Origin of the sequence: Nitrospirillum bahiense, from assembly GCF_007828025.1 — a bacterium.
GTDB lineage: Bacteria > Pseudomonadota > Alphaproteobacteria > Azospirillales > Azospirillaceae > Nitrospirillum > Nitrospirillum amazonense.
Map to the genome: position 1 here is coordinate 53,167 of NZ_VITO01000004.1, position 57,671 is coordinate 110,837.

Genomic DNA, 57,671 nt, shown 5'->3' on the forward strand with positions numbered 1-57,671 from the left:
GGCCTCTTCCGGGTGCTTCTCGACGATCTCGCCCACCTTGCGCAGCGAGGACGCGCGCACGCGGCCGTCGACGCGGTTGATGTCGATCATCTGTTCCAGTTCCTCGTTGGCCTGGGCGGCCTCCAGCGCCAGCTCGCGGGCCAGGGCGCCGCCGCCGGGACCGGCCAGCTGCGGCACGCCGCTCTGGTCGGACAGCAGGTCGGGCTCCTCGTCCAGCTGCGGGGTGCGGTCCAAGGCGCGGGCCACCAGCGGCCGGATGACCAGCAGGATGACCAGGATGGCGACGATGGCCAGCACGATGGTCTCCGCGATGCGGAACACATCCCCCTTGGGCAGGCCGAACAGCGTCTCTTCCTTGGCCTCCAGCTCGCCCTCGGGGGTGGCGAACTTCATGCTGACCACATCCACCGTGTCGCCGCGCGAACCGTCGAAGCCGATGGATGACTTGACCAGGGACCCCAGCTTCTGCAGCTCGTCATCCGAGCGCGGCTGGTACTGGGCCACACCCTTGTCGTCGGGCACGTAATTGCCGTCGACCAGCACGGCGACCGACAGGCGGCGCACCTGGCCGGCCTCGCGCTCGTGGACCTTCACGGTCTTGCTGATCTCGTAATTGATGCGTTCGTTGGTCTTGGTGGTCTTGGAGCTGGAGGAGCCGTTGGTGGTGTTCTCGGCGTTGGCGGAGGGCAGATTGTTCGCCACCGTCACCGGGTCCTGGCCTTCCTTGTTGATGTCTTCCGAGTTCTCGTTGTTGGTCTCGGTGGAGCGCACGACCTGGCTGTCGGGGTCGAAGATCTCGCTGTTCGTCGTGATATGGTCGAAATCCATGTCGACCGTCACCTCCGCCCGCACCTTGCCCATGCCCACGGTGCGGCCCACGATCTCCTCGACCTTGTCGGTCAGGCGCTGCTGATAGGCGAGGCGCTTCTCCTCCGCCGTCGCCATCATGGCTTCCTTGCTGTCGGAGCCCATGCCCCGGGCCAGCAGGTTGCCCTTGTCGTCCACCACCGACACCATGTCGGGCTGCAGTCCCGGGACCGACGCGGCGATCAGGTGCTGAACGCTGGCCACCTGTTCCTTCTTCAGCTGCTGGCCGGGCCGCAGGCGCAGGACGACGCTGGCCGTGGCCTTCTGCGTCTCACGGCTGAACAGCTCGCGCTTGGGCAGCACCAGGTGGATGCGGGACTGCTGCACCGGGGCCAGGGTGTTCACCGTGCGCGACAGCTCGCCCTCCAGCGCGCGCAGCTGCTGGACGGATTGCATGAAGCTGGTGGTACCCAGGCTTTCCGCCTGGTTGAAGATCTCGTAACCCACGTTGCCGCCGGTGGGCAGGCCCTGCTGGGCCATCAGCATGCGGATGCGGCCCACCTGGTCGGCCGGCACCTCGATGCGCGTGCTGTCCGGGCTGACCTGGTAGGGCACCTTGGGCTGCATCTGGTCCAGCTGCTGCACGATGGCGCCGCCGTCGCTGGGCGACAGGTCGCTGTACAGCAGGGCCATGTTGGGCGAGGAGCCGTTGAACAGCAGGAAGCCGAACAGGGCCAGGATCAGCAGCGCGACGCCACCGATGGCGCCCAGCCGCACCGGCCCCAGATTACGCAGGGTCTGCAACAGGTTTTCCAAGGTCCGCTCCCGGGCCGGCGGTCACCGAAAAATCACAGCGGAGTCTATAGTGTCGATTCCGCGTTTGCCAGGATTCTGGGAACGTTCAGGGAATGAAATAGGGGGTGCTGGGCAAAAATTTCCTACACACCGGAAAGTGTGTCATTTGCGTCACGCATTTTGCCAGTTGATGGAGTGTTGCATTCAACAAGAGCTACCTCGGCGGTAAAAATTGCAAAATGCAACGGTCGCGAAGGATGGCATCGAGGCGGCTTGACTATATTTTGGTAATTAGCTAAATACCGCCATCATGAATCGCGTCTTCAAAGCCCTGGCCGATCCCAGCCGCCGCCGCATCCTTCAGCTGCTGCGTGAGGGGCCCTTGTCGGCCGGCGACATCGCCCGCCACTTCGACCTGGCCAAGCCCACCCTGTCCGGCCATTTTGCCGTGCTGCGCGAGGCCGACCTGGTGGACCAGGAGCGTCAGGGCACCACCATCTACTACCGCCTGAACCTGTCGGTGCTGGAAGAGGCGCTGTCGGGCCTCATGGACAGCATGGGGATAGGCCAGGGGGAGCGGGTGGCCCATAGCCCCGGTCTGGTCAAGCCGGGGAAATAGCGGTCCCGCGAGGAGCAAGCATATGTCCGCTCGGTTCTATTGGCTGATGACGGCCCAGATCCTGGCCGTCATGGCGCTGGTCAGCATCTATACGCTGACGCAGGTCGGGATGGAGGCGACCCTGCCCATCCATTGGGGCGCCAACGGTCAGGTCAATGGGTTCGCCCCGGCACCTTGGGCGCTGGCGATCCTGCCTCTGACCGTCGTGGGATGGGTGGCGCTCATGACCCTGTTGGCCCGGTTTACGCCCAGCGCGGCGGCCCTGGCACGGTCAGGGACCGCCTGGCGTACGGCCTGCCTGTCGCTGACCGGCATGCTGGCGCTGACCCACTTCGCCCTGGTGGGTGGCGCCTTGGGCCACCCGGTGGACATGGGCCGCACCCACGCGCTGATCATGGGCGTGTTCCTGGTCCTGATGGGCAATGTGATGGGCAAGGTGCGGCAGAACGGTCTGCTGGGCATCCGCACGCCGTGGACGCGCAACGACGAATGGGTGTGGGACCAGACGCACCGCTTCGGTGGACGACTGTTTGTGGCCGGCGGCTTCCTGCTGCTGGCGCTGACCTTGTGGCTGCCGCCGGCCCTGATCCGGGGGGCCCGCCTGACGATAGCGGTGCTGCTGCCCTTGGCGTTGATTTCGGTCCTCCGCTCCTACCTCTACTGGCGCGTCCGGCCCAACCGCTAGGCGTCAGGCGGGAAAGGTCAGCAGCGTCAGGCCCAGCCGCACCCACATCGCCGCCAGCACGGCCATGGATATGATGAACACGGCCGCCCGGTGCAGGACGTTGTTGTAGGTCAGGTGGATGGCGCTCTGGATGACGCGCAGCGCCACGAAAACCCAGGCCAGCGCCTCATAGAGATGGTCGCCCTGGCGCAGCACCATCAGCACCACGCAGATGACGTAGAACAGCGGCGGCACCTCCAGCAGGTTGTTGAAGGCGCGCTGGGCGGTGGCGCAACCGTCCGTCTGGGTGCCCGCCGTGAAGTTGCGGAAATAGGACAACCGGACATTCCCCCGCCTCACCGCCCGCACCCGCATGATGAACAGCCGCAGGCCCACCAGCAGGGTGAACAGGAACAGGACCAGCATGGGGAAGTACAGGGCGATGCTGCTTGTCATGGCCATCCGTCGCGTCAGGAAGCGTCATGAAACAACTTAAGATTTTTTACGCCGGAGAGAAGGGCGGCATGGTGATGCCTGGATTTTCCTGCGCTGGGGGCTTATCCTTTCCCCCATGAACACCTCCACCCGCCAGCACCCCGAAGAATGGGAGCGTGAGCTCGCCATTAGCGAGGAAGAGATCGCGCGCGGTGAAGGTGTGGCGCTTTCGGATGTCTTGCGGGATTTGCGCGAGAGTGCTGCCCGGATCCGCGCGAAGCGAGAACACTCCAGTCTTCGCCCGGCCGCGCGGCGCTTGTGATCCGGTTATCGCCGCGCGCGTTGCGGCATATCACCAATCTTCGTGATCATTACGAGGTTTTGGGCCGTGATGCGGCGATTTTAAACTTGGCGAACGTGTTGGAGGAAGCGGCCGCGCGCATCCAGGCGAATCCCGGTGATGACTTGCCGGCTCCGCGACCATATCCGCTACTGGCGAAACCTGGCCGATTGTGGCTGCACGTCAAGGATTATTGGATCGTCTACACGACGGCCGCGCCTCGCTCCATCGTGGGCGTATTTTATGAGACGGCCAACATTCCGCGGCATCTCTGAACGCCATAAGAAAAGGGCCACCCGGTTTCCCGGATGACCCCCTTTCACATAAGAACATAAGGCTGCCTAGAACCGCACCTTGACCGTGCCCAGGACCTGGCGCGGAGGCTGGGGGAAGGCGCCCAGCGGGCCGTTGTCGTCGGCCTCGATCAGGTTCACCTTGCGGTCGAACAGGTTGCGCACCGTCAGGCTCAAATCCACTGTGTCCTGATGGGGCGGCGTCCACGTCCAGGTGGTGTTCCACAGGGCGTAGCCACCGCTGACGCGGCTGTTCTGGCTGTCGTAGGCATAGTCGCCGAACATCTCCACCCACAGCTTGCCCGACAGGCCCAATGCTGGGATACCCTGGTTCAGGGCCACGCTGCCCGTGTGCCGGGGCACGCCCTGCACCCGCTTGCCGGTGAAGTCGCGCTGGATCAGCGTGTCGCTTTCCACGAAGCGGTCGTTCAGCCAGTAGGCTTCGGTATAGCCATAGGTGACGTCGGCCGACAGGTGGGGTACCAGGGCGTCCAACTTGGCGCTGCCCGCCAGTTCCACACCCTGTGACAGCTGCTCACCCGTGTTGAAGGTCTGCGGCACCCCATTGACCTCCACCACCTGCAGCAGGTCGTGGCGCTGCAGGCGATAGACGGTGACGCTGCCCGACAGCAGGCCGCCGAAGGCGTCGCCCTTCACGCCGGCCTCCACATTGTCCGCCAGTTCCGGGTTCAGGCCGGTCTGACGGGTGCGGAAGGACCACAGCGGCCCGAAGGCGGCGGAGAAGCCCTGGCCATAGGCGACATAGGCGCTGACCTCGGGCGTCACCTTCCAGGTGACCGAGGCCTTGGGGCTGAAGTGGGCGTTGTCGTCATAGGCGGTGCCGCCCGGCGTGATGGTGCCGTTGGGCCCGCCGCTGGTGGTGTCGCCATAGACGACATGCCGCTCGAAGTAGTCATAGCGCCCGCCCAGGTCCAGGGTGACGGGCCCGAAGGTCCGGTCCACCTGCAGATAGGCGGCGTAGGCGCGCTCGCGGCCATAGGCGTTCAGCTGGGTGTCCGTCACCCACTCATCCGTATCGATGTTTTGGCCGGTCAGGATGCTGCGCTGTTCACCGTAGTAGTAGGTGTCGTCCAACTGGCCGGTCCAATGCTCGGTATGATGGGCGCGCACCTGCTCCGCGCTGACACCGCCCAGCACCTGCCAGGGCCCGTGGGTCCAGGACAGCTGCTGTTCGCCGTAGCCGGTGATGGTGTTGCCGTCCACGCGGAAGCCGGTGAAGGTGACCGAGCCGGCGCTGGGATCGTACTCGTTGGCGAAGCCCTGCAGGGCGGAGGTCAAGGCCTGGCGGACGTGCAGCTTGGTGGTGGCCACCAGGCCCTCGGCCAAGTCACGCTCGTACGTCGCCGTGGCCGTGGCCATGCGCTTGTAGAAACCGGCGTTGTCCTCGTTCCAGTTCGCCTCGCGGCCGCCCGGCAGGTTGACCAGCTCACCCCGGCTGTCCACCGGCAGTTCGCCGGCCAGCTGTTGGCGGGTGTCCACCCAGGTGGCGGTGACGGTCAGGCGGCCGGCATCGCCCATGTCCAGCTGGTGCTTCAGGAACAGGTTGGTCTCGTTGCGGCCGGTGCGGTCGCGCCAGCCGTCGCCCCGCTCATGCCCCACGTTCAGCAGCAGGGCGCCGCCCTTCACGGTGGGCGTCTGCAGCAGGGCGTCGCCGTGCAGCCAGCCGTCGCTGCCGGCCTGCAGGGTGACCTCGCCCTTGGTCTCGTCGGTGACCTCGCGGGTCAGGTAGTTGATGGTGCCGCTGATGGCGCCCCGGCCGTATAGCGCCGACATGGGGCCGCGCACCACGTCCACCCGGCCCACCGCGCTGTAGGGCAGCTGTTCCAGGTCAACCTCGTCATCCCCGGTGACGTAGGGGATGCCGTCCATCATCACCACCAGCGTGTCGTTGTGCACCTTGCTGGGCACGCCGCGCAGGGTGATCGAGGTGTAGGTGCCCATGTCGTTCTTGGACACCAGCACGCCCGGCAGGTCCGTCAGTTCGTCGCCGATGAACAGCACACCCTTTTGCTCGAACTCGTCGCGCGACACGGTGGACACGCTGGCGGGCGCGTCGCGCAGGGCCTCGGCCCGGCGGGTGGCGGTGACGATGATCTGGTCCAGCGGAGAGTCGCTGTCGGCGGCGGGACCCACGGAGGCGGGTGTCTGCCCGCCGGTGGTATGGGGGTCGTCGGTATGTCGGCCGGTGGTATGGTCGGCGGTATAGGAGGACGAAACGTCTGCGGCCAGGGCGGCCGAAGCCGAGAGGATGGGCGAACCCGCCAGGATGGTGGACAGCAGCAGCAGACGGCGCATCGTTTCAGAAGCCTCCTCAGGTCTTTGAATGCGGAAATGTGGGAAAACGGCGCCGGTGTACCCTATCCGCCGCAGGCTGCGAAGGCATGAACGCGCCGCGGCCGGAGATGGGCGGTATGTCCCGCCAAAGGGGGCCGGCGCCGGGCTCCCGGTCCCGCCGGCCGTGCAGGCCATTACGCCCTGGGGACGGGCCTCAGACTTTAAGGATAATGCCTGGGGCTGCTGTATATCTTATAAGACTGCAAAACCGGGATCCGCGACGTTTTGCCTGCTTGGGTGTGGGGGCGGCGGTCGTGCGGACAAGGCGTGGGGTTGGGTCGCAGATGCCGGCGCGTGGGCTGACAGGGCTGGGCGTGATGCCCGCCGTCCGACGGGCGGCGGCTGGCGTCGTTTTCAACCGCGTTAAGGCAACTGTCACCGTTTTGCCCCATGATGCCACCGGTCCCGATGTCGCCCGTACCCGTTCGTTCCCGGAGAAGTCCCGATGAATCGTCGCACGGCCGCCGCCGCGCTGGCCCTGATCCTGGTCGCCGCCTACGGCGGTTACCGCGTGTGGGACGCCAAGTCCGGGGCGGGGACATCCGGGATTGGGGCGGAGGCCTCGGCCACGCCGGGCAAGCGTGGTCCTGGCAATAACAACAGTGACCCGGTGCCGGTGGTGACGGCGCGCGTGCGGCGCGGCGCCATGCCCATCGATGTGGCCGCCGTGGGCACGGTGCAGCCCATCTCCACCGTGCAGGTGCGCGCCCGCATCGACAGCCAGCTGATGGCAGCGAAGGTGGAGGAGGGGCAGGAGGTCAAATCCGGCGACCTGCTGTTCCTGCTGGACCAGCGCCCGGCCAAGGCCGCCCTGATGCAGGCGGAGGCCAACCTGGCCCGTGACCAAGCCAACCTGGGCCAGGCTCGGTCCGATGCCAAGCGCAACGCCGACCTGTTCGCGCGGGGTGCCGTCTCCATGCAGCAGAACGAGCAGGCGTCGGCCACCGCCAAGGCGCAGGAGGCCACGGTGCTGGCCGATCAGGCGGCGGTGGATCAGGCGCGCCTGACCGTGGCCTTCACCGAAATCCGCTCCCCCATCGACGGGGTGGTGGGCAGCATCCAGCTGCGCCCCGGCAACCTGGTGAAGGGCAGCGACAGCGGCTCCACCCTCACCACCCTGGTGCAGGTGGCGCCCATCAACGTCGCCTTTACCGTGCCGGAGAAGCATGTGACGGCGGTGCGTCAGGCCCTGCGATCCGGCCGGCCGCCCCTGATCTCGGCCAAGACCGCCGACGGCTTGGTCGCCGCCACCGGCCGCCTGGTCTTCATCGACAACAGCGTGGACGCGCAGTCCGGCACCATTCAGCTGAAGGGCCTGTACGACAACAAGGACCGTGCCCTGTGGCCGGGCCAGTTCGTGGACGTCACCTTGCACCTGGGCATGGAGCCCGACGTGCTATCCGTGCCGGCGGTGGCGGTGCAGCGCGGCCAGGCCGGCCCTTACGTTTTCGTGGTCAAGGCCGACGACACGGTGGACATGCGCCCGGTGACGGTGGGGCGCTTTGCCGAGCAAGGCGCCGTCATCGCCAGCGGCGTCGAGGCGGGTGAGCGGGTGGTGGTCGAAGGCCAGCTGCGCCTGGTGCCCGGTGCCAAGATCGTGGAACGCCCGGCCACGCAAGGGGGCGGGCAAGGGGGCGGGGTCGAGGCCGACAGCGCCAATCCCAGCGCAGGCGCCGTGCAGGCCAGCGGAAAGGCGCGCACGTGAACATTTCCGAGCTTTGCATCCGCCGGCCGGTGATGACCGTCCTGCTGACCGCGGCCCTGATCCTCAGCGGTGTGCTGGCCTACAAATACCTGCCCGTTGCGGCCCTGCCGCGCGTGGACTTCCCCGTCATCAGCGTGTCGGCCAGCCTGCCGGGCGCCAGCCCGGACACCATGGCGTCCTCCGTCGCCATCCAGCTGGAGCGTGAGTTCTCCACCATCGCCGGTATCGAGAGCATCACCTCCAGCAGCGTGCAGGGCAGCACCAACGTCAACATCCAGTTCAATCTGGACCGCGACATCGACAGTGCCGCCTTGGACGTGCAGGCGGCATTGTCGCGGGTACAGCGGCGCCTGCCCATCGAGATGACGACCCCGCCCAGCTACCGCAAGGTGAACCCGGCCGACCAGCCGGTGCTGCTGCTGGCCCTCAGCAGCGCCACCCTGCCGCTGAGCCAGGTGGACGAATACGCCGAAACCCTGCTGAGCCCCGCCCTGTCCACCCTCAGCGGCGTGGCGCAGGTGCAGGTTTGGGGGGCGCAGAAGTTCGCGGTGCGCATCCGCCTGAACCCAGAGGCGCTGACCGCCCGCGGCATCGGCGTGGATGAGGTGCAGAACGCCATCGTCGCCGCCAATTCCAGCTCTCCCGTCGGTGTCGTCTCCGGCTCGGCCCAGCAGCTGATCCTGGAGACCAACACCCAGCTGTTCGACGCGCAGAGCTTCGCCCACCTGGTCATCGCCACCCGCAACGGCGCCCCGGTGCGCCTGGGGGACGTTGCCAGCGTCATCGACGGGGTGGAGAATGACCGGACCGCCAGCTGGTTCAACGGCACCCGCACCATCGTCCTGGCCATCCAGCGCCAGCCCGACGCCAACACGGTGGAGGTGGTGGACGCGGTGAAGCGGGTCATTCCCACCTTCAAGGCCAGCCTGCCGCCGTCCATCAACATCAGCGTGCTGATCGACCGGTCGCTGTCCATCCGGGCGGCGGTGGAGGACGTGCAGTTCACGCTGATCCTGACCATCGGCCTGGTGGTCATGGTCATCTTCCTGTTCCTGCGCAAGGTCAGCGCCACGCTGATCCCCGGCATCGCTGTGCCCATTTCCCTCATCGGCGCCGCCGGCGCCATGAAGGCCTTCGGCTTTTCCATCGACAACATCTCGCTCCTGGCGCTGACCCTGTCGGTGGGCCTTGTGGTGGACGACGCCATCGTCATGCTGGAGAACATCGTCCGCTACATCGAAGAGGGCATGAGCCCGTTCGAGGCGGCGGTGAAGGGCAGCCGGGAGATCGGCTTCACCATCGTGTCCATCACCCTGTCGCTGGTGGCGGTGTTCATCCCCATCTTTATGATGGGCGGCGTGGTGGGCCGGCTGTTCCATGAGTTCGCGGTGACGGTGACCCTGGCCATCGCCGCCTCGGCCATCACGTCGCTGACGCTGACGCCCATGCTGTGCAGCCGCTTCATCAACCATGACCACCATGCCAAGCCCAACCGGTTCGAGCGGGTGACGGAGGCGGGGTTCCAGGCCTGGCTCAGGGGGTACGACCGCACCCTGACCTGGTGCCTGGCCCACCGCCGCGTGGTGGTGGCTGTGTTCTTCGCCACCCTGGTCGGCACCGTGGTGCTGTTCCAGCAGGTGCAGAAGGGCTTCTTCCCCACCGAGGATAACGGCCAGATTTTCGCCCAGACCGAAGCTCGGCAGGACATCTCCTTCGACGCCATGATCGCCCTGCAGCAGCAGGTGGCGGCGGCGGTGGCCAAGAACCCCTATGTGGAGACCTTCATCTCCTCCGTCGGCGGTGGCGGCAACGTCACCAACGCCGGTCGTGTCTTCATGTCGCTGAAGGACCGCGCCCACCGCCCCAAGATGGAGGCGGTGCTGCAGAGTTTACGCCGGGACGTGGCCGACATCCCCGGCATCAACGTCTTCTTCCAGCCGGTGCAGAACCTGAACGTCTCCGGCCGCCAGTCCAAGAGCCTGTACCAGTATACGCTGCAGGGCCTGGACCAGCCGCAGCTGTACCAATGGTCGGACCGGCTGATGCAGAAGATGGCGCGGATGCCGCAGTTGCAGGACGTGACCAGCGACCTGCAACTGTCCGGCCAGAACGCCTCCATCCATATCGACCTGGACAAGGCCTACATGCTGGGCCTGACGGCGGAAAACCTGCGTTCCAGCCTCTACAGCGCCTTCGGCACGCGCCAGATCTCCACCATCTATACGCCGACCAACGATTACGAGGTGATCCTGGAACTGTCGCCGGAGGCGCAGAAATCGGCGGACGTGCTGAATCGCATCTACATCCGTTCCGACAGCGGCAAGCTGATCCCCCTAGGGGCCGTGGCCCGCATCGACCGCACCTCCGGCCCCATCAGCGTGAACCACCAGGGGCAGCTGCCGGCCGTCACCCTGTCGTTCAACCTGACGCCGGGCGTCTCCCTGGGGGCCGCCGTGACGGCCATCGAGGGCGTACAGCGCGACATCGGCATGCCGGACAGCATCACGGGCAGTTTCCAGGGCACGGCCCAGGTGTTCCAGCAGGCGCTGGCCAACCAGGGCCTGCTGCTGCTGACGGCGGTGCTGGTCATCTACGTCGTGCTGGGCGTGCTGTATGAAAGCTTCATCCATCCGTTGACCATCCTGTCCGGCCTGCCCTCGGCGGCCGTGGGGGCGGTGGGCTCGCTCATGCTGTTCGGCTTCGACCTCAGCGTCATCGCCATCATCGGCGTGCTGATGCTGATCGGCATCGTGAAGAAGAACGCGATCATGATGATCGACTTCGCGCTGGAGGCGCGGCGCGAGGGTGCTGCGCCGCAGGACGCCATCTATCGCGCCTGCCTGCTGCGCTTCCGCCCCATCATGATGACCACCATGGCCGCCCTCATGGGCACGCTGCCCATAGCGCTCGCCTCCGGCGCCAGCGCCGAGCTGCGCCAGCCCCTGGGTGTGGCCGTGGTCGGCGGCCTGGTGGTGTCGCAGATGCTGACGCTCTACATCACTCCGGTGCTGTACCTCTACATGGAGGATTTCAGCCGCTGGATCGACCGGCAGCTGCACCGCCAGAAGACCCGCCGCGCGGCCCGCCGCCTGGTCCCCGCCAACACCGACGGCCGCGCCAACGCGGCGGAGTAAGGGCCCCCGCCGCGTTGGCCCTCCGGCGCCTCAGGCGGCGCGGATGCCGCGCAGGAAATTGTCCACGTCGCCGCGCATGCGTTCGGCATTGCGGGCGAGGTCGCTGGAGGCGGACAGCAGTTTCTGCGCCACCGATCCTGTGGTCGCCGCCGCTTCGGTCAGGCCGCCGATGTTGGCGCTCATCTCCTGGGTTTCGCTGGCCGCTTCGGTGACGTTGCGGGCGATTTCCCGGGTGGCGGCGCCCTGTTCCTCGACCGCCGCCGCGATGCCGGACGAAATGGTGCGGATCTGGTCGATGACGCCGCTGACGGTGCGGATGGCGGCGACGGCCTGCGCCGTTTCCTGCTGGACATCGGCGACCTGGGCCGTGATCTCCTCCGTCGCCTTGGCCGTCTGGGTGGCGAGGGTCTTCACCTCGCTGGCGACCACAGCGAAGCCCTTGCCCGCCTCGCCGGCGCGCGCCGCCTCGATGGTAGCGTTCAGGGCCAGCAGGTTGGTCTGGCTGGCGATCCCGGCCACCAGTTGAACCACCTCGCCGATCCGGCCTGCCGATTGCGACAGGCTCAGCATCATGGTGTTGATCTTGCCTGTCTGGTCCGCCGCTTCGACCGCGATGCCGGCCGCGTCCGCCACCTGGCGGCTGATCTCGCTGATGGACGCGTACAGCTCCTCCGACGCGGCCGCTACCGTCTGCACATTGGTGCTGGCCTGTCCGGCGGCGGTGGCGGCGTCCCGGGCCTGGATGCTGGCCCGGTCGGCCACGTCGCTCATCGTCTCCGTGGTGTGGTGGATTTCGTTGGCCGCCTCCGCGCTGCGCTGGATCAGGCCCATGACGCTCTGCTGGAAGGTGTTGGCGATGGCCTCGCGCTCCGACTTCAGCGCCGCGGCGGCGCGGCCGGCCGCCTCCCGCCGTTCCTGCTCCTTCCGGTCGAGTTCCATCAGGCTGTCGCGGAACACGGTCAGAGCCCGCGCCAGTTTGCCGATCTCGTCCCCCCGCGCGGCGTGAGTGATGGCGATATTCCGGTCACCATCGGTCAGGCGCACCATGGCATCGGTAATCGCCTCCAGCGGGTGCGTGATGGTGCGCACCAGGTAGAGCGACAGCCCGAGGATGGCCAGGCTCACCATCGCCAGGGCGGTGCCGTAGGTCATTAGGCGCTTATGGAAAAGGGTGTCGATGTCATCGATGTAGACACCGGCGCCCACCAGCAGCTTCCACGGGGCGAAGGGGCGAATGGAGGCCAGCTTGGGCACGGGCGCATCGCCCTGCTTGCGGGGAAAGGCGTAGGCCACGTCCCCGCCGCCGGCCCGCGCCGCCTCGATGAACAGCCGGATGAACGGAACGCCGTTCGGATCCTTGAGGTCGATCAGGTCCTTGCCCTCCATCTGCGGCTGGGGACCGACGACCTGGGCGATCCCGGTATCGCTGTAGACGAAGATGTAATTGCCGTTGGCGAAGCGGATGGCGCGGATGTCCGTCTTCACGCGCTCCAACGCCTCCGCTTCGCTGAGTTTTCCGTTGCTCGACAGGTCGTGATAATAGGCCAGGAGGCTGGTTGCCGACTCGACCTGTCGCACCATCTGTTCCTTGCGGCCTTCCAGCATCAGGGTGCGCTCATGGAACGTGCTCAGAATGGCGATGATGATCATCGCGGCGACCGGCAAAAGGACGGCCGCCAGGATTTTAACCCTGACACTCACGGATCTTGGCATGCCGCTCTCCCTTATGGGTTGTTTTATAAGGGGAATTAGGGCGATTCAGATGCCTTGTTCAAGGTTGGCGGGTCGGTTTGTAAATAATAATTTAAATATACGGCATGCGAATTCCGTCGGAGCTTGTCTGATCCGGGCAGGGGGCACCTAGGGCTCAGATCACCTTGCCTTCGAACGGGTGGCTGCCGTCGCGGCTTTCCACCTCGATCACCCACAGGTCGGGATCGCGGCGGGTGGCCCGCTCGATGAAAGCGTCGGCTTCGGATTCCGGCACCTGGGCACCGTTCAGGCCGGGGAACCAGCCCAGCTTGCCATCCATGTCGCGGCTCTGGGTGTAGACCTTGGCGCCCTGGAAGGGGATGACGACCTTCAGCAGGATCAGCCCGCTCTCCGCCTCGCCCTTGCGCAGGACGTAGACGGGGATGCTGTCGGCGGCGCAGCGGCGCAGATGCAACTGGACCCAAAGGGAGGTGGACAGCCGGTCATCGGACATGGTCCCGGGGTTCCTGAAGGGTTGAACGAGAAAAGCGGTCAAAGCGGAGCGGGCGCGATATTGCGGCTTGCCATCCGCGCCGCCGCCCGGAAAGGTGCGCCCGTATCTATAGGGTTCCACCGCTCCCGAGGCCAGAGTCATGACGTCATCCGTCCCGCCCGCCCGCCGCCTGGGCCGCGTGCTGCTCACCAACGACGACGGCATCAACGCGCCTGGCCTGGCCCTGCTGGCCGACTTGGTGGCCGGGGTGGCGGAGGAGGTCTGGGTGGTGGCGCCGGAGAAGGACCAGAGCGGCATGTCGCGCGCCGTCACCCTGACCACGCCCCTGCGGGTGGAGGAACGGGGGGAACGCCGCTACGCCCTGACCGGCACGCCCAGCGACTGCGCCATCTTCGGCCTGCGCCACCTGCTGAAGGACAATCCGCCGGACATCGTGCTGTCCGGCATAAACCGGGGCGCCAATGTGGGCGACGAGGTGCCCTATTCGGGCACCGTGGCGGCGGCCCTGACCGCGCGCCTGTTGGGCGTTCCGGCCATCGCCTTCAGCCAATCCTTCGCCAAGGGCGGCCAGATGCGCTGGGACACGGCGCGGGCGGTCTTCGCCAGGTCGCTGGACTATGCGCTGGACCTGCGGGTTGCCACCAATGCCGTGTTGAACGTGAACTTTCCCGACGTGGACGCGGCGGACGTGGGCGACGTGGTGCTGACGCGGCAGAGCCGGGGCACCCTGGACCGCATCGACGTGGAACCGCGGGCCGACATGCGCGGCGGCACCTATTACTGGATGGCCCTCCGCCGCCACATGCCCATCTTGGGCCCGGACACCGACGCCGGCGCGCTCAAGCATGGCCTGGTGTCGGTGACGCCCCTGGGCTTCGACATGACCGCCCCGGAAGGCATAGCCTGACCAAACCGGCCCAGACGGCATAGCCTGACAGAGACCACCCTGGCCCGCCTTTTGCTTTCGTATAAAGGGAAAGGGGGCCGGCGGCCGGCCCCCAGGTTTCCCGGATCGGACGGGAAGCCAGGCCAGCCAAGGGGTTTCGCCATGTCGGGCGTGTCGTTGTTCCAGGGAAAGATTTACCGGGTGGGCAGAAGCGTGCTGGTGCTGGGCCTGGCGCTGGGTGCCCTCAGCGGCTGCGTCGTGGTGGATGCCGCCGGCACCGCCGTGGGCACGGCGGCCGACGTGGCCGGCACCGCGGTCAGCACCACGGCCAAGGTCGTCACCGCGCCTGTGAGATAAGTTTCCCACCAAATGCTGGGCGCGGTCGGAACCAGGCCATGAAACGGCGTCTCATGGCTCCGGCGTTCAGCCGAGTTCGATCCTGTTGCGGCCGGCGTTCTTCGCGCGATAGAGCGCGGCGTCGGCAGCCAGGTTCAGGGCCTTGGCGTCCAGCCCAGGTTTCAACCCTACCACGCCGCCGGAGAAGGTCACCTGGAACTGGGTGTCGCCGTGCACATAGGGGATTTCGCTGAACTGCTGGCGCAACAGGTTCAGCCGCTCCGCCGCGTCCTGGGCCTTGGTCTGAGGCATCAGCACGGCGAACTCCTCGCCACCATAGCGCCCGATCATGTCGCTGCGCCGCAGCCGCTGCTGCAACAGGCGTGACAGGCCCTTGATGACGCGGTCGCCGGCGCCATGGCCGTAGCGGTCGTTGACCTTCTTGAAATGGTCGATGTCCAGCATGGCGAAGGACAGGTCCGTTCCGTCACGCTGGGCGCGGGCCACCTCGGTCGCCAGCAAATCCTGGATCATGGGGTGGTTGTAGGCGCCGGTCAGGCCGTCGCGCACCATCAGCGCCTTCAACTGGCGGGCCCGCCGGGCGCGGGCGCGCACGGTCTCCGCCAGGTCGCCCAGATCGATGGGCTTGGTCAGATAGGCATCGACGCCCGTGCGCACGGCGGAGCGGTGCGTCTCCGCGTCCAGATCCGCCGTCAGGAAGACGATGGGCAGGGCCAGCAGGCCATCATACTGCCGCAGCACCGACGCCAGTTCGAAGCCCGTGCACTGGGGCATGATGAGGTCGGTGACCATCAGGTCGGCGTTGTGGTCGTACAGGGCTTCGACCGCCTGCAGCGGGTCGGTCACCAGCCGCGTCTGCATGCCGGCGGACTGCAGCGCCATCTCGTAATAGGCCCCCAGCGTGGCGTCATCGTCCACGATCAGGATGCGTAGCGGCTGGTCGGGGTCACGTTCCGTCAGGCGGTCCAGATGGTCGACCAGGGCGTTGGCGTCCGGCGGCTTCACCACATAGGCGTCGCAACCGGCCCGCGCAGCCGCCAGCCGCGCGGCGAAGCCGGTGGCGGACGACAGCGCGAGGGTCGGTATCTTGCGTCCCTTGGCGTCCGTCATCCGCGTGACGCTGGGGATCATGCCGCGCGGGTTGATGTCCAGGATGATCGCTTCCGGTGCCGCATCGGCCACGGCGGCGGTCAGGGCGTCGCCATCGGGGAAGGCGGTCAGCTCATAGCCGTAGGCGGCCAGGATGTCGGCCAGATCGTCCGCCCCCGCGCCGTCGGCCTGCATCAGGTAGACGGAACGGTAGGGCCCCTCGCTGGACAGGGTGGGGGCGGTGGGTAGGGCATCGGCGGCGGGGGCGGACGGGGCGGTGCCGGTGATGGCTCGCTCCAGCCCGTCGATGGCGGTACGAAGCACCGACGGGGAGATGGCCCCGGTCTGGTTGATCACCTCCTCCAGCGCGCGGGCGGCGACGCTCAGGTCCGGCAGGCCGAAGGTGGCGCCGGAGCCGGCCAGGGAATGGGCGTGGCGAGCCAGGTCGGCGCGGGTGGCGGTGGCGGCGTCGCCCTCCAGGCCTTCCAGCCCCTCGGCCGCGTGGCGGATTTGCGCCATGCGATCCGGCAGGCCGGCCATGAAGTCCTGGCGGATTTTCTGTAACCGCGCCAGCAGATCCGCTGGCAGGTTCGGCATGATGGGCGGGGTGTCCTGGATCATGTCGGGCCGGCACCACCCCACAGTTCACGCACGGTGTCTGGCAGGCTCATGGGGTCGAAGGGTTTGGCGATCACGCCCACGGCGCCGATTTCCTTGAACCTCTGCACCTCGGATGGCTGCACCTTGGCGGTCATGAAGGCGATGGGCACGCCGGCCAGGGCCGGGCGCTGGCGGATGGCGGCCAGCGTGGTGGGGCCGTCCATGCCGGGCATCATGGCGTCCAGCAGGATCAGTTGGGGCGCCCAGCCATCCAGGATTTCCAGGGCGCGGGCACCGGATTCGGCCATCTGCACGTCAAAGCCGCCGACATGGCGCAAACTGAGTTCGACGATGGCGCGGATGTCCGGCTCGTCATCGACATAGAGGATGCGGTTCAGTGACTCGGCCATGCTGCCTCGCGGTGGTCGTGTGCGATGGACTTGGGTGTCATGGTCTTTGGAGGGACACGACAGCGTCCCCGTCTTTGGAGGGACACGACAGCGTCCCCGTGGCGCTACAATGCGCACCAGGGTAGCCGCCGGGGCCAACGGGCGCAAATGGAGTTCGGGCGACAGCCGGCCACAGGCTGCCGGACCGCCGAGGTGGCGTTCAGGGAGGAGAGCGGATTTGGGCGCCCTCAAGGGCGTCGGGCCGGGCGTCGGTGCGCCGGGATGGCAGGGTCAGCACGAATTCCGTATCGCCCGGGTGGCTGGTCAGGGTCATGTGCCCGCCGTGGCGCTCCACGATGGCTTTGACGATGGACAGGCCCAGGCCGTTGCCGCCTTTCTGCCGGCTGTCCGACGAGTCCGCCTGGGCGAATTTCTGAAACAGGCGCGGCTTGAACCAGTCTGGCACGCCGGGACCGTTGTCGTGCACCGAAAGGCGGACGCGGCCATCCTCCACTTCGCCCAGCACGGTGACGCCGCCGCCCGGGTTGGAATATTTGATGGCGTTGGACACCAGGTGGGCCAGCACCTGCCGCAGGCGTCGTGGGTCGCCCACCACGGGAAGGGGGCCGGCGGAAGTATGGCGCAGGGTGATGGTGTGTTCCTCGGCCATGGGACGCAGCGTGGCCACCGTCTCCGCCGCCAATTCCGCCAGGTCCAGCTTGTCCGCCTTCAGGTCCAGGGTGCCGGATTCAATGCGCTCGATATCCAGCAGGTCGTTGACGATGGCGATCAGCCGCTCGCTGTTGCGGTCGGCGATACGCAATAGGTTCTGCGCCTGTCCGGTCAGGGCGTCCGGCATGCCCAGTGCCAGGCGGATGGACCCGTGGATGGAGGTCAGCGGCGTGCGCAATTCATGGCTGACGGTGGAGATGAAGGCGTCCTTCATGCGTTCCACCTCCTTGCGGTGCGTGATGTCGCGCAGCACCAGGGTATAGAGGGGGCGGTCATCCAGTTGGGTGGTGGTGACGGTCAGTTCCGCTGGGAAGCGGCGTTCCTCGCCGCGCACCTCGACCTCGCGGGGGCGGTTCCCTTCCAGCGCCAGGGGCAGCCACAGGGTGCCGGCCGCCTCTTCCAGCACGGCGCTGGCGGCGGCGCTGGCCCCGGCCAGGCTGGGCAAGGTCAGGAAGTCGTCCACCGGCAGGCCCAGCAATTGGCGCACGTCGCGGCCCAGCATGGTGGCGCCGGCGCGGTTGGCGGACAGGATGACGCCCGCCTCGTTGATGGTCAGGACGCCGTCCTCCAGGCTGTTCAGGATGCTGTCTAGCCGCTCACGACTTTCCTGCACGGTGGCCAGCATGCGGCGTTCCAGGGCTTGGCGCTCCGCCCGCTGGCGCTCGCGCGCCTGCTGCTGTTCCTTCAGCGACTGCAGGGCGCGGGCCATGGTGCCCAGCTCATCGCTGCGTCCGGCACCGGTGATCGTGACGCTGGTGTCGCCCCGGGCGATGCCGCGCAGCGCCGTGGTCAAGGCCATGATGGGCAGCACCAGGCTGCGCGACAGCAGTACCCAGATGCCGATGGCGGTGGCGACGATCATCAGACCGCCCAGCAGGATGCCCTGCGCCCCTTCCGACTGGGCGTTCTGCTGGCGCACCAGATCCTGGTCCAGCATCTCGCGTTCCGCCGTCGCGATGGCGTCCAGCGTGCTGCGCACCGCATCCATTGAGCGCTTACCCCCCAAGGCCCGGGCCTGGTCGCGGGCCAGGGCCCGCGTCGTGGGGTCCGTGGCCATGGTCAGGGTGGGGTTGGCGTATCCGTCCTGCCAATCGCGCACCTCGGCGCGCAGCGTGTCCACCCGCCGCCGCTGGTCCGTGTCGCTCTGGACCAGCGCCTCCAGCCTTGCCAGGCGGCTTTCCTGCGATTGCATGGCCTGGCGGGTCGGCTCCAGGAAGGTGGGGTCGCCCGCCACGATATAGCCGCGCAGGCCCGTCTCCTGGTCCAGCATGGTGGTGCGTACCGCCTCCACCGCCTGGATGACGGCCAGGGCCTGCTGGCTGTCACGGGTGGTGCTGACGATGACGTCGATCCTGCGCATGCCCCACAGGCAGACCGCCGCCGCCAGGACGAACAGCAGGGTGAAGGCCAGGAAGAGGCGCCGGGGAATGGATAGGCCCTGCAGGGCGCGCGCCGGGGTTTCGTCGGGTGGGATGGGGATGTCGGCGCCGGCGGCGTGCGCGTCGGCAATGGTCGCGTCCGGGGACGGCCGGGCGCTTTCCTGGGGACTTGTTCTTTCGGTACCGCTGTGGGCAGGAGCGTTGGGGGCCAGGATCATCCGCTTTCGTCTTGCCGTCCGGGGCACCCCCGGTCATGGGGTGCGGCTGACAAGCAGGCTTGCCCGCCAATCGTTAACAATTCCACTATGGGGGCACCCATTGCGGGTAGGCGGAGCGCCGGCCCCGGGGGGCTGGGGCCGCGTCGTGCCGAGCGGTGATTCCACGCCGTTCGCGCACGATCACCAAGGATGCATTTGGTCAGGATTTCGCGAACTGGGGCGCTACTTTAGCCCTAGACCATACCGGGCCGGGGGCCGGATTGGGGCCGGGTTGCGCTGGATCCGGCCCCGGTCCCGGCGTGCCGCCCAGCGGAATCGGGCAGGCAACGGGGGAAGGCCCCCGCCATGCGCGTGAATCTCCCCTGCTCAGGGGTGACATGCCGCATGAGCCCTTGGAAAAGGTGGCGGAACGCGCTAGATATCCGCCCGCCCGGGAGGTAATGCGGCGTGCCGTCGACCCCCCGGCCTTTTTTCATGCGGGTCCTTTCAGGGCCCGCGCTCGTTTTTGAACATCCCCCGCGCCGGCTTCATTCTTTTGCACCGGACGTTGGACGACGGAGCCCTCTAATGCCCCGCAGCACACCGCTGGACGACATTCGCAACATCGGCATCATCGCCCACGTCGATGCCGGCAAGACGACGACCACTGAGCGCATCCTGTACTACACGGGTCGCAAGCACACGATCGTCGATATTCATGACACCAAGGACCTGAAGTCGTCGACCACGACCGACTATCTGGAACAGGAACAGAAGCGCGGAATCACCATTCAGTCCGCTGCCGTGTCCTGCTTCTGGAAGGACAAGAAGATCAACCTGATCGACACCCCAGGCCACGTGGACTTCACCATCGAGGTGAACCGTTCCCTGCGCGTGCTCGACGGCGCCGTGGTGGTGTTCGACGGCGTGGCCGGTGTGGAGCCCCAGACCGAGACCAACTGGCGCCTGGCGGACAACTACAATGTTCCGCGTATGTGCTACGTCAACAAGATGGACCGTTCCGGCGCCAGCTTCAGCCGCTGCGTGGACATGATCCGCAAGCGCTTGGGCGCCACCCCGGCCGTCATCCAGCTGCCGCTGGGCTCGGAAGACAACTTCCAGGGCATGATCGACCTCGTCGAGATGAAGGCTTACGTCTGGTTCTCCGAGGAAAAGGACAGCCAGTGGGAAATCTGGGACGTCACCGACGACCTGGCCGACAAGCTGAAGATCACCAACGCCTACGACCGTGAGCTGCTGAGCAAGGTTGGCGAGTACCGCGCCGAGCTGATCGACACCTGCCTGATGCAGGACGACGCGGCCATGGAGCAGTACCTGGAGTCCGGTGAAGAGCCGTCCCCCGCCGTGCTGAAGGAATGCCTGCGTCTCGGCACCCTGAAGGGCGACTTCACCCCGGTCCTGTGCGGTTCCTCGTACAAGAACAAGGGCGTGCAGCAGCTGCTGGACGCGGTCGTCGCCTTCCTGCCGTCGCCGACGGACGTCGAGGCCATCAAGACCGTGGACCCGGACGGCAACCCGAACGGCGAGCGCAAGTCGTCGGACGATGAGCCTTTCGCCGGCCTGGCCTTCAAGGTCATCAACGACAAGTACGGTTCGCTGACCTTCGTGCGCGTCTACTCGGGCGTCGTCGCCAAGGGCACCTCCCTGCTGAACACCACCCGCGGCAAGCGTGAGCGCATCGGCCGTATCGTGGAAATGTTCGCCAAGGAAGCGAACGACCTGGAAGAAGCCCGCGCGGGCGACATCGTGGCCTTCGTCTCGCTGGCCGAGACGGATACCGGCGACACCCTGTGCGACGCCACCGCCCCGGTGGTGCTGGAGCGCATGCGCTTCCCCGACCCCGTCATCAGCGTGTCGGTGGAGCCGAAGAACCGTGCCGACCAGGACAAGTTCGGCGCCGCCATCGGCAAGATGGTCCGCGCGGACCCGTCCCTGCGTCTGGAAACGGACCGCGACACCGGCCAGACCCTGCTGCGCGGCATGGGCGAGCTGCACCTGGAAGTGACGCTCGACCGTATGCGCACCGAGTTCGGCGTGGAAGGTGTGATGGGTCGTCCGCAGGTGGCCTATCGCGAGACGATCACCAAGACCGTCGAGTACACCTACACCCACAAGAAGCAGACCGGTGGTTCGGGCCAGTTCGCCGAAGTGAAGATCCGCTTCGAGCCGAAGGAACGCGGCGCCGGCTTCACCTTCGTGGACAAGGTCGTCGGCGGCACCGTGCCGCGCGAATACATCCCGTCGGTGGGCAAGGGCCTGGAAGTCCAGAAGGAAGACGGCGTCCTCGCCAGCTACCCGACCGTGGACTTCGAAGCCACCTTGCTGGACGGTAAGTACCACGAAGTGGACTCGAACGCCCTGACGTTCGAAATCGCCGCCAAGGCCTGCTTCCGCGAAGGCATCCGGACCGCCGGTCCGATCCTGCTGGAGCCGGTGATGAAGGTCGAAGTGGTGGTTCCGGACGATTACCTGGGTGACGTGATCGGCGACATCAACCGTCGTCGCGGCACGGTGCTGGGTCAGCTGGAGCGTGGCCACAACATCGCCGTCGAATCCCACGTGCCGCTGTCCGAAATGTTCGGTTATATCGGTCAGCTGCGCGGCATGACCTCGGGTCGCGGCTCCTACACCATGGAGTTCTCGCACTACGACCCGGTGCCGAAGAACGTGGCCGACGAAATCATCGCGAAGAGCGGCAAGGCCGCCTGAGCCTGATTTCAAAGGCAGAGAGTATAAGAGCGGCCGCCCCACCCGGGGCGGCCGTTTCTTTTTCTCGCGATGTGGGAAACGGGCGCAGGGCGCCATCCCCCGGCGCAGTGGATGCCACTTGGTGATCATGGGAAGGGGATGGGCATCGTACCGCTATCGGAACGATGCCCGTATTGCCTGGCGCCAGGCTTAACCGGACGTGCCCAGAATGCTGTTCATCCAGGCATTCACCTGGTCGCTGGAGAAGGCGGCGACCTGGGCGCCGGTGACCGCCAGGGCGAGCCGCTGCCCCATCGTGGACAGCTGGTCTGTGGTCAGCGCCTGTGCCTGGGCGGTGGTGAGGGACGCGATCTGGTTGGTGGCGAATTCCCGCACGTCATCGGTGGTCAGCCCGTGCACTTGGGCGGTGGTCAAGGCTTGAAGCTGGGCGGTGGACAGCCGCTGCACCTGGTCGCTGCTCAGGGCCGACAGGTTGTCGCTGGTCAGGCCCGCCACCTGGCTGGTGGCCAGTGCCGCCACCTGGGTGGTGGACAGCCGCTGCACCTGATCCGTTGTCAGTCCGTCCAGCTGCGCCGTGCTCAGCACCCTGATCTGGGCCGTGGTCAGCGCGCGCAGGTCGGTGGAGGGCAGGGCGTTCAGCTGGTCGCTGCTCAGCACCTGCACCTGGTCACTGGTCAGCTTGGACACCTGGGCGCTGGTCAGCGCCGCCACGCTGTCGCTGTTCAGCGCCAGCAGCTGATCCGTCGTCAGGGCGGTCACCTGCGCGGTGGTCAACACCCTCACGTCGGCTGTGGCCAGGGCATTCAGCTGGGCCGTCGTCAGGGTCTGGATCTGCGTGGTGCTCAGGCCCGTTACCTGGGCCGTGGTGAGCGCCCCCAGCTGGTCGGTGGTCAGCGCGTTCAGCTGATCGCTGGTCAGTCCCGCCAGCTGGCCGGTGGTGAAGGCCGCCAGATTGGCCGTGCCGAGATTGGCCAACTGATCGGTCGTCAGCGCGCTGATCTGGGCTGAGGTCAGGCTGCGGATGTCCGCCGTGGGCAGGGCCACCAGCTGGTCGCTGGTCAGCACGTGGATCTGCCCGGTGCCCAGCTGGGACACCTGCGCGCTGGTCAGCGCCGCCACGTGCAGGGTGTCCAGCGCCAGCACCTGGTCGGTCGACAGGCTGTTCAGCTGCGCCGTCGACAGGGCCCGCACGTCTGCGGTGGTCAGTGCGTTCAGCTGGCCGGTGGTCAACGCCCCCACATGGGCGGTGGTCAGCTGTGCCACCTGGGCGGTGGTCAGGGCCGCCACGCTGTCGCTGTTCAGGGCGGACAGCTGGGCCGTGCCCAGCACCGTGATCTGAGCCGTCGTCAGCGACCGCACGTCGGCCGTGGTCAGGGCGTTCAACTGATCGGTCGTCAGTGCCCGCACCTGGTCGGTGGTCAGGCGGATCACCTGGGCTGTGGTCAGCGCCGCCACGGTGTCGGTGCTGAGCGTCGACACCTGGGCGGTGGACAGCGCCGCCACTTGCAGGCTGTTCAACGCCCGCACCTCAGTGGTGGTCAGCGCGTTCAGCTGATCGCTGCCTAGCGCCTGCAGCTGCGCGGTGCTGAGGCCGGCCACCTGCTGCGTGGTCAGGCCCGGCAGCTGGTCGGTGGTCAGAACCTGGACTTCATCGGTGGTCAGCACCCCCAGCTGGGCGGTGCTGAGCGCCGCCAGGTTGGTGGTGCCCAGCGTCGACAGCTGGGCCGTGGTCAGGGCCGCCACCTGGGTCGTGGTCAGGGTACGAATATCGATGGTGCTGAAGGCGTTCAACTGGTCGCTGGTCAGCGCCCGCACCTGGTCGGTGCCGAGCTTGGACACCTGGGCGCTGGTCAGGGCGCCGGCGTTGTCGGTGCTGAGGGCGGCCAATTGCGCCGTGGTCAGGGCGGCGACCTGGGCCGTGGTCAGGGCGCGGATGTCGGCGGTGTTGAGCGCGTTCAACTGGTCGGTCGTCAGCGCTGCGACCTGGTCGGTGGTCAGCTTGGTCACCTGGGCGCTGGTCAGCGCGGCCGTGCCGTCGGTGTTCAGGCTGGACAGCTGGCCTGTACTGAGCGCCTGCAGCTGCGCCGTTGTCAATGCCCGGATGTCGGCGGTGTTGAGTGCGTTCAGCTGGTCGGTGTTCAGCACCCGCACCTGATCGGTGGTCAGCTTCGCCACCTGCTGGGTGGTCAGCGCCGCCACGGTGTCGCTGCCCAGGCTGGACAGCTGAGCCGTGCTGAGCGCGCCCAGCTGCGCGGTGGTCAGCGCGCGCACGTCGGCGGTGTTGAGCGTGTTCAGCTGATCGCTGGTCAGCGCCTGCACCTGCGTGGTGGTCAGCTTGGCCACCTGCAGCGTGCTGAGGGCCTCCGTTTGGTCCGTGGTCAGCGCCGCCACCTGGGCGCTGGTCAGCCCGCCCAGCTGGGTGGTGGTCAGTGCTGCGAAGTTGCCGGTGGTGAGCGCGGACAGCTGGTCGGTGGTCAGGCTGGTCAGCTGGGCGGAGGTGAATTCCCGCATGTCGGCGGTGGTCAGGCTGTTCAGCTGGTCGCTGGACAGCGCCCGCAGCTGGTCGCTGGACAGCCGGGTGACCTGCGTGCTGCTGAGCGCCGAGAGATTGTCCGAGCCCAGGGCCGACAGCTGGGCGGTGGACAGGACCGCGACCTGGGCGGTGGTCAGGTTGCGAACGTCCAGGGTGGTCAGCGCGTTCAACTGGTCGCTGTTCAGGATTTGGATCTGGCCGGTCGACAGCCGGGAAACCTGGGCGCTGCTGAGGGCCGATACCGCACCCGTGCCCAGGTGGGACAGCTGGTCGGTGGTCAGCGTCGCCAGCTGCGCCGTGGTCAGTGCCCGCACGTCGGCGCTGTTCAGGGTATTCAGCTGATCGCTGGTCAGCGCCTGGGTTTGCGCGGTGCTGAGCTTCGCCACCTGCAGCGTGTTGAGAACACTGGTCTGGTCGGTGGTCAGCGCCGTTATCTGCGCGCCCGTCAGGCCCGCCAGCTGCGTGGCGGTCAGGGCCGCGAAATTGCCGGTAACGAGGTTGGACAGCTGGTCCGTGCTCAACGCCGACAGCTGGGCGGAGGTGAACTCCCGGATGTCGGCCGTGGTCAGGGCGTTCAGCTGGTCGCTGGTCAGCGCCCCCATCTGGTCGGTGCTGAGCTTGCCGATCTGGGCGCTGGTCAGGGCCGACAGGGCGGCGGCCGTCAGGGTCGACAGCTGGCCGGTGCTGAGTGCTGCCACCTGGGCGGAGGTGAGGGCGCGCACGTCGGTGGAGCCCAGGGCGTTCAGCTGGTCGCTGGTCAGCGACACCACCTGATCGGTGCTGAGCTTCGCGATCTGGACGCTGGAGAGGGCGGCCACATTGTCGCTGCTGAGGGTGGACACTTGGGCGGTGGTCAGGGCCGCCAGCTGTGCGGTGCCCAGCGCGCGGATATCGTCGGTGGAAAGCGCGCCCAGCTGGTCGCTGTTCAGCGCCTGCACCTGGCTGGTGCTGAGCTTGGACACCTGCAAGGTGTTGAGCGCGGCCACCTGGTCGGTCGTCAGCGCGGCCGCCTGGTCAGAGGTCAGGCCGCCCAGCTGCGTCGTCGACAGGGCGGCGAAGTTGGTGGTGGTCAGGCCCGTCAGCTGGTCGGTGGTCAGCGCCGACAGCTGGGCGGAGGTGAACTCCCGCATGTCGGATGTCGTCAGCGTGTTCAGCTGGTCGCTGCTGATGGCCTGCAGCTGGGCGCTGGTCAGGCCTACGATCTGGTTGCTGGCCAGGGCGCCCAGATTGTCGGAGGCCAGGTTGGACAGCTGATCGGTGGTGAAGGCCGACAGCTGGGCGGAGGTGAATTCGCGGATGTCGGCGGTGGTCAGTGCGTCCAGCTGGTCGGTGGTCAGGGCCCGGATCTGGGCGCTGGACAGCTTGTTCACCTGGGCGCTGCCGAGCGCCGACAGGTTGGTGGAGCTGAGGGTGGACAGCTGATCCGTCGTCAGCACCGCCACCTGGGTGGAGGTGAGGGCGCGCACGTCGGCCGTGGACAGGGCGTTCAACTGGTCGCTGTTCAGCGCCTGGACCTGGTCGGTGGAGAGCTTGCCCACCTGCAGGGTGCTGAGGGCCGCCACCGTGTCGCTGCCCAACGCCGACACCTGGCTGGTGGTCAGCGCCAGCAGCTGCGCCGTGGTCAGCGCCCGCACGTCGGTTGGCGTCAGCGCGTTCAGCTGGTCGCTGTTCAGGGCCTGGATCTGGTCCGTGGAAAGCTTGGACACCTGCAGCGTGGTCAGGCTGGCGATCTGGTCGGTGGTCAGCGCCGCCAGCTGGGATGATGTCAGGCCGCCCAGTTCCGTGGTCGTCAGCGCCGAAACCGCCGCCGTGCTGAGGCCGGCGATCTGCAGGGTCGTCAGGGCCTGCACCTGGGTGGAGGTGAACTCCCGCATATCGGCGGAGGTCAGCGCGCCCAGCTGGTCGGTGGTCAGCACCCGCACCTGGGCGCTGGTCAGGCCCACCACCTGGGTGCTGGCCAGGGCCGAGAGGTTGTCGGAGCTGAGGTTCGCCAGCTGGTCGGTGGTCAAGGCGGACAGTTGTGCCGACGTGAACTCCCGGATGTCGGCGGTGGTCAGGGCATTCAGCTGATCAGAGCCCAGGGCCTGGATTTGGCTGCTGGACAGCTTGTTGACCTGGGCGCTGCTGAGCGCCGACAGGTTATCGGAACCCAGGGTGGACAGCTGATTTGTCGTCAGCGCCGCGACCTGGGCGGAGGTCAGCGCCCGCACGTCTGCGGTCGACAGGGCGTTCAGCTGGTCGCTGGTCAGGGCCTGCACCTGGGTGGTGGACAGGCGGGTCACCTGCAGGGTGCTGAGTGCCGCGACCGTGCCGGTACCCAGGGTGACGATCTGGTCGGTCGACAGGGCCGCCAGTTGGCCGGAGGTCAGGGCGCGCACGTCGGCGCTATTGAGCGCGCCTAGCTGGTCGCTGTTCAGCGCCCGCACCTGGGCGGTGGCCAGGTTCGCCACCTGCAGCGTGGACAGCACCGCCACCTGGTCGCTGGTGACGGCCCCCAGCTGCGCGGTGGTTAGGCCGGCCAGCTGGGTGGTGCTGAGGGACGTCACCACGGCGGTGGACAGGCCCGCCAGCTGGTCGGTGGTGAGGGTTCCCACCTGGGATGAGGTGAACTCCCGGATGTCGGCGGTCGACAGCGCGTTCAGCTGATCGGTGGTCAGCGCCTGCACCTGGGCGCTGGTGAAGCCCACCACCTGGTTGCTGGTCAGGGCCGACAGGTTGGCGGAACTGAGGTTGGACACCTGGTCGCTGGTCAGCGCCCCCAGCTGGGCCGACGTGAATTCCCGCAGGTCGGCGGTGGTCAGGGTGTTCAGCTGGTCGCTGGTCAGTGATTGCACCTGCGTGCTGGACAGCTTGCCCACCTGCGTGCTGCTGAGCGCCGACAGGTTGGTGGAACTCAAGGTCGACAGCTGGTCGGTGGTCAGCACCGTGACCTGCGCCGTCGTCAGCGCGCGGATGTCCGCCGTGGACAGGGCGTTCAGCTGGTCGCTGGTCAGGGCGCGGACCTGCGCCGTGGTCAGCTGCGCCACCTGGGCGGTGGTCAGCACGCTGGTGGCGGTGGTGCCGAGGGCCGCCAACTGGTCGGACGACAGCACCGCCAGCTGGGCCGTGGTCAGCGCGCGCACGTCGGCGGTGGAGAAGGCGCTCAGCTGGTCGGTGGTCAACGACCGTACTTGGCCGGTGCTGAGGCCCGCCACCTGCTGGGTCGTCAGGCCCGCCACCTGGTCGCTGGTCAGCGTCGCCAGCTGGTCGGTGCCGAGCCCCGCCAGCTGCTGGGTCGTCAGCGCCGACAGGTTGGCGGTGGCCAGGGTGGAGACCTGGTCCGTGGTCAGCTGCGCCACCTGGGCCGAGGTGAATTCGCGGATGTCGGCGGTGGTGAGCGTGTTCAGCTGGTCGCTGGTCAGCGACTGGACCTGGGTGCTGGACAAACCGACGACCTGGGCGCTGCCGAGCGCCGACAGGTTCGTCGAGTTCAGTGCGGCGATCTGGTCGGTGCCGAGTGCCCGCAGCTGCGCGCTGCTGAGCGTGCGCACGTCGGCGGTGGACAGCGCGTTCAGCTGGTCGCTGGTCAGCACGCCCACTTGGCTGGTCGACAGCTTGGCCACCTGGGCGGTGGTGAGGGCCGCGGTGTTGCCGGTGCTGAGCGTGGACAGCTGGCCGGTGCTGAGGGCCGCCACCTGGGCGGTGGTCAGGGCGCGGATATCGGCGGTGTTTAGCGCGTTCAGCTGGTCGCTGGTCAGCGCGTTCAGGATGCCGGCCGACAGGCTGGCCACCTGGGCGGTGCTGAGGGCGGCCATCGTGTCGCTGCTGAAGGACAACAGCTGGTCGCTGGTCAGCGCGCCCACCTGCGCCGTGGTCAGGATGCGCACGTCGGCGCTGTTCAGCGCATTCAGCTGGTCGCTGCTGAGCGCCCGGAACTGGGCCGTGCTGAGCTTGGACACCTGCAGGGTGGTGAGCGCACCAACCTGGTCGGTGGTCAGCGACCCCACTTGGGCCGTGCCCAGGCCGGCCAGCTGCGTGGTCGACAGCGCCGCCACGGTGGCGGTGCCCAGGGTGGAAATCTGGTCGGTTGTCAGGGTGCCCAGCTGGGCGGAGCTGAACTCCCGGATGTCGGCGCTGCCCAGGGCGTTCAACTGGTCGCTGGTGAGCGAGCGCAGCTGGGCGCTGCTGAGGCCCGCCACCTGGCTGGTGCTGAGTGCCGCCAGATTATCCGACCCCAGGGCGGACACCTGGTCGGTCGTCAGCTGCGCGATCTGGGCGGAGGTGAATTCCCGGATGTCGGCCGTGGACAGGGCGTTCAGCTGGTCGCTGGTCAGGGACCGCAGCTGCGCGCTGGACAGGCCGATGACTTGCGTGCTGCTGAGCGCCGACAGGTTGGCGGTGCTGAGGGTCGACAGCTGGTCCGTGGTCAGGGCCGCCAGCTGCTGGGAGCCGAGCGCCCGCACGTCGGCGGTCGATAATGCGCCCAGTTGGTCGCTGCTGAGCGCGCGTAACTGAGTGCTGGTCAGGCGCGTGACCTGGGCCGTCGACAGGGCGTTGAGAGCGTCGGTGCCCAGGTTGGTGAGCTGGAGGGTGCTGAGCACCCCGATCTGGGCAGTGGACAGGGCGCGGATGTCGGCGGTGGACAGGGCGTTCAGCTGGTCGCTGTTCAGCGCCTGGACCTGGGCCGTGGTCAGGCCCGCCACCTGGCTGGTGGCCAAGCCCGCCACCTGGTCGGTGGTCAGCGCCGTCACCTGTGCCGTGGTGAGGCCCAGCATTTGTGTGCTGGACAGGCTGGACAGGCTGGCCGTGGTCAGGCCCGACAGCTGGTCGGTGGTCAGCTGCCCGATCTGGGCGGAGGTGAATTCCCGCAGATCGGCGCTGCTCAGTGCGTTCAGCTGATCGCTGCCCAGTGATCGCACCTGGGCCGCCGACAGGCGGTTGATCTGCGTGCTGCTGAGGGCTGACAGGGTGGCGGTACTGAGGGTGGAAAGCTGGTCGGTGGTCAGCACCCCGATCTGCGCGGTGGTCAGGGCGCGGATGTCGGCCGTGGACAGGGCGTTCAACTGGTCGCCGCCCAGCGCCCGGACCTGGCCGCTGGACAGCGCGGCCACCTGCGCGGTGCTGAGGGCCGCCAGGCTGTCGGTGTTGAGGCCCGCGACCTGGTCGGTGGTCAGGGCTGCGGTCAGCGCGGTGGCCAGGACGCGCACGTCGCCGGTGCTGAGTGCGTTGATCTGGTCGCTGTTCAGCGCCTTCAGCTGCAGGCTGGACAGGCCCGTCACCTGGTTGGTGGCCAGGTTGGCCACCTGGCTGGTGCTGAGCGCGCCGACCTGATCGGCCGTCAGGCTCGCGATCTGGGCGGAGGTCAGGGCCGACAGGTTGGCGGTGCTGAGGCCCGCCACCTGGTCGGTGGTCAGCGCCTTCACCTGGGTGGACGTCAGCGCGCGGGCGTCCGCCGTGTCGAAGGCGTTGATCTGGTCGCTGGACAGCGCCTTCAGCTGCGCGGTCGTCAGGCGCGCGACCTGGACGCTGGTCAGCGCCGCCACGTTCAGGGTGGTGAGGTTGGACAGCTGATCCGTGCTCAATGCCGACAGCTGCGCGGTGGTCAGCGCCGCGATGTCGGCGGTGGTGAAGGCGTTCAGCTGGTCGCTGGTCAGGCCCCGCACCTGGGCGGAGCCGAAGCCGGCCACCTGCAGGGTGGTCAGGCCGGCCATCTGGTCGGTGGTCAGCGCCGACAGCTGGTCGGAGGTGAAGCCGTTCAGCTGGGTGGTGGTGAAGCCCGAAATGGCGCTGCCGCTCAACGCCGAGAGCTGGTCCGTGGTCAGCGCCCGCAGCTGTCCGGAGGTGAAGGCGCGGACGTCGGCAGAGGGCAGGGCGCCCAACTGCTCCGTGGTCAGTACCTTGATCTGGGCCGACGTCAGCTGTGCCACCTGGACGGAGGACAGCGCCGCCACGTTGGCCGTGGTCAGGTTGCCCACCTGGTCGGTCGTCAGGCCGGCGATCTGGGCCGTGGTCAGGGCGCGGATGTCGGCGGTGCCCAGGGCGTTCAGCTGGTCGCTGCTCAGCCCCTTGACCTGGGCGGCGGCCAACTGCGTCACCTGGCTGGTGGACAGGGCGGCAAGGCTGTCCGTTTCCAGGTTGGCCAGCTGCACCGTGGTCAGGGCCGTCAACTGGCCTGAGGTCAGGGCCCGGATGTCCGCCGTGGACAGGGAATTCAACTGGTCGGTGCTGAGCGCCCGGATCTGCGCCGAACTCAGGCGCGATACCTGGGAGGAATCCAGGGCGGCCAAGCCATCCGCGCCCAGCGCGCGAATCTGCCCCGTGCTCAGGGCCGCCAGCTGCGCCGAGGAGAACACTTGAACCTGGCTGGAGCTGAGGGCGCCAACCTGCGCTGTCGTCAGCTGCGTCACCTGCGTGGCGCTCAGCGCCGCCAGGCTGACGGTGGCCAGGGCGCCTATCTGATCGGTGGTCAGGGCGCCCAGCTGCTGGGCGCTGAACAGGCGCACGTCGGCCGTGGCCAGGGCGTTCAGCTGGTCGGTGCTGAGCGCCCGGATCTGCGCGGCCGACATCAGCAAGGTCTGGTTGGTGGTCAAGGCGGCCACGCCGGCGGTGCTGAGGCCGGCGAGCTGGGCGGTGGACAGCTGCAGAATCTGCGTGGCGGACAACTCCCGCACATCGGCGGAGGTCAGGCCGTTCAGCTGGTCCGTGGTCAGGGCCTGGACCTGGGCTTGGCTCAGCCGGGCGACCTGGGCGCTGTTCAGCGCCGACAGGTTGGCGACGCTCAGGCCCGCCACCTGTTCCGTCGTCAGGTTGGCGATTTGCGCCGTGGTCAGGGCGCGGAAATCATCGGTGCTGAGCGCGTTCAGCTGGGCGGTGTCCAGCACCCGCATCTGGGTGGCGCTCAGGCTGGCCAACTGCTGGGTGGTCAGGCCGGCCATCTGGCTGGTGGTGAAGACGTTGACCTGGGCCGCGGTCAGGCCCAGCATCTGTCCGGCACTGAGGGCCGAGAGGTTGCGGGTGCTGAGCGCCACCACCTGATCGGTGCTGAGTGCCGCCAACTGTATACCGGAGAATTCCCGCATGTCCGCGGTCGTCAGGGCGTTCAACTGATCGGTGGTCAGCGCCCGGACTTGGGCGGTGGTCAGCAGCGCCACCTGGCTGCTGCTGAGCGCCGACAGGTTGGCCGTGCTGAGGCCCGAAATCTGGTTGGCCGTCAACCCCGGCACCTGCGCCGTGCTGATGGCCTGGATCTGGCTGGTGGACAGGGCGTTCAGCTGGCCGGTGGTCAGGTAGCCCACCTGGGCGCGGCTGAAATCGCGGATGGCGGCGGTGGACAGGCCCGACAGCTGGCTGACGGTTATGGCCTCCACCTGGCTGGAGGTCAGGGCTTGCACCTGGTTGGACTTCAGCGCCTCGAGATCGGCGGGGCTGAAGGCGGCGATGTCCTCATCGCTGAACGCCTGCAGCTGCTGGGCGCTGAACACCATCTGGCTGGCCGTGAAGGCCGTGACCTGGGTGGAGGAAAGAACAGCGATCTGGGCGGTGGTAAGGGCCGCGACGTCCTGAGTGGTCAGGGCCTGAATAGCCGCCGTCGAATAAGCCGCGATCTGCGATGGCGGTACAGTACCGATAGACGAAACCATCACCCTCTCCGATCACATCTCTTTGAGATGTTTCACACTCGGCACCACCACGCCCCTTCTGGGCGCACCCACAGCCACGTGGGTCTTCAACCCCCCGCCGCGCCCCTTATGGAAACAGCGGAAGTACTTTGTGTCCCAGGAGGGCCGCCCCGTTCTGGAGCCGCCGGCACCCGGGGGTGCGCGAGTATTGATCCGACGCCGACTTACCCAACCTGGATATACAAAGCCACTTTAATTTGGATAAAACTTAACCTCAAGGCTAGTTTCGTAGACGACCCGGAAGAACAGGATCGGCCGCCACTTGGCTGTGCTGCCCACCCTCCGGCGTGGGCGTTCGATTCATGGAAGGTTAATGTGCCACGGCTTTTGAGGCGCCGGTGTAATACCCGTCCGTTGACTGCCGGTTGATTTCCGGGGCCCCGCCTCCCCGCTCACCCGCCGGCGCCCCAGCGAAAGCGTAACCGGCAGAAGGTTGAAGAACCGCGGCGCGTCGGATATTCCATCAAGAATAAGCATCGCATGGATGTACATCTATTGAGGGGGGTCTGATAGATGCGCTGGTTCAATGACCGGACGATCAATCAGCGGCTTTGGGTTCTGGTGGGCGTCGCCGTGCTGGCGGCACTGGTCTACATCGGCCTCGGCGTGGCGCAGCAGCGCACGCAGCTTTACGAGAATCGCCGCGACATGGCGCAGGACGCGGTGGGGGCCGCGCAGACCATCGTCGAGGCCTACATCCAGAAGGAAAAGCAGGGCGCCATGCCCCGGGCCGACGCCCAGGCGGCGGCCCTGGCGGCGCTCAGGGCCGTGCGCTTCGCCGGTGAATACGTCTTCGTGAACGACACCAAGGGTGTCCTGGTCATGAACCCGAGCCGTCCGGATCTGGAGGGCAAGGACATGACCGACTTCAAGGACCCCGCCGGGACCTACATGTTCCGCGACTTCGTCGCCACGGCGACGGGGCCGCAGGGTCACGGCTTCGTGCCCTACAAGTGGCCGCGTCCGGGGCAGACGGAACCGGTGGACAAGCTGTCCTATGTGACCCTGGTCCCGGCCTGGGGCTGGGTCCTGGGTTCCGGCGTCTACCTGGACGACGTGCAGGCGCAAGGGCGGGCACTGGTCATGGGCGGCGTGGTCGAGGGTGTCATCGCCCTGCTGCTGGTGGGCTCGCTATCCTTCGTCATCGCCCGCAGCCTGTCGCGCAGCCTGGGTGAGCTGACGGGCGACATGCGCCGCCTGGCCCAGGGCGACCTGGCCGTCACCATCAGCGGGACCGAGGCGCCCAACGAACTGGGCGAGATGGCCCGCGCGCTGCAGGTGTTCCGCGACAACGCCCTGGCCAACCGCCGGCTGGAGGAGGAGCAGGCGGCGGCGCGGGAGGCACAGCAGCGCCGGCACGATGCGCTGGAGGTCCTGGTGCGCGACTTCAAGGCCATGGTGGCGGGCAAGCTGCGCTCGGTGGCCGCCGCCGCGACGGAGCTGGAGGCGACCTCCGGCGGCTTGCGGGAACAGGCGGAGATCACCAGCGGCCTGGCGGTGACCGTGGCCACGGGCGCCACTGCCGCCAACCAGAACGCCCAGACCGTGGCCGCCGCGACGGAGGAGCTGACGGTGTCCAGCTCGGAAATCGGCCGCCAGGTGGAATTCACCGCCGCCACCACCGCCCGCGCGGTGGAAGAGGCGCGCAAGGCCAGCACCGTGATGGCGGAGCTGTCGGAGGTCGCGGCCGGCGTGCAGACGGTGGTGCAGCTGATCAACGACATCGCCGGGCAGACCAACCTGCTGGCGCTGAATGCCACCATCGAGGCGGCGCGGGCGGGTGAGGCCGGCAAGGGCTTCGCCGTGGTCGCGCATGAGGTCAAGTCGCTGGCGGGCCAGACGGCCAAGGCGACGGAGGACATCGCCAGCCGCGCCATGGCGGTGCAGACGGCCGCGGCCGACGCCGTGTCCATCATCACCTACATCACCGACGTCATCGAGCAGATGGGCGGCAACTCCGCCACCATCGCCTCGGCCGTCACCGAGCAGGGGGCGGCCACCACTGAGATCAGCCGCAACGTGCAGGAGGCGGCGGCCCGCACGGCTGAGGTGGCGGGCAACATGAACACGGTGGAGGAAAGTGCCCAGTTCACGCTCAGCGCCTCCAGCCAGTTGCATGCCGCGGCGGGGGAGCTGTCCAGCCAGGCGGAACAGTTGCAGATGGAGGTGGAGGAGTTCCTGGGCGCCATGGAGCGGGCGGGCGACCGCCGGCAGTTCGAGCGTGTCCCGGCGGACCTGCCCATTACCGTGCAATGCATGGCCACGGGCAAGCCGGGCCCCACCTACCCGGGCCGCACCATCGACCTGTCGGCCGCCGGCTTGTCCGCCCGCATCGGCCAGATGGACAACAAGCCGGGCGATGACCTGCTGGTGGGCGGCCTGGGCGACCACGCCATTCCCGGCCGTGTCGCCAGCATCGTGGACGGCGTCGTGCGCATCCAGTTCCGCATGAACGAGGACAGCATGAACATGATGCAGCAGGCGCTGAAAAAGGCCGGCGTGACGCTTTGACGACGCTTTGACGGCGCCGGGCGGACAATAACGCATGGCTGAGGGGACGAGGTGTCCTTAGCCATGCGTCCCCCTTGGTTGCAGTATCGGGCGCGATTGACTATGTGGCTTTCAAGCCCGTCACCGCCCTTTACCCGTCCTCAGGAGAACGCATCCCATGTCCACCGCCCTGCGCGTCGCCATCCTCGGTGCCTCCGGCTATACCGGCGCCGAACTGGTCCGCCTGCTGGTCCGTCACCCCGACGTCCGCCTGGTGGCCCTGACGGCGGAGCGACAGGCCGGCAAGCCCCTGGCCGAGGTCTTCCCCCACCTGGGTGGGTATGATCTGCCGGACCTGGTTAAGATCGACCAGGTGGATTGGGACGGCGTCGATTTCGTTTTCTGCGCCCTGCCGCACGGCACGACGCAGGAGGTCATCGCCAGCCTGCCGCCGCGCCTGAAGGTGGTGGACCTGTCCGCCGACTTCCGCCTGCACGATGTCGAGACCTATGCCACCTGGTACGGCCACGCCCACAAGGCGCCGGAGCTGCAGGCCGAGGCTGTCTACGGCCTGGTGGAGGCCAACCGCGCGGCGGTGAAGGCCGCCCGCCTGGTGGCCAACCCCGGCTGCTACCCGACGGCGTCGCAGCTGCCGCTGCTGCCGCTGCTGCGCCAGGGCCTGATCCAGGCCGAGGACATCATCATCGATGCCAAGTCGGGCGTGTCCGGCGCCGGCCGCGACGCCAAGCAGGCCAACCTGTATGGCGAGGTGGCGGAAGGCGTGCACGCCTATGGCGTCGCCGGCCACCGCCATGCGCCAGAGATCGAGCAGGGCGTCAGTGAGGCCGCCGGCAAGCCGGTGGTGTTGAACTTCACGCCCCACCTGATGCCCATGAGCCGTGGCATCCATGCCAGCATCTATGTGAAGCTGGCGCCGGGCAAGACGGCCGACGACCTGCACGCGGCCCTGGTGGACGCCTATAAGGGCGAGACCTTCGTGCGCGTGCTGCCCGCCGGCGTGGCGCCGCAGACCCGCCATGTGAAGGGCAGCAACCACTGCCTGATCGGCGTCTTCCCCGACCGCGTGCCGGGCCGCGCCATCCTGCTGTCGGTCATCGACAATCTGGTGAAGGGCGCCTCGGGCCAGGCCATCCAGAACATGAACCTGATGATGGGCTATCCCGAGGATCGCGGCCTGGAACAGGCGCCGCTATTCCCGTGATTGGGGTCCCGTGACTGGGTTCCCGTCACCGGGAAACCGCCTTATGTATGGGGCCCGGGCGTTAAGCGCGGGCCTCTTTTCCTTGCGCAACACGAAGACCATCATGCATCGCATGATGGTTAGGATGCGACTGCGTCCGCCGGAGATTTCCGGGGAGCGTAGCGGACCGGAAATTGAGGAAGCCAAGGCCACGGATGTGGCCGCCCGGCGCATGAGGGAGAAAAAATGACCAATGTCAGCGAGGCCCTCACGACCGTGCGGCCGACGGTGCTGCCCTACAAGGGCGTGCTGCCCCGCATCCACGCCAGCGCCTTCCTGGCCAATGCCATCGTCATCGGCGACGTGGAGATCGGGGAGGAGGCCAGCCTCTGGTACAACGTGGTTGTGCGCGGCGATGTGAACCAGATCCGTATCGGCCGCCGCACCAACATCCAGGATGGCACCACCGTCCACTGCACGCATGAGCGCTTCACCACGGTCATCGGCGACAATGTGACGATCGGGCACATGGCGCTGCTGCACGGCTGCGTCATCGAGGATGGCGCCTTCATCGGCATGAAGGCCTGCGTCATGGATGGCGCCGTGGTGGAAAGCGGCGCCATGGTCGCCGCCGGCGCCCTGGTGACCCCGGGTAAGCGGGTCAAGGCGGGGGAGCTTTGGGGCGGCAGCCCGGCGCGCCTGCTGCGCCCCCTGACGGAGCAGGACAAGGCCACGCTGCCCCTGACCGCGCCGCATTACGTCCGTCTCTCCCGGCAGTACCTCGACGAGATAGGGTGAGCCGGGACGGGTTGCCGGATGGGCTGATTTGAGTCATGGTCAGCCGGGTCGCGCGTTGCATAATGGGAGGCGCGCTGACCATTTCGCGTGGGGACGCGGCATCGATAAGCCGTCTGGACGTCCTCCGCGCATCACTCACGTGACCTGGTGGAGGACTCTCCATGACCAAGCCGTCACTGCGAACCGATCGTATAAAACACCGTTTTCGTGCCACCGCCGCCCGGCAGGGGCGCCTGCTGGTCAAGTTGCAGCGCCCACATCGCCTGTCGGCCATGGAGGTGAGCGAACAGGCTTTCCGCGCCGCCGGTGCGCTGGCGTTGGCGGAGGCCGTGTTCGGCGACCGTGGCAAGGCGCTGGCCTGGCTGCGCACTGCCGGCTCTCCATGACTGGAGCCGCCGGATAAGCCAGCCTGCCGGAGGCGGCTGGTCGCGTCAGGTCACGACGGCGCCTCGGCGTAGCGGATGATGCTCTGATTTTGGACGCTTGCGACCAGCTCGTCCGTACGGGCCAGAAGCTGCCGCAGCAGGCGCGAGGGATTGGCTTGGTTGTATCCCAGGGTCAGGTCGACGGTCGGGGGCACGCCGTCCAGCGCCCTGGCGACGACGTTCGGCGTCAGCATGTTCTGGGCATACAGCGGCACCAGCGTGACGCCGCCCGTGGATGCGACCAGCGACATTGCCGACGATATGTTCTCGCCCTCGTATTTCGCCTTGAGGGTGATCCCGACCTTGGTAGCGTAATCCTGGATCACCGACTGCAGGACCGGCGAGGTCCTGGCGGAGCTGACATAGGTTTCACGGGCAAGGTCCTGCGGCTGAATTTTCCTGAGGGAGGCCAGGCGATGGCCCGCCGGCAACACGGCGATCACAGGCTCCTTCGCCAGCAATTTGAAGGATAGGCCCACGCTCTGGGCCTCGGGCCGGAGAAAGGCGACGTCCAGCCTGCCTCGCATCAGGGCGAGGGCGAGATCCGGGGACGAGAGGCTGCTCAGGGTGATTTCAACCTCCGGCGCCTCCTCGCGGATGATGCGCAGCAGGTGGGGAAGCCACGTGACCTCAAGCCCCACCATGAAGCCGATGGTGAGCACGGGCCTTTCCGGCTGCGCCATGCGGCGCGCGGCGTCGGTCGCCGCCTCGACCTGGAGAAGCGCCAGCCGCGCATGATCAAGGAAAACGCGCCCGGCGGGGGTTAGTGTCACGCCGCGCGCCTGCCGTTCCAGCAGCGTCACGCCGACTTCGGCTTCCAGGTCGCGAATTTGCCGGCTCAGGGATGGCTGAGAGGTGTTCAACCGCCGCTGGGCGGCGGTCAGCAGACCGCCTTCCTCCGCAACGGCGACGAAGTACCGGAGATGCCGCAGTTCCATCGAATCCCTCGCTATGCTTTCGAGGCATAGCTTGAACGTACAAGGTCTTTGTCGCCGGCAGAAGGGCCATTTACGCTCGCCCCGAAGTCAGAACCCGCACTTTGATTGAGACGGAGCGACTTGATGCCGACCATTACCACGACGGACAACGTAACCATCTTCTACAAGGATTGGGGTTCAGGCCAGCCGATCGTTTTCAGCCACGGCTGGCCGCTTACGGCGGACGATTGGGACGCCCAGATGACCTTCTTCCTTCGCCACGGCTACCGGGTGATCGCCCACGACCGGCGCGGCCACGGCCGGTCCGACCAGCCGAGCACCGGCAACGACATGGACCACTGGGTTGCCGACCTCGCGGCTCTGACCGAGCACCTCGACCTGCGCGATGCGATCCACATCGGGCACTCCACCGGTGGCGGCGAGGTGGCTCGCTATGTCGCCCGCCACCCGGAGCGCGTCGCGAAGGCGGTGCTGGTCGCCTCCCTGACGCCGAACATGTACCGAAGCGAGGACAACCCGTCCGGTCAGCCGCCGGAGTGGTTCGAAGCGATCCGCGCGGGCGTGCTGGGCAACCGGTCGCAGTTCTACCGGTTCGTCCCTGAGAATCCGTTCTACGGCTACAACCTTGACGGGGCAGAGCCCTCGGAGGCGATCATCGCGAACTGGTGGCGTCAGGGCATGGCCGGCGGTGCGCTGGCCCACTACGCGACTGTCGACACGTGGCTGGAAGATTACAGCGAAGACCTCAAGAAGATCACGGTGCCGGTGCTGGTGATGCATGGCGAGGCCGATCAAGTCGTCCCCTTCGCCAGCTCCGTGCCGCGCGCGGTCGATCTGCTCAAGAATGGGTCGCTGAAGACCTATCCGGGCTACCCGCATGGCATGCTGACCACGCATGCGGATGTCCTGAACCCCGACCTGCTCTCATTCATCAGGTCTTGACGGCACCGGCCAAGGTCCAAAAGGGCCGAGGACGGTTGCCGATTATCACCTGGGGATGAATCATGCCGGGCTTTGGCCGGTGCGAAGACGCCATTGGTGGCAAGGCCTCTTCGCACCGGCGCGGGGCAACTGCGGGTTGGAACTGCCTCAGCCCAGGTTGAAATGGGTGATGGCGGCGGCGATGTCGTCGCCGAAGCTGGGGCCCAACCGCACGGTCGCGACCTCGCCGGGCACGCCCTTAAGGCTGGCGGCGTCCAGGCTGGTCAGCAGGGCCATCGGCACGCCCTCGGTCAGGGAGATGGCCTTCAGCGCACGGATCAGGTCCACCCCGCCCAGTCCGTCCATCACGGCCGACGCGATGATCATGTCCGGCGGCACGCGCACGGCCACGGCCAGCGCCTCGATGGGATCGGCCAGGGTATTGACCTTGAAGCCGCAGGCCGCCAATTCCGCCGCCACCCGGCGGGCCACGATCTTGTTGGGACTGACCAGCATGATGTCGACGTCGTGGACCTCCACGTCGGCGATGTCGAACTCATAGCGCGAGGGCAGGGCGCGAATGACGGCGTTGGTGGCCGCCAGGTCCGGCGTGTCGTCCCGGTCCGCGGCCTCGGCGATGCGATCGGCGAAAGTGTGCAGATCGACGATCTGGTTTTCCGTCAGATCCTTCAGGCCCGTCAGGTAGGCCTCCAGACGCTGGGCGATCAGGCTGACCAGCGGGAAGCCGAAGGACGTGCCGGAACCACGCAGGCTGTGGGCATCGCGCCGGATGGCCAGCAGGCCGTCGGCGGTGGGGATGCGCCCCAGCGACACGGCCTTCAGCGTCTCATACAGCGCGCCCAGGCGGTCATGGACGTCGTCGCGGAACTCGACCTTGAGCTGTTCAACAAGATCGTCGAAATCGGTCTGCTCAACCATGGCGCCCCTCAAACATATCCCGTGGATCTAGCCCGCGGGCGCGCCGGAGCGCAAGACGCGGACCGTCGCGGCGCTCCAGTGCATTGGTATCGGTTGGTAGTGCTTCAATGAAAAAGGCCGCCCGGGGTGGGCGGCCTTTCATCAGGTGGACGGCCTCAGGCCGCCTTGCGCAGTTCCAGCCGGCTCCACACGTCCAGCAAGGCGTCCACCAGGCGGGCCATGTGATGGTCGTCGTGGAAGGGCGTGGGCGTGATGCGCAGCCGCTCCGTGCCCCTGGGCACCGTGGGATAGTTGATGGGCTGGACATAGATGTCGTGCTTGGTCAGCAGATCGTCGCTGGCCTGCTTGCACAGGCGCGGATCGCCCACCAGCACCGGCACGATGTGGCTGACCGACGGCATGACCGGCAGCCCGGCCTCCGTCAGCAGGCGCTTCAGCGTGGCCGCCCGTTCCTGATGCAGCACGCGCAGCTCGTCATGCTCCTTCAGGTAGCGGACGGAGGCGGCGGCGCCGGCGGCGATGACCGGGGCGATGGAGGTGGTGAAGATGAAGCTGGAGGCGAAGCTGCGCACGCAATCGACCAGGGCGGCCGAACCGGTGATGTAGCCGCCCATCAGGCCAAATGCCTTGCCCAGCGTGCCCTCGATGACCGTCAGCCGGTCCAGCACGCCGTCACGCTCCGCCACGCCGGCACCCCGGGCGCCGTACATGCCCACGGCGTGGACCTCGTCCAGATAGGTCATGGCGCCGTGCTTGTCCGCCACGTCGCAGATCTCGGCGATGGGGGCGATGTCGCCGTCCATGCTGTAGACGCTTTCGAACGCCACCAGCTTGGGGCGGTCGGCCGGGTAGCGGCTCAGCAGCTGGTCCAGATGCTCGGGATCGTTGTGGCGGAAGATGTGCTTCTCAGCACCACTGTGACGGATGCCCTCGATCATCGAGGCGTGGTTCAGCGCGTCGGAGAAGACGACGCAATTGGGCAACAGCTTGGGCAGCGTCGATAGCGACGCCTCATTGGAGATGTAGCCCGAGGTGAACAGCAGCGCCGCTTCCTTGCGGTGCAGGTCCGCCAGCTCCCGCTCCAGCAGCACGTGGTAGTGGTTGGTGCCGGAGATGTTGCGGGTGCCGCCGGCGCCGGCGCCGGACTTGGCCAGCGCCTCGCGCATGGCCGCCAGCACCACCGGGTTCTGGCCCTGGCCCAGATAGTCGTTGCTGCACCACACGGTCACGTCGCGCGGCGGCTCATCCGGGGAGGGATAGTAGGAGGCGATCGGAAACTCACCCACGCGGCGTTCCAGATCGGCGAACACGCGATAGCGGCCCTCGCGGCGAAGGCCATCGATCTGGGAGCGGAAAAAGGCTTCGTAATCCATCTGTCCGATGGCTCCTTCGTGGAGCGGTCCTCTAATCCTAGAAGACCGGAGGCAAGCTACCGGTCGATACGACAACCATCACCGACCAAGTGCTCACTGTCCTCATAGTGGGCAGCGAAATCACCGCTGGCAAGTGCCGGCAGGCCGCGACCGAGCAGAAGTACCATGCCAGTGGACCGGGGCCATCAGCTTTGATGTTGATCAATTCGGCGGGCAAATGGACCTTAACCCCGAAAGCCCGGGGTGAAAAGCCCGGATCCGCTGGACAAATTGCCCAAGCGGTCCGTCTTTGGTCGAACACGGCCCCCTGAGCGGGCGCAACGATATTTTCCATCGACCGGGATGATGGGTAATCAATAGGCGCAGGCGGTACCACTGGCAGGCGCCTCCAGCGTCTCGGCCAGGCGCTGCGCCGCCTTCAGGATCAGGGGTGGGGGGAAGGCGGCGTAACCCAGCACCAGCCCCTGGGTACCGCCCCGGCCGGCGTGGAAGCTGCTAAGCGGCGTCACGTCGATGGACCGCGCGCGTGCCGCCTGGCGCAGGGCCATGTCGGGGGTCAGGCCGGGGGAAATGCCCGGCCCTGTCCTCAATGTCAGGCCATCGGCCAGCTTGGCCGCCATCTGCAGCCCGGCCGCCGCTGGCGTCAGGGTCAGCGCGCCGGCCCACAGGCGGCGGGCGGCGTCGATCAGCGTCTCGCGCCGTTCCTGGTAGGTCAGGCGAGAGCGGCGCAGGTGGGAGGCGAGGTGTCCTTCGTCGATGAACTCCGCCAGCGCGCTCTGCTCCACCACGGGGGCGTGCAACTCGAACAGGGCGCGCATCTCCAGCGCCCGGTCCAGCAGGTGTTCCGGCACCACCAGGTAGGCGATGCGCAGGCCGGGGTAGAGGATGCGCTCGAACCCGCCGACATGCAGCACGCGGCCGCTGCGCTGGGCGGCCCGGTCCCCCAGATGGGCCCCGGGGCGATCCCCCAAGCGGTCAAGGCTCATAAGGGTGGCCGGTGGGCGGGTTTCGAAGGTGAAGCCGCCGTCGCCGTCATCCTCGATCACATGGGCGTCGGCGCGCGCGGCCCAGTCCAGCAGGGCCTGGCGGCGTTCCAGGCTCATGACCGTGCCCAGCGGCATCTGGCAGTTGGCGGTGACCACGGCCAGCCGGGCGTCGGGCGCCAGGGTCACGCCTTTGGCGGGATCCAGCCCGTCGGCATCGGCTGGAACAGGTACGGGCGTCATGCCCAGGCGTCGCACCAGCGCCTGCGTCAGCGGGCAGCCCGGATCCTCCGTCCACACCCGGTCGCCCGGGCTGGCGGCCAGGCCCACCGCCAGGTCCAGGGCGGCGGCGCGGCCGGGCAGGATCAGGATCTGGTCGGGATGGCAGCGCAGGCCGCGGCTGGCCTCCAGGAAGCTGGCCAGGGCCACGCGCAGGGGACGCCAGCCGGGCGCGCTGTCCCGCTCCAGCGCGCGGGCCGAGAGGCTGCGCCAGGAACGGCTGAGCACCCGGCGCCAGGCCTCGATGTCCAGCTGGTCACCGGCGGCGATGCCGGGACGGAAAGGCAGGGTGGGCGACGGCAGGGCCGTTTCCGCCGGCGCCGGGCCCTGGGCGCGCGGCGCCGGGGCCCGAACCTCGGCCGGGGCGTAGTCGGGGGGCAGGTTCTCCACCACGAAGGTGCCGGAGCCCACGCGGGATTCCAGGTAGCCTTCGGCCGTCAGGCGCTCGATGGCGGCCACGGCGGTGTTGCGCGACAGGCCCATGTCGCGGGCCAGGGTACGGGTGGAGGGCAGGCGCTCGCCGGGCGCCACCACGCCGGTGGCGATGGCATGGCGCAGGCGGTCGAACAGGCGCTGTTGCAGGGAGCCGCCTTCACCGCCGTCCGTCAGCGTGAGCAGGGGCCCGCGTCGGCTTTTCATGGGGCGTCTCCGAAGGGGCAGGCAGGGGGCGGAACCATCGGCCGGAGGGAAACCGGCGGACGGCGCTACGCGCTCGCCGTCCGCCGGGTGCGATCGGGGATGGCCACACGACCATCAGGCCATCCCGTTTCGAACCGGCGGCGGGGAAGGGGCGCCACCACCACCGGTCTCGCATCGGTGCGGAGGGGCCGCCGGGCGGCCCATGACCCCCCGTGGGGGCTCCGCGGAAGGGAAGGGTTAGCGGTCCAGGACCTTGCCGCTGGTGGCGTCGACGCGGAAGGACTTCAGGGGAATGCCCTCGGCGGTGACGACGGGGACGTTGTAGTACTCGTCCTTGCGGGTGGCGCTGCCGACGCGCAGGTTGGCCTTGTCGTGGGCCTGCAGATAGGCCTGGACGGCCTTGCGGGCGTCAGAGCTGCTGACCATCGCGTCGTCGGCGAAGGCCGGGGCGGCGGCGCCCACCAGCAGGGCGGTGGCGGTCATCAGGGCGGCGAAACGGTTCATGGTGGTTCTCCTCGGGTGGGGGCTTTTAGCGGGCCGCCGGGTGGGTTTGGCTGAAGTTTGGCCCCCGGGGCCTCAGGCTTTCCTGTTTTCGTTGACGGTCCCATCTGACCATGGCCCTGTTTCGCCGAGATTTCCGCCAAGCCGGTCGAATGAAACAGTGCGTAACCGGCCTTGCGGGCATTTACAGTGTCGTTACAACATCCCCGTCGGACGCGGCGGGGATTGCCGGTACAGTTGTCCATGCCCGGATACGTCCTTGGGGAGCGCCTTGTGAGGGCGTTGCCCGGCGGGTGGGTTCGGGCCCGCATATGGGACGAGAGATGTCTGAGAACATTCATCTGCTGGTGGTCGATGACGACCGGGAAATCCGCGATCTGCTGACCCGCTACCTGACCCGCCACGGCTATCGCGTCACCGCCGCCCGCGACGGCCAGGAAATGCGCAAGTTCCTGGCCGACCGGAACATCGACCTGATCGTCCTTGACCTGATGCTGCCCGGCGAGGATGGCCTGGCCCTCTGTCGCGCCATCCGCGCGGAATCCGGCCCGCCGGTGGTCATGCTGTCGGCCATGGGGGAGGACGCCGACCGCATCCTGGGCCTGGAGATCGGGGCCGACGACTACCTGCCCAAGCCCTTCAACCCGCGCGAACTGGTGGCGCGCATCAAGGCCGTGCTGCGCCGGTCGCAGGCGGCCAACGTGGGCGGCAGCCCGGCGGCGGGCGCCTTCAGCTTCGCCGGCTACATGCTGGACCCCGCCCAGCGCCGCCTCAGCGCCGCCTCGGGCGAGGAGATCGCGCTGACCGCCGGGGAATATGAGCTGCTGCTGGCCTTGGTGCAGCGGCCGCGCCGCGTGCTGTCGCGCGACGATCTGCTGGAAATCACCCGCGGCCGCGCCGCCGGCCCCTTCGACCGGTCCATCGACGTGCAGATCAGCCGCCTGCGCCGCAAGATCGAGACCGACCCCGCCGACCCCGCCATCATCAAGACGGTGCGATCCGGCGGCTATATCTTCTCCGCCGAGGTCGGCACGCCATGAGGGCCGTCACCGACCGCATGTCTTACTCCATCTTCGCCGTGCTGGTCGGCGGCATCCTGCTGAGCCAAGCCATCGCGCTGGGGCTTTACCGCACCGATCGGGCGGAGGCCGTGGCCGCGGCGCAGAGCGGGCAGCTGGCCGGGTGTCTCGCCAGCATCGCCGGCGTGGTGGACCACCAGCCGGCCGACATCCGTGACAAGATGCTGGCGGGCCTGCGCGACGGCAATTTCAAGGTCAACGTCGCCGGCACCACCCAGGACGTATCGCTGGACGTGTATGAGAAGCCCAAGGTGAATCCACCGGGCCCCCATCACACGGACATGATCGCCTTGCCGCCCTTCGGCACCATCACCACCCCGCCGCCGGAGCCCAAGTACGTCATGGCCAGCCACCAGCTGGCTGATGGCAGTTGGCTGAACGTGCACATCCCCATGGCCGGGGCCGACGCCCTGTCGGAACCGGGCTTCCTGGCCTCGCTGGCCGGAAGCGCCGCCGTGGCCATCCTGCTGTCCGCCTGGGTGCTGGGCTTCACCACCCGGCCGTTGCGCCGCTTCGCCGCCGCCGCCGACCGGCTGGGCGTGGACATGAACGCCCCCTCGCTGGATGAGACGGGCCCGCGTGAGGTGCGTCTGGCCGCCGCCGCCTTCAACAAGATGCAGCGCCGGCTGCGCGCCTTCGTGGAGGATCGCACGCGCATGCTGGCCGCCGTGTCGCACGACCTGCGCACGCCGCTGACCCGCATGCGCCTGCGGGCCGAGTTCGTGGATGACGACGGCGTGCGCGAGAAGATGCTGGAAGATCTGGGCGAGATGGAGTCGATGATCGGCGCCACGCTGGCCTTCGCCCGGGACGAAGCGGCGCAGGAAACGCTGGAGCCCCTGGACCTCAACCTGCTGCTGTCGCGCGCGGCCGAGGATTATCGTGACGCCGGCAAGCCCGTGGGTTTCAGTCCGGCGCCGGGCCCGGTGCGGGTGGTCGGACGGCGCACGGCGCTGAAACGCGCCTTCACCAACGTGGTGGAAAACGCCCTGAAATACGGCGTCAGCGCCGACGTGGCCGTGGCCGTGCAGGGTGAGACGGTGGCCGTCTCCGTCACCGACCAGGGGCCGGGCATCCCGGAGGCGGAGTGGGACAACGTCTTCCGCCCCTTCTACCGGCTGGAGGCGTCACGCTCCCGCGACACCGGTGGCACCGGCCTGGGCCTGTCGGTCGCCAATGACGTGGTGCGTGCCCACGGCGGTGAAATCCGCCTGGAGAACCGGGCGGAGGGCGGCCTCAAGGTCATCCTGCACCTGCCGCTGGAGACGGCGCGATAAAACCGCACACGCGCCGGTGCGGGCTACCTCTTCCCGTAGGCGGTGGGCGCCGTTGGGGCGGCCCACACGGCCGGGGGCGCATAACGGGCGGGTGAAGCCCCTGGCGGTTCCCCCCTGGGCGTGGCTATGATGCGGTGGTTGAACCCGTATGACTCGCCTTCGTGTGCCCTTGAGATTCCGTTATGGCCATTCAGAACCGCATCGCCGATTTCCACGCCGATATGACGGCTTGGCGGCATCACATCCACGAAAACCCCGAGGTGGCGTTCGAAGAGACGCAGACTTCCGCCTTCGTGGCCGGGAAGCTGAGCGAGTTCGGGATTGAAGTGCACCGCGGCCTGGCCGGCACGGGCGTGGTGGGCGTGCTGCAGGGGGAGGGCCGGGACACCGGCAAGACCATCGGCCTGCGCGCGGACATGGACGCCCTGCCCATGCAGGAGGAGAACACCTTCGCCCACGCCTCCAAGGTGGCGGGTAAGATGCATGCCTGTGGCCATGACGGCCACACCACCATGCTGCTGGGTGCTGCCCGCTACCTCGCCGAGACCCGCAACTTCTCGGGCACCGTGAACTTCATCTTCCAACCGGCCGAGGAAGGGGCCGGTGGCGGCAAGCGCATGGTGGAGGAAGGGCTGTTCGACCGGTTCCCCTGCGACATGGTCTTCGGCATGCACAATTGGCCGGAACTGCCACCAGGCAAGATGGGTGTGCGCTCCGGGCCGGTCATGGCCGGCGCCGACCGGTTCGAGATCACCATCCAGGGGCGCGGCGGCCATGCCGCCCAGCCGCACCTGGGAGTGGACCCGGTGGTGGTCGCGGCCCAGCTGGTGGTGGCCGCGCAGACCCTGGTCAGCCGCGGCCTTTCGCCCGTGGAATGCGGCGTGGTCAGCATCACCCGCATCCATGCCGGCACGGCCTTCAACATCATCCCCAACGAGGTGAAGCTGGCCGGTACCGTTCGCGCGCTGACGCCCGAGATTCGCCAGCAGCTGGAGGATGGCTTGCGTAATCTGGTGCGGACCCTGCCACCGGTGTTCGGTGCCACGGGTGAGCTGGTTTACCACCTGGGCTATCCGCCTACCATCAACCATGCCGACCCCACGGTCATCGCCGCCGCCGTGGCCGCCAAGGTCGCGGGGGCGGAGAACGTGCTGGGCGACATGGGGCCCAGCATGGGGGCGGAAGATTTCGCCTACATGCTGAACGCCCGCCCCGGCTCCTATGTCTGGCTGGGCCAGGGCGGCAGCGCCCTGGGCTGCTCCCTGCACAACCCGCGCTATGACTTCAACGACGACGTTCTGCCGATGGGCGCCAGCTACTGGGCGACCCTGGTGGAAACCGTTCTGCCCCGGGCGGCATGATCCGGCCCTGGCCAATCCGCCGGGAGGGTTCCCGGGTCGCGGCTTCCGCCCGCTGTGACAGCCGGGCGGGAGATGGACGTCGTGGCCGCCGTGCACGGCCGGCGCGCCGCATGGCTGCGCTGGGGCTGGCTCTGGGTATGAGCGCCGCCTTGACAGGCTGTTCCGGCAGCTTGGCGTGGCTGGGGGGCGAGCCGCCGCCGGACGACAACGCCCTTCCCCCCGCCGTTTCCCCCAGTCTTGTTGGCCGCGGCGAATGGCACGGCGGGCTGAGCCGGGCGCAAAGCACGACATACCTGGTGGCCCGCAACGCCGCCGAATGGCAGTCGCTGTGGGACCTGGTGGGGATGCGTGTCCCTGGCGCTCTGCCGGAACGGCTGATGGCGCTGGGTGTTTTCCTCGGGTCCCGCAATTCCTCCGGTGCGGGGGTGGAGGTGGTCAACACCCGCGTGGAACATCGGGATGGCATGCGCGACCGCCTAGTGGTCGAATACCACGAGTTCGACCAGTCCTCGCGCAACACCGCGACGGGCAGCCTGACCAGCCCTTATGCCATCGTCCTGGTGGATTGGTCGGACGCGCCGGTGCGTTTCGCCCGGGTGCCGTAGTCGAAGCCTCAAACGCCGGCGGCCCCGGTCGGGGCCTACGGTGGCTTTGCCACCGGTCTGAATGCGAATTCCCAAAGCAAAAGGCCCGGAACTTGGCGGTTCCGGGCCTTCGCTTTTCAAGCCACAGAGCGTTACGCCTGATTTGGCAGCACGGTTTCCGAGGGCAGGGGGACCGGGTCAAGCTGGCTGTAGTCAGGGACGATATGGTGCAGCAGGGCCTGCAGGCGGACGGCGTCGGCGGTGGCGCAGGCCGCATCCAGCTCATCCAACGAGCGGCGCAGGATGGCCAAGTCCACCGCGCGGGGGGACGCCACCAGCACGCCTTCGGCCGAGGTCTGCTCCGGCGGTTCGGCGGCGGCAAACATCTCTTCGTACAGCTTTTCGCCGGGCCGCAGGCCGGTGAAGGTGATCTTGATGTCCTTGTCCGGGCGCAAGCCGGCCAAGCGTATCATCTGGCGGGCCAGGTCGACGATCTTCACCGGCTGGCCCATGTCCAGCACGAAGATGCGGCCACGGTCGTCGCGCCCGGCGTTCATGCCGTAGGCGGAGGCCTGCAGCACCAGTTCCACCGCCTCGCGCACGGTCATGAAGTAGCGGCAGACTTCGGGGTGGGTGACGGTCAGCGGGCCACCGGCGCGCAGCTGGCGGCTGAACAGCGGCACCACCGACCCGGTGGAGCCCAGCACGTTGCCGAACCGCACGGTCATGAACCGGGTTTGCCAGCCCTTGCCGACGCCGCTCGACGCCACGATGTCCAGGGCCTGGCAATAGCACTCGGCGATGCGCTTGGTGGCGCCCATGACGTTGGTGGACCGCACCGCCTTGTCCGTCGAGATCAGCACCATGGCGGCCGCGCCGGCGGCGATGGCGGCATCGGCGACGTTGCGCGTGCCCATGACGTTGGTCAGCACACCCTCGACCGGGTTCAGCTCCACCATGGGAACATGCTTCAGGGCGGCGGCGTGGAACACCAGTTCCGGCTTCTCCTCATGGAAGACTTCCATGAGGCGGTTGCGGTCGCGGACGTTGGCCAGCACGGCGCGGCAATCCAGGTCCGGGCAGTTCTCCCGCATCTCCATCTCGATGGAGTAGAGGTTGAACTCGCCATGATCCAACAGGATCAGACGGCGCGGCTTCAGCTGCGCGATCTGGCGGGTCAGTTCGGAACCGATGGTGCCGCCGGCACCCGTGACCAGCACGGTGCGCCCAGCGACCAGGCCGTCGATGGCACCTTTGTCCAGGGCCACCTGGGGGCGGCCCAGCAAGTCTTCGATGACGATGGGGCGCACGGTCATGGGCCCCTCGTTCACGGCGTCGCGGAAGTCGGTGAGGTCGGGCAGGCGGGCCAGAACCAGATTCAGCGCCTCACACTTTTCCACCAGCGCGCCCAGCCTGGTGCCCGACAGGCGGGCGCGGGGGCGGGTCAGGATCAGGCGGCGCGGGCATTGCCCTCCGGCGGCCAGGTCGCCAACCACGGACGACAGCTCAGCCAAACGGCCCAGCACCTTCACGCCGTGGATCTCGCGGCCGATGCGGCCGCCCTTGTCGTCCAGGATGCCGACGACGCGATAGGCGGCGTCGCGATCCGTGGCCATTGCGCGGATGAAAATCTCCGCCTCGTCGCCGGCGCCGACCAGCAGCACGGGGATGCGGTCGCGGGCGTTGCTTTCCAGGATGCCGGCCAGGCGGCGGTCCTTGGCCAGGCGGTACAGCAGGCGCGGGCCGCCCAGCAGGACGACCAGCACGAACCAGTTGATCAGCGGGACGGAGCGGGGCAGGGCGTCCAGCCGCGTCACCAGGAACATCAGCAGCAGGAACACCAGGATGGTGGTGGTGACGGCGCGGGCGATCGCCATTAGATCGCGCAACGAGGCGTAGCGCCAGACGCCCGAGTTCATGCCGAACAGTCGGTAGGCGACGGCGGCGATGATGGTGAAGAGTGCCGCGCCGGGAACCAGGGCTTGGGTATAGTGGATGATGCCATCCCCAACCCTCAGATACAGCGAAACAATAAACGAAACCCCGGCAACCAAAATGTCATGAAAATATGCAAGGAAGCGCCGGTCAAAAATAAGCGGCAGCTTGAAGGTTTCTTTTAATTTACGCATGGCTCCAGCCTGCGGTTGATTGTTTATGGGCGATTAACAGAGCGTGACGGGGGCACTGAAATCGCATATCGGAGAATGTATTTCTAAACGCCTGACGCGATCCTGACACTATCCGATACTCTGCTGCAAGTGCGAAAAAGGATTGGCAGGGCATATGCCTACTCCATTAGGCAGGTCGTTTTTCAACGTCCTGAATTGGCCAGTGGCGGCCAGGAGGACATCCGTGACCAATCCTTGTCAGCGGTACTCCTGAAAGCTTCCGGACGATAGTGGCCAGAAGCATGAAACCATTGGGAATCTAGAGACACGACCGGGCCGGAAAATAGGTCTTTTCGGCTAGAAGGGAAGCGATAAGGGGATGGGTCTGGGGTGCGCCTTCACGAGCGCAGCCACGCGAAAATCCCTTTGCTTTTGGGCTTCACAATGGCCGCTTTTCCGCCCGGCCGTTTGGCGCCGGCCGTGGCAGGGGTGGAAGAGCCGGGCGTTCTGATGCCGGCGTAGTCACGCTTGAACCGCTCCAGATCCTCGCGCAGGCCGAAACGGAAAGACACGTGCAAGACCTGGGAACGGCGGTTCAGGCCGGGGTCCAGTTTTTCTTCCATGCCCAGGAACTCGACGGCCCAGCGACCCCGAATATTGGCCCGAATCCAGTCTTCCGCCTTGTCCATGTCGCCAGCGGAGTTTAGTTGCAGTGTTGTCGTGAAATCTTGCTGCGCGTTCACGCTCGCCTCTCTGGTCATTTCCTGGTTGAACGGATCAGGCATGATCATCCTGGCGTCCCACGCGATCTCGCGACCAGGGACGGTCTGTCGGCCGGCGGGCCGGTTCCCCGAGTCGCCCCGCGACCCTGCTTCGCGGCGCAGACCTTAGACGACCCCGGCCGTGGGCGACTACGCATCTCCTGGACAGCAAGGGGCCGGACGCCGTATGGCCGATGGAGATAGACGTCCTACCGCCGTATCCCGGCGATGGCGGCGGACGCCATGGCCAGCGACCTCCTCCAGTGGCGCCCTCCAGCAAGCATTGAACGCGTCTGCGCCGGCGGCACTGGATCCGGTATCGACAGGACCACAGGATCGGGTAGGGTCCCCGCCTCGGTTTTCGCCAGCGGACGTTACCTCCAGATGTTCCCTACCTTGCTTCAGCGCGGCTTCCAGGTGGAGTTCCTGTCCCATGCCCGGGCCATCCTGGGCGTGGACTTCCCCGACGCCATGGCCGAGCTGGACGCCGTCATCGGTGCGCTGTCCATCCCCGTCACCGAAATCGTCGGGTCCGGCGGCGGCGAGGCCAAGATCACCCAGCGCCTTCGCCGCTCCCTGGCCGAGCATGGATGGGAGAAGGCGCACTTCACCATCGAGAAGCGGGTGAACGGCAAGCGGCGCGAGTCCATCAGCCACGAGGTGGACCATGTGCGCGACGTGCCCGGCGTCGGCGTCATCGCGCTGGAGATCGAGTGGAACAACAAGGACCCGTTTTTCGACCGCGACCTGGAGAACTTCAAGCGACTGCATGCCGAGGGCGTCATCTCCGTCGGCGTCATCGTCACCCGGGGCCGCAGCCTGCAGGATGAGATGGTGCCCATGGTGCGCCGCTTCGCCCAAAGCCGCGGCCTGACCTGCGACGCCGACGTGCTGGCCCTGGGCCTGCGTCCCACCACACGGCAGCAGGATGACGTGGCCCGCCGCATGGCCGGCGGCGCGCCCTCCTTCGCCGAGGCCTGGGCCGCCTCCTTCTGCCAGGACAAATATGGGGCGGCCACCACCCACTGGCGCAAGCTGGAGGACCGGGTGCATCGGGGCGTGGGCAACCCGTGCCCGCTGCTGCTGATCGGCATCCCGGCCGAGGTCGTCACCTTCGACATTCCCCTGTCGGACATGCCCAGGGCGCCGGTGCCGGAACCGGTGGAAGCGGAGCTGCCTTTTTTCTGATCCCTCAAGCGCCGACGGGCTGTCCGTCCCTTGGTTCATCCTCAATTCCTGGCCCGCCTTTGGCTTCCCAGAAATCCCCGGCGCCCTCGGTCGCGGGCTAGTCGCTGCGCTCCGGCTTCTCTCACAGCAGGTCGTGCAGGCGGTACCACAGGCCGGCCAGCACCAGCAGGGGCACGCGCCAAGGGCCGCGCACGAAAGGGTGCTGGGGCAGCCGGGCGAAGACGTCATAGCGCTCAGCCTGGCCCATGATGGCCTCGGCCAGCAGCTGGCCGCAGATGCCGGTCAGGGCGACGCCGTGGCCGCTGTAGCCGTGGGCGTAGTAGGTGGTGGGCGACAGGCGGCCCAGCTGGGGCAGGCGGCTGACGGTCATGCCCACGCTGCCGTGCCAGAAATGATCGATGCCCACGTCTTCGAGCTGAGGGAAGCAGTGGGCCAGGTCCCGCGCCAGCTTGGGCTTGGCGTCAGCCGTTGCCCGGTTGGCGTAGTTGACGCGGCCGCCGAACAGCAGGCGGTGATCGGCGCTGCGGCGGAAGTAGTGCAGGCCGACGTCGGTGTCCGACACCGCGTGGTCGCCCGGCAGCAGGGCTGCCGCCCGTTCCGCCCCCAGGGGCTGCGTCGCCAGCATGTAGGTGACGATGGGCACCAGGGTGCGCGTCAGCGGCGGCGCCAGGTCGCCCAGGTAGGCGTTGCCGGCCAGCACCAGGAAGCGGGACCGCACGCGGCCGCGGGGGGTGGTCACCACCGGGGCGGCACCCGTGGTGATGGCCAGCGCGGGCGTGTTCTCGTACAGGCGCGCGCCGGCCTCCCGTGCGGCGCGTCCCAGGCCTTGGGCGTAGGCCAGCGGGTGCAGGTGGCCGCTGCCCATATCCTCCAGCCCGCTATCATAGCGCGGGCTGGCCAGCAGGGCGCGTAGCGCCTCGCCCTCCACCAGGCGTAGGCGGTCATAGCCCACCCCGTCCGCGTCGCGCAGCTGGGCCAGCAAATCCCGGCGGTGGCGGGGCTTGGCGGCGGCGTTGATGTAGCCCCAGCGCAGGGCGCAGGCTATGCCGTGCCGCTCCACCCGCCGCACCAGCAGGGCCTTGGCTTCCTCCGCCAAGGCCCACAGGCGCCGCGCGTTGTCGGCGCCGCCAAGCCGCGCGATGGCGCCGATGGATTTGTTATAGCCGCTGATCAGCTGGCCGCCGTTTCGGCCGGAGGCACCCCAGCCCACCCGCTCCGCCTCAACCACCACCACGTCGTAGCCGCGTTCCGCCAAGGTCAGGGCGGCGGATAAGCCGGTGTAGCCCGCACCGACGACACAGACGTCGCAGTCCGTATTGCCGGCCAGCGCCGGGACGGCGGGGGCTGGCGGGGAGGAGTGGACGTACCAGCTGTCCGGCCAGTTGTCGGGTGGGGGAGTTGCCATGTCAGCCGGGCAGCCAGCGGCACCACAGCGCCAGGGTGGCCCGGCGGCCGTAAAGGGCGGCGTGCAGCAGGGCGCTGGTCAGCACCGCCAGCAGGCCGGCGTATAGGACGTCGCTGAAGAAATGGCCGCCCATGCCGATGCGCAGCAGGCCCGCGCCCGCCCCGACGCCCAGCCCGCCATAGAGCCACAGGCGCTGCCGCCGCCGCGCGGTGTAGGCGAAGCTGTGCAGGAAGAAGGCCAGCACGGCATCCCCCGACACGAAGGAGCAGTTGCGCCCGCAATTGGCCTTGGGCGCCGGCAGCACCGGCGGGGTGTAGGGGGCGGCCCCGCCGAACTCCACCACCTGGACGGGGCGGGCGCGGTGCCAATGGTCCTTCAGCACGGCGTTGCCCAGGAGGCCGGGCCCGATGGCCAGCGACAGCAGCAGGAAGCCCCAGGCGCGCACGTCGGCCCCCAGCAGGGGCCGGCGGCGCCAGGCGGTCCAGGCGGTGCCAAGGACCAGCACGCCTGCCATCACCCGGGCGCCCACCTGCACCGCCTCGTGCAGCAGGTTGGCCACTGGATCCGCCCGCCAGGCGAAGCCCCCCTGCGGCGTCCAGAACCAGCCGGCCGCGGCCAAGTCCAGGGTGGGTGAAACCGTCGCGTAGGCCAGCAACGCCGCGAGGCCGATCAACGCCACGAAACTCAGGACGCGGGGAAGGGTTGGGGACGGCATGGCGGCGGGACGATCCGGGAGGATAAGGGGAGGTACCCGTCCGCACATACCATCCGATGGGGGCGCTGTCACCTCGGCATAGGCCGCAAGCGCTAGGGTTCCCGCCAGCTTTGGCCGCTGCCATGCCGCATTCCCGCCCCGATATGATGGGACGGTCCCTGTCGATTTTGTCCGGTTCGGAGCGCCCGGGAGCGGCGTTCCCATCCCCGATATCGAGGTGTACGACCCCATGGCCGTCCTGGAAGAATTCATCCGCAGCAACCGCATCACCGAGGTGGAATGCCTGGTGCCCGACCTGTCGGGCATCGCCCGGGGCAAGATCGTCCCGGCGGAAAAGTTCCTGCGCATCCTGCGGGATCGCGGCTTGCGCCTGCCTGAAAGCGTATTCATCCAGACCGTGACGGGCGACACTCCGAACAACAGCGTCACCAACCCGGAAAACTCAGATGTCTACATGCTGCCCGACCCCGGCAGCGTGCGCTTCGTTCCCTGGTATGAGGCGCCCACCGCCGCCGTCATCTGCGACTGCGTTTATGCCGACGGCACCAGTGTGGACATCAGCCCGCGCTGGGTGCTGAAGCGCGTGCTGGAGCTTTATGCCGAGCGCGGCTGGAAGCCCCTGGTGGCGCCGGAGCTGGAATTCTTCCTGGTGGCGGTGAACAAGGATCCGGACTATCCCCTGGTCCCGCCGGTCGGCCGCTCCGGCCGGCAGGAAAGCGGGCGCCAGGCCTTCGGCATCGACGCGGTCAACGAGTTCGATCCCATTTTCGAGGCGGTCTACGATTACTGCGAGCAGCAGGACATCGACGTCGATACCATGAGCCATGAGGCCGGCGCCGCCCAGATCGAGATCAACTTCAATCATGGCGACGCGCTGAGCCTGGCCGACCAGGTCTTCCTGTTCAAGCGCACGGTGCGTGAGGCGGCCATCCGCCACGGCATCTACGCCACCTTCATGGCCAAGCCCATGCAGAACGAGCCGGGCAGCGCCATGCACATCCACCAGTCGCTGGTGGACGCTAAAACGGGGCGCAACCTGTTCGGCCATCCCGATGGCGGCGACACGCCCCTGTTCATGAGCCATATCGCCGGCCTGCAGAAGTACCTGCCCAGCGCCATGCCCCTGCTGGCGCCCAACGTGAACAGCTATCGCCGGCTGGTGCAGGGGTCGGACGCGCCCATCAACGTCCATTGGGGGCGGGACAACCGCACCACCGGCTTCCGCGTGCCCCTGAGCCAGCCGGAGGCCCGGCGGGTGGAGAACCGCGTGGCTGGCGCCGACGCCAACCCTTACCTCGCCATCGCCGCCAGCCTGGCCTGCGGCTATCTGGGCATGGTGCAGGAACTGGAACCCACGGAACCGGTGAAGGGCACCGCCCACCGCCTGGCTTTCACCTTGCCCCGCCACCAGGGCGACGCCCTGGCCAAGCTGAACGCCAGCCGCCCCTTGCGGGAGATCTTCGGCGAGCGCTTCGTCGCCTGCGTCACGGCGGTGAAGCAAGCCGAGGACGCCGCCTACCAGCAGGTGATCTCCAGCTGGGAGCGGGAGAATTTATTACTTAATGTTTGATGCCCTGCGGGCGCCGGCATCCGCCGGCTTGCCATCCTCGATATCCGGTCCGCTGACGCTCCCCGGAAATCTCCGGCGCCCGCGGTCGCGGGCTACCAGGGGCAGGTGCCCCTGGATTTGTCCCGGGTGACTTAGCGGATGTTGGCCAGGAAGCCGTGCACCTGGCCGCGCAGGCGTTCGGCTTCCACCGACAGTTCGCCGGCGGCGGTGCGCACGGTGTGGGCGACCTGGCCGGTTTCGGTCACCGCCTGGCGGGCGGCGGTCACGTTGCCGGAGACCTGCTGCGTGCCGGTGGCCGCCTGCTGGACGTTGCCGGCGATCTCCGCCGTGGCGGCACCCTGTTCCTCAACGGCCGCCGCCACGGCGGCGGTGATCTCGTTCATGCGGTTCACGGTCTGACCGATGCCGGCGATGGCGTCCACGGCGGCATCCGTCATGCCCTGGATTTCCGCCACCTTGGCCTGGATCTCCTCCGTCGCCTTGGCGGTCTGGGTCGCGAGGTTCTTCACCTCCGACGCCACCACGGCGAAGCCCTTGCCAGCCTCACCCGCCCGTGCGGCCTCAATGGTGGCGTTCAGCGCCAGCAGGTTGGTCTGCCCGGCGATGCCGGTGATCAGCGCCACGATATCGCCCACCCGCGCGGCCGAGGCCGCCAGGTCGCCCATGGCGGTGCTGGTGCGGCCGACTTCGGCCACGGCGCCGGCCGCGATCTCCGACGACTGGGTGATCTGGCGGGCGATCTCATGGATGGAGGCGCTCAGCTCATCCGTCGCGGCGGCCACGGTGGCGACGTTGGCGCTGGTCTGCTCCGCGGCGGCGGCGGCCGAGGTGGTCTGGTCTTCCGCCCGGGCGGCGGCCGTCGTGGCCGCGTCTGCGCTGGCCGCCATCTCGGTCGTGGCGGCGGCGATGCCGTCCACCACCGTCTTCACGCTGCCCTCGAACTCGTCGGCCAGGCGGGCCAGGGCGGCCTTGCGCTCCCGCTCCGCCTCTTCCTTCATTCCTTCCTGGCGTTCGCGCAGGTGCACGGCCTCGGCCGAGCGGTCGCGCAGCACGTTTACCGCCTGGGCCAGGGTGCCGATCTCATCCGTGCGGCTGGTGCCCGGCACGGTGACACTGAGATCGCCGTCGGCCAGGCGGTTGGTGGTGTTGGTAAGGCGCAGCAGGGGGCCGGTGATGCCCCGGCTGAGCCACAGGGCCAGGCCGAAGGTCGCCAGCGCCAGCAGCCCCACCGTGCCGGCGGTGCGGTAGCCGCTGGCCCAGGCAGCCGCGTCCACGTCGTCGATGTAGATGCCGGAGGACACGACCCAGCCCCAGCCGCTGGTCAGCTTGTTGTAGGTGGCCTTGGGCGCCGGCGGCGCGCCCGTCTTGGGCGGCCAGACGTAATAGCTGAACCCGCCGCCCTCTTTGGCGCGCTGCAGCTGGTCCTGGGCGTAGTGGACCCCGTTGGCGTCGACGCTGTCCATGTTGCGCTTGCCCTCCAGCGTGCGGCTTTGCCCGCTGGCCAGTGTCAGGCCCGTGTCATCGTGGATGATCAGGTAGTGGTCGCCGTCGTAGCGGAACGCGCGGGCCAGATCCAAGGCCAGCTCCTTGGCCTTGTCCTCCGGCATTTCACCTGCCTTCGCCTTGGCTTCCAGCGTCTGGATTTGCGATATCGCCGCCTCCACCGCCACGCGGGCGCGGGCCTGCCGCTCCTCCATCAGGGTCCGGCTGGAGGTGACGACGGTGACGGCGCCCAGCGCCGTCAGCGCGATCACGGCCAGCAGCGGGATAAGCAGGATGCGGCCGCTGATGCCGCGCAGCGATTTCAGGAATGACATCGGTTACCACCAGCCAGAAGGGGGCCCAGAAAGGCGCCCGGAAAGGGGTGCGGCTTAACGCCGCCGCTCTAACAGCTGGCTATACCCGGACCTTGGACAAGGCACCGTTGCTATATTGACATCGTTGCCATCACGTTATGGGCGAATGGTTTAAAGAAACCGCCGCATATAAGTGGCATCCGAGCCGTACGACGACACGTCCACTTGTTCATCCAGCACCGGGCTGAAGGCGCGCCGCCGCCAGAAGGCCCCGGAATTATTGACCGACAGCAGCCGCATCTCATGGAAGCCGGCACCCCGCGCATGCGCCGCCAACAGATCCACCGCCACCTCGGCATGGCCCTGGCCGCGCGCGGCGGCGTCGATGGCGATGTCGTGGATGTAATAGATGTCGGCATCCGCCGGCAGGGCGCCCA

Annotated in this window: 40 protein-coding genes (2 of these 40 only partly in view); 20 read left to right on the top strand and 20 right to left on the bottom strand. The window is 67.7% G+C overall.

The window, feature by feature from the left end; translation table 11 throughout:
* Positions 1-1,623, bottom strand: the 5' portion of a protein-coding gene (fliF, locus tag FBZ88_RS07135; RefSeq protein WP_145616067.1) for a flagellar basal-body MS-ring/collar protein FliF. 39 nt of this gene lie to the left of the window's left edge; 1,623 of the gene's 1,662 nt are visible here — the first part of the coding sequence; its start codon is at positions 1,621-1,623; the stop codon falls past the left edge of the window.
* Between the two features lie 289 nt (positions 1,624-1,912).
* Between fliF and FBZ88_RS07140 the strand changes: the two genes are divergently transcribed.
* Positions 1,913-2,221 (top strand): autorepressor SdpR family transcription factor, encoded by a 309-nt coding sequence (locus tag FBZ88_RS07140; RefSeq protein WP_088871723.1) that lies wholly within the window; start codon positions 1,913-1,915, stop codon positions 2,219-2,221.
* A gap of 22 nt (positions 2,222-2,243) precedes the next feature.
* A complete protein-coding gene (locus FBZ88_RS07145; protein WP_145616068.1) occupies positions 2,244-2,906 on the top strand; it encodes an SdpI family protein in 663 nt (220 codons plus the stop codon).
* A gap of 3 nt (positions 2,907-2,909) precedes the next feature.
* Here FBZ88_RS07145 and FBZ88_RS07150 read toward each other — a convergent pair whose 3' ends face one another.
* Positions 2,910-3,341 (bottom strand): MAPEG family protein, encoded by a 432-nt coding sequence (locus FBZ88_RS07150; protein ID WP_186464256.1) that lies wholly within the window; start codon positions 3,339-3,341, stop codon positions 2,910-2,912.
* A gap of 115 nt (positions 3,342-3,456) precedes the next feature.
* On the opposite strand from FBZ88_RS07150, the gene FBZ88_RS07155 reads away from it, so the two are divergent.
* Both FBZ88_RS07155 and FBZ88_RS07160 read left to right on the top strand, forming a co-directional pair.
* Positions 3,457-3,642 (top strand): hypothetical protein, encoded by a 186-nt coding sequence (locus tag FBZ88_RS07155; RefSeq protein ID WP_145616070.1) that lies wholly within the window; start codon positions 3,457-3,459, stop codon positions 3,640-3,642.
* Entirely contained in the window at positions 3,639-3,935 is a 297-nt protein-coding gene (locus FBZ88_RS07160) for a type II toxin-antitoxin system RelE/ParE family toxin (protein ID WP_342780151.1), read from the top strand. The genes FBZ88_RS07155 and FBZ88_RS07160 overlap by 4 nt, the downstream gene beginning before the upstream one ends.
* Before the next feature lie 66 nt (positions 3,936-4,001).
* Here the strand turns inward: FBZ88_RS07160 and FBZ88_RS07165 are convergent, their stop codons facing one another.
* Positions 4,002-6,269: a TonB-dependent receptor gene (locus FBZ88_RS07165; RefSeq protein WP_186464257.1), complete on the bottom strand. Its 2,268-nt coding sequence runs from the start codon at positions 6,267-6,269 to the stop codon at positions 4,002-4,004.
* A 484-nt stretch (positions 6,270-6,753) separates the two neighbouring features.
* Between FBZ88_RS07165 and FBZ88_RS07170 the strand changes: the two genes are divergently transcribed.
* Together FBZ88_RS07170 and FBZ88_RS07175 are read left to right on the top strand one after the other, a co-directional pair.
* The gene (locus FBZ88_RS07170; protein WP_145616073.1) at positions 6,754-8,013 is read left to right on the top strand and encodes an efflux RND transporter periplasmic adaptor subunit; all 1,260 of its coding nucleotides are present in this window, start codon (positions 6,754-6,756) and stop codon (positions 8,011-8,013) included.
* Positions 8,010-11,147, top strand: coding sequence for an efflux RND transporter permease subunit (locus FBZ88_RS07175; RefSeq protein ID WP_145616074.1), 3,138 nt, complete (start codon positions 8,010-8,012; stop codon positions 11,145-11,147). The genes FBZ88_RS07170 and FBZ88_RS07175 overlap by 4 nt, the downstream gene beginning before the upstream one ends.
* Positions 11,148-11,177: 30 nt before the next feature.
* On the opposite strand, the gene FBZ88_RS07180 is transcribed toward FBZ88_RS07175, so the two are convergent.
* Positions 11,178-12,860 (bottom strand): methyl-accepting chemotaxis protein, encoded by a 1,683-nt coding sequence (locus tag FBZ88_RS07180; RefSeq protein WP_145616075.1) that lies wholly within the window; start codon positions 12,858-12,860, stop codon positions 11,178-11,180.
* A 154-nt stretch (positions 12,861-13,014) separates the two neighbouring features.
* Positions 13,015-13,353, bottom strand: a complete 339-nt coding sequence (locus FBZ88_RS07185) for a DUF1491 family protein (protein WP_145616076.1) — start codon at positions 13,351-13,353, stop codon at positions 13,015-13,017.
* 139 nt (positions 13,354-13,492) lie between these two features.
* Between FBZ88_RS07185 and surE the strand changes: the two genes are divergently transcribed.
* Positions 13,493-14,260 (top strand): 5'/3'-nucleotidase SurE, encoded by a 768-nt coding sequence (gene surE / locus FBZ88_RS07190; protein WP_145616077.1) that lies wholly within the window; start codon positions 13,493-13,495, stop codon positions 14,258-14,260.
* Positions 14,261-14,401: 141 nt separating this feature from the next.
* Positions 14,402-14,596 carry a hypothetical protein gene (locus FBZ88_RS07195; protein ID WP_088871714.1) on the top strand — a complete coding sequence of 65 codons (195 nt, stop codon included), beginning with the start codon at positions 14,402-14,404 and terminating at the stop codon, positions 14,594-14,596.
* Positions 14,597-14,662: 66 nt separating this feature from the next.
* Here the strand turns inward: FBZ88_RS07195 and FBZ88_RS07200 are convergent, their stop codons facing one another.
* From FBZ88_RS07200 to FBZ88_RS07210, 3 genes are all read right to left on the bottom strand, one after another.
* Complete coding sequence (locus FBZ88_RS07200; protein WP_145616078.1) at positions 14,663-16,306, bottom strand: diguanylate cyclase; 1,644 nt, start codon at positions 16,304-16,306, stop codon at positions 14,663-14,665.
* Positions 16,303-16,695 carry a response regulator gene (locus FBZ88_RS07205; protein ID WP_145616079.1) on the bottom strand — a complete coding sequence of 131 codons (393 nt, stop codon included), beginning with the start codon at positions 16,693-16,695 and terminating at the stop codon, positions 16,303-16,305. The genes FBZ88_RS07200 and FBZ88_RS07205 overlap by 4 nt, the downstream gene beginning before the upstream one ends.
* A 199-nt stretch (positions 16,696-16,894) precedes the next feature.
* Positions 16,895-19,003 (bottom strand): ATP-binding protein, encoded by a 2,109-nt coding sequence (locus tag FBZ88_RS07210; protein ID WP_145616080.1) that lies wholly within the window; start codon positions 19,001-19,003, stop codon positions 16,895-16,897.
* 567 nt (positions 19,004-19,570) lie between these two features.
* Between FBZ88_RS07210 and fusA the strand changes: the two genes are divergently transcribed.
* Complete coding sequence (gene fusA, locus FBZ88_RS07215; RefSeq protein WP_145616081.1) at positions 19,571-21,712, top strand: elongation factor G; 2,142 nt, start codon at positions 19,571-19,573, stop codon at positions 21,710-21,712.
* A gap of 189 nt (positions 21,713-21,901) precedes the next feature.
* On the opposite strand, the gene FBZ88_RS07220 is transcribed toward fusA, so the two are convergent.
* The gene (locus FBZ88_RS07220; RefSeq protein WP_145616082.1) at positions 21,902-31,864 is read right to left on the bottom strand and encodes a beta strand repeat-containing protein; all 9,963 of its coding nucleotides are present in this window, start codon (positions 31,862-31,864) and stop codon (positions 21,902-21,904) included.
* A 552-nt stretch (positions 31,865-32,416) separates the two neighbouring features.
* Between FBZ88_RS07220 and FBZ88_RS07225 the strand changes: the two genes are divergently transcribed.
* From FBZ88_RS07225 to FBZ88_RS07240, 4 genes are all read left to right on the top strand, one after another.
* Positions 32,417-34,414, top strand: coding sequence for a cache domain-containing protein (locus FBZ88_RS07225; RefSeq protein ID WP_145616083.1), 1,998 nt, complete (start codon positions 32,417-32,419; stop codon positions 34,412-34,414).
* 157 nt (positions 34,415-34,571) lie between these two features.
* Positions 34,572-35,615, top strand: coding sequence for an N-acetyl-gamma-glutamyl-phosphate reductase (argC, locus tag FBZ88_RS07230; RefSeq protein WP_145616084.1), 1,044 nt, complete (start codon positions 34,572-34,574; stop codon positions 35,613-35,615).
* 225 nt (positions 35,616-35,840) lie between these two features.
* Positions 35,841-36,392 carry a gamma carbonic anhydrase family protein gene (locus FBZ88_RS07235; RefSeq protein WP_145616085.1) on the top strand — a complete coding sequence of 184 codons (552 nt, stop codon included), beginning with the start codon at positions 35,841-35,843 and terminating at the stop codon, positions 36,390-36,392.
* 161 nt (positions 36,393-36,553) lie between these two features.
* Complete coding sequence (locus FBZ88_RS07240; RefSeq protein ID WP_145616086.1) at positions 36,554-36,778, top strand: hypothetical protein; 225 nt, start codon at positions 36,554-36,556, stop codon at positions 36,776-36,778.
* 50 nt (positions 36,779-36,828) lie between these two features.
* Here FBZ88_RS07240 and FBZ88_RS07245 read toward each other — a convergent pair whose 3' ends face one another.
* Positions 36,829-37,755 carry a LysR family transcriptional regulator gene (locus FBZ88_RS07245; RefSeq protein ID WP_145616087.1) on the bottom strand — a complete coding sequence of 309 codons (927 nt, stop codon included), beginning with the start codon at positions 37,753-37,755 and terminating at the stop codon, positions 36,829-36,831.
* 123 nt (positions 37,756-37,878) lie between these two features.
* Between FBZ88_RS07245 and FBZ88_RS07250 the strand changes: the two genes are divergently transcribed.
* Positions 37,879-38,697: an alpha/beta fold hydrolase gene (locus tag FBZ88_RS07250; protein ID WP_145616088.1), complete on the top strand. Its 819-nt coding sequence runs from the start codon at positions 37,879-37,881 to the stop codon at positions 38,695-38,697.
* A gap of 147 nt (positions 38,698-38,844) precedes the next feature.
* Here the strand turns inward: FBZ88_RS07250 and FBZ88_RS07255 are convergent, their stop codons facing one another.
* The 4 genes from FBZ88_RS07255 to FBZ88_RS07270 all read right to left on the bottom strand — a co-directional run bounded on the left by FBZ88_RS07255 (position 38,845) and on the right by FBZ88_RS07270 (position 43,393).
* On the bottom strand, positions 38,845-39,615 hold the full coding sequence (locus FBZ88_RS07255; protein WP_040848083.1) for an Hpt domain-containing protein: 771 nt from the start codon (positions 39,613-39,615) through the stop codon (positions 38,845-38,847).
* A gap of 155 nt (positions 39,616-39,770) precedes the next feature.
* Entirely contained in the window at positions 39,771-40,988 is a 1,218-nt protein-coding gene (gene hemA / locus FBZ88_RS07260) for a 5-aminolevulinate synthase (protein WP_145609167.1), read from the bottom strand.
* A gap of 353 nt (positions 40,989-41,341) precedes the next feature.
* Positions 41,342-42,889 (bottom strand): aminotransferase-like domain-containing protein, encoded by a 1,548-nt coding sequence (locus FBZ88_RS07265; RefSeq protein WP_145616089.1) that lies wholly within the window; start codon positions 42,887-42,889, stop codon positions 41,342-41,344.
* Positions 42,890-43,126: 237 nt separating this feature from the next.
* Complete coding sequence (locus FBZ88_RS07270; protein WP_145609169.1) at positions 43,127-43,393, bottom strand: hypothetical protein; 267 nt, start codon at positions 43,391-43,393, stop codon at positions 43,127-43,129.
* A 320-nt stretch (positions 43,394-43,713) separates the two neighbouring features.
* Between FBZ88_RS07270 and FBZ88_RS07275 the strand changes: the two genes are divergently transcribed.
* From FBZ88_RS07275 to FBZ88_RS07290, 4 genes are all read left to right on the top strand, one after another.
* Positions 43,714-44,430, top strand: coding sequence for a response regulator (locus FBZ88_RS07275; protein ID WP_145609170.1), 717 nt, complete (start codon positions 43,714-43,716; stop codon positions 44,428-44,430).
* Positions 44,427-45,746, top strand: coding sequence for an ATP-binding protein (locus tag FBZ88_RS07280; RefSeq protein ID WP_145616090.1), 1,320 nt, complete (start codon positions 44,427-44,429; stop codon positions 45,744-45,746). Before FBZ88_RS07275 ends, FBZ88_RS07280 begins: the two co-directional genes overlap by 4 nt.
* Positions 45,747-45,928: 182 nt before the next feature.
* Entirely contained in the window at positions 45,929-47,107 is a 1,179-nt protein-coding gene (locus FBZ88_RS07285) for a M20 aminoacylase family protein (protein WP_145616091.1), read from the top strand.
* A 110-nt stretch (positions 47,108-47,217) separates the two neighbouring features.
* Positions 47,218-47,712: a hypothetical protein gene (locus FBZ88_RS07290; RefSeq protein ID WP_145616092.1), complete on the top strand. Its 495-nt coding sequence runs from the start codon at positions 47,218-47,220 to the stop codon at positions 47,710-47,712.
* A gap of 131 nt (positions 47,713-47,843) precedes the next feature.
* Here the strand turns inward: FBZ88_RS07290 and FBZ88_RS07295 are convergent, their stop codons facing one another.
* Positions 47,844-49,820: a polysaccharide biosynthesis protein gene (locus FBZ88_RS07295; protein ID WP_145616093.1), complete on the bottom strand. Its 1,977-nt coding sequence runs from the start codon at positions 49,818-49,820 to the stop codon at positions 47,844-47,846.
* Positions 49,821-50,197: 377 nt separating this feature from the next.
* Positions 50,198-50,584, bottom strand: coding sequence for a hypothetical protein (locus FBZ88_RS07300; RefSeq protein ID WP_145616094.1), 387 nt, complete (start codon positions 50,582-50,584; stop codon positions 50,198-50,200).
* Positions 50,585-50,944: 360 nt separating this feature from the next.
* Here FBZ88_RS07300 and FBZ88_RS07305 point away from each other — a divergent pair, with 360 nt between their 5' ends.
* Positions 50,945-51,748 (top strand): BglII/BstYI family type II restriction endonuclease, encoded by an 804-nt coding sequence (locus FBZ88_RS07305; RefSeq protein ID WP_145616095.1) that lies wholly within the window; start codon positions 50,945-50,947, stop codon positions 51,746-51,748.
* Between the two features lie 121 nt (positions 51,749-51,869).
* On the opposite strand, the gene FBZ88_RS07310 is transcribed toward FBZ88_RS07305, so the two are convergent.
* On the bottom strand, positions 51,870-53,153 hold the full coding sequence (locus FBZ88_RS07310; protein ID WP_145616096.1) for an NAD(P)/FAD-dependent oxidoreductase: 1,284 nt from the start codon (positions 53,151-53,153) through the stop codon (positions 51,870-51,872).
* Between the two features lies 1 nt (position 53,154).
* The gene (locus FBZ88_RS07315; RefSeq protein WP_186464258.1) at positions 53,155-53,868 is read right to left on the bottom strand and encodes a phosphatase PAP2 family protein; all 714 of its coding nucleotides are present in this window, start codon (positions 53,866-53,868) and stop codon (positions 53,155-53,157) included.
* Positions 53,869-54,097: 229 nt separating this feature from the next.
* Here FBZ88_RS07315 and FBZ88_RS07320 point away from each other — a divergent pair, with 229 nt between their 5' ends.
* Positions 54,098-55,438, top strand: a complete 1,341-nt coding sequence (locus tag FBZ88_RS07320; RefSeq protein ID WP_145616098.1) for a glutamine synthetase family protein — start codon at positions 54,098-54,100, stop codon at positions 55,436-55,438.
* Positions 55,439-55,569: 131 nt separating this feature from the next.
* On the opposite strand, the gene FBZ88_RS07325 is transcribed toward FBZ88_RS07320, so the two are convergent.
* The gene (locus FBZ88_RS07325; protein WP_145616099.1) at positions 55,570-57,255 is read right to left on the bottom strand and encodes a methyl-accepting chemotaxis protein; all 1,686 of its coding nucleotides are present in this window, start codon (positions 57,253-57,255) and stop codon (positions 55,570-55,572) included.
* Positions 57,256-57,405: 150 nt separating this feature from the next.
* On the bottom strand, positions 57,406-57,671 hold the 3' portion of the coding sequence (locus tag FBZ88_RS07330; RefSeq protein ID WP_145616100.1) for a GNAT family N-acetyltransferase. The gene runs 220 nt beyond the window's last position; the window shows 266 of its 486 coding nt (coding positions 221-486); its start codon lies beyond the right edge, outside the window; its stop codon occupies positions 57,406-57,408.

What these genes read in the sequence shown, in the direction of transcription:
- FBZ88_RS07235 (WP_145616085.1), top strand. Translation starts at nt 35,841, where the DNA reads ATGACCAATGTCAGCGAGGCCCTCACGACCGTGCGGCCGACGGTGCTG.
- FBZ88_RS07295 (WP_145616093.1), bottom strand. Translation starts at nt 49,820, where the DNA reads ATGCGTAAATTAAAAGAAACCTTCAAGCTGCCGCTTATTTTTGACCGG.
- FBZ88_RS07165 (WP_186464257.1), bottom strand. Translation starts at nt 6,269, where the DNA reads ATGCGCCGTCTGCTGCTGCTGTCCACCATCCTGGCGGGTTCGCCCATC.
- FBZ88_RS07140 (WP_088871723.1), top strand. Translation starts at nt 1,913, where the DNA reads ATGAATCGCGTCTTCAAAGCCCTGGCCGATCCCAGCCGCCGCCGCATC.
- FBZ88_RS07170 (WP_145616073.1), top strand. Translation starts at nt 6,754, where the DNA reads ATGAATCGTCGCACGGCCGCCGCCGCGCTGGCCCTGATCCTGGTCGCC.
- FBZ88_RS07145 (WP_145616068.1), top strand. Translation starts at nt 2,244, where the DNA reads ATGTCCGCTCGGTTCTATTGGCTGATGACGGCCCAGATCCTGGCCGTC.
- FBZ88_RS07305 (WP_145616095.1), top strand. Translation starts at nt 50,945, where the DNA reads ATGTTCCCTACCTTGCTTCAGCGCGGCTTCCAGGTGGAGTTCCTGTCC.
- fusA (WP_145616081.1), top strand. Translation starts at nt 19,571, where the DNA reads ATGCCCCGCAGCACACCGCTGGACGACATTCGCAACATCGGCATCATC.
- FBZ88_RS07270 (WP_145609169.1), bottom strand. Translation starts at nt 43,393, where the DNA reads ATGAACCGTTTCGCCGCCCTGATGACCGCCACCGCCCTGCTGGTGGGC.
- FBZ88_RS07245 (WP_145616087.1), bottom strand. Translation starts at nt 37,755, where the DNA reads ATGGAACTGCGGCATCTCCGGTACTTCGTCGCCGTTGCGGAGGAAGGC.
- FBZ88_RS07300 (WP_145616094.1), bottom strand. Translation starts at nt 50,584, where the DNA reads ATGCCTGATCCGTTCAACCAGGAAATGACCAGAGAGGCGAGCGTGAAC.
- FBZ88_RS07275 (WP_145609170.1), top strand. Translation starts at nt 43,714, where the DNA reads ATGTCTGAGAACATTCATCTGCTGGTGGTCGATGACGACCGGGAAATC.
- FBZ88_RS07225 (WP_145616083.1), top strand. Translation starts at nt 32,417, where the DNA reads ATGCGCTGGTTCAATGACCGGACGATCAATCAGCGGCTTTGGGTTCTG.
- FBZ88_RS07200 (WP_145616078.1), bottom strand. Translation starts at nt 16,306, where the DNA reads ATGATCCAGGACACCCCGCCCATCATGCCGAACCTGCCAGCGGATCTG.
- FBZ88_RS07280 (WP_145616090.1), top strand. Translation starts at nt 44,427, where the DNA reads ATGAGGGCCGTCACCGACCGCATGTCTTACTCCATCTTCGCCGTGCTG.
- hemA (WP_145609167.1), bottom strand. Translation starts at nt 40,988, where the DNA reads ATGGATTACGAAGCCTTTTTCCGCTCCCAGATCGATGGCCTTCGCCGC.
- FBZ88_RS07255 (WP_040848083.1), bottom strand. Translation starts at nt 39,615, where the DNA reads ATGGTTGAGCAGACCGATTTCGACGATCTTGTTGAACAGCTCAAGGTC.
- FBZ88_RS07210 (WP_145616080.1), bottom strand. Translation starts at nt 19,003, where the DNA reads ATGATCCTGGCCCCCAACGCTCCTGCCCACAGCGGTACCGAAAGAACA.
- FBZ88_RS07180 (WP_145616075.1), bottom strand. Translation starts at nt 12,860, where the DNA reads ATGCCAAGATCCGTGAGTGTCAGGGTTAAAATCCTGGCGGCCGTCCTT.
- FBZ88_RS07320 (WP_145616098.1), top strand. Translation starts at nt 54,098, where the DNA reads ATGGCCGTCCTGGAAGAATTCATCCGCAGCAACCGCATCACCGAGGTG.
- FBZ88_RS07285 (WP_145616091.1), top strand. Translation starts at nt 45,929, where the DNA reads ATGGCCATTCAGAACCGCATCGCCGATTTCCACGCCGATATGACGGCT.
- argC (WP_145616084.1), top strand. Translation starts at nt 34,572, where the DNA reads ATGTCCACCGCCCTGCGCGTCGCCATCCTCGGTGCCTCCGGCTATACC.
- FBZ88_RS07195 (WP_088871714.1), top strand. Translation starts at nt 14,402, where the DNA reads ATGTCGGGCGTGTCGTTGTTCCAGGGAAAGATTTACCGGGTGGGCAGA.
- FBZ88_RS07325 (WP_145616099.1), bottom strand. Translation starts at nt 57,255, where the DNA reads ATGTCATTCCTGAAATCGCTGCGCGGCATCAGCGGCCGCATCCTGCTT.
- FBZ88_RS07265 (WP_145616089.1), bottom strand. Translation starts at nt 42,889, where the DNA reads ATGAAAAGCCGACGCGGGCCCCTGCTCACGCTGACGGACGGCGGTGAA.
- FBZ88_RS07220 (WP_145616082.1), bottom strand. Translation starts at nt 31,864, where the DNA reads ATGGTTTCGTCTATCGGTACTGTACCGCCATCGCAGATCGCGGCTTAT.
- FBZ88_RS07185 (WP_145616076.1), bottom strand. Translation starts at nt 13,353, where the DNA reads ATGTCCGATGACCGGCTGTCCACCTCCCTTTGGGTCCAGTTGCATCTG.
- surE (WP_145616077.1), top strand. Translation starts at nt 13,493, where the DNA reads ATGACGTCATCCGTCCCGCCCGCCCGCCGCCTGGGCCGCGTGCTGCTC.
- FBZ88_RS07150 (WP_186464256.1), bottom strand. Translation starts at nt 3,341, where the DNA reads ATGACAAGCAGCATCGCCCTGTACTTCCCCATGCTGGTCCTGTTCCTG.
- FBZ88_RS07310 (WP_145616096.1), bottom strand. Translation starts at nt 53,153, where the DNA reads ATGGCAACTCCCCCACCCGACAACTGGCCGGACAGCTGGTACGTCCAC.
- FBZ88_RS07290 (WP_145616092.1), top strand. Translation starts at nt 47,218, where the DNA reads ATGGCTGCGCTGGGGCTGGCTCTGGGTATGAGCGCCGCCTTGACAGGC.
- FBZ88_RS07205 (WP_145616079.1), bottom strand. Translation starts at nt 16,695, where the DNA reads ATGGCCGAGTCACTGAACCGCATCCTCTATGTCGATGACGAGCCGGAC.
- FBZ88_RS07155 (WP_145616070.1), top strand. Translation starts at nt 3,457, where the DNA reads ATGAACACCTCCACCCGCCAGCACCCCGAAGAATGGGAGCGTGAGCTC.
- FBZ88_RS07250 (WP_145616088.1), top strand. Translation starts at nt 37,879, where the DNA reads ATGCCGACCATTACCACGACGGACAACGTAACCATCTTCTACAAGGAT.
- FBZ88_RS07240 (WP_145616086.1), top strand. Translation starts at nt 36,554, where the DNA reads ATGACCAAGCCGTCACTGCGAACCGATCGTATAAAACACCGTTTTCGT.
- FBZ88_RS07315 (WP_186464258.1), bottom strand. Translation starts at nt 53,868, where the DNA reads ATGCCGTCCCCAACCCTTCCCCGCGTCCTGAGTTTCGTGGCGTTGATC.